Annotated in this window: 49 protein-coding genes, 2 pseudogenes and 1 riboswitch (1 of these 52 running past the window's edge); of the genes and pseudogenes, 39 read left to right on the plus strand and 12 right to left on the minus strand. The window is 36.5% G+C overall.

Going from position 1 to position 57,671, the window contains the following annotated elements:
• Positions 1-107: 107 nt before the first annotated feature.
• Positions 108-497 carry a hypothetical protein gene (locus tag OWO01_RS07095; protein WP_268779747.1) on the plus strand — a complete coding sequence of 130 codons (390 nt, stop codon included), beginning with the start codon at positions 108-110 and terminating at the stop codon, positions 495-497.
• Complete coding sequence (locus OWO01_RS07100; protein WP_268779748.1) at positions 488-697, plus strand: hypothetical protein; 210 nt, start codon at positions 488-490, stop codon at positions 695-697. The genes OWO01_RS07095 and OWO01_RS07100 overlap by 10 nt, the downstream gene beginning before the upstream one ends.
• Positions 698-1,203: 506 nt before the next feature.
• Here OWO01_RS07100 and nrdG read toward each other — a convergent pair.
• The 6 genes and pseudogenes from nrdG to OWO01_RS07130 all read right to left on the minus strand — a co-directional run bounded on the left by nrdG (position 1,204) and on the right by OWO01_RS07130 (position 9,505).
• Positions 1,204-1,701 carry an anaerobic ribonucleoside-triphosphate reductase activating protein gene (nrdG, locus tag OWO01_RS07105; protein ID WP_268779749.1) on the minus strand — a complete coding sequence of 166 codons (498 nt, stop codon included), beginning with the start codon at positions 1,699-1,701 and terminating at the stop codon, positions 1,204-1,206.
• 203 nt (positions 1,702-1,904) lie between these two features.
• Positions 1,905-3,773: pseudogene (locus OWO01_RS07110) on the minus strand (anaerobic ribonucleoside triphosphate reductase); the annotation flags it as partial.
• A 263-nt stretch (positions 3,774-4,036) separates the two neighbouring features.
• Positions 4,037-4,849, minus strand: a complete 813-nt coding sequence (locus OWO01_RS07115) for a zinc-ribbon domain-containing protein (RefSeq protein ID WP_268779750.1) — start codon at positions 4,847-4,849, stop codon at positions 4,037-4,039.
• A 249-nt stretch (positions 4,850-5,098) separates the two neighbouring features.
• Positions 5,099-6,529, minus strand: coding sequence for a zinc ribbon domain-containing protein (locus tag OWO01_RS07120; protein WP_268779751.1), 1,431 nt, complete (start codon positions 6,527-6,529; stop codon positions 5,099-5,101).
• A 292-nt stretch (positions 6,530-6,821) separates the two neighbouring features.
• Positions 6,822-7,535, minus strand: a complete 714-nt coding sequence (locus OWO01_RS07125) for an EAL domain-containing protein (RefSeq protein WP_268779752.1) — start codon at positions 7,533-7,535, stop codon at positions 6,822-6,824.
• Positions 7,536-7,744: 209 nt separating this feature from the next.
• On the minus strand, positions 7,745-9,505 hold the full coding sequence (locus OWO01_RS07130) for an ABC transporter substrate-binding protein (RefSeq protein ID WP_268779753.1): 1,761 nt from the start codon (positions 9,503-9,505) through the stop codon (positions 7,745-7,747).
• Between the two features lie 99 nt (positions 9,506-9,604).
• On the opposite strand from OWO01_RS07130, the gene OWO01_RS07135 reads away from it, so the two are divergent.
• Positions 9,605-10,213, plus strand: coding sequence for a non-canonical purine NTP pyrophosphatase (locus OWO01_RS07135; protein ID WP_268779754.1), 609 nt, complete (start codon positions 9,605-9,607; stop codon positions 10,211-10,213).
• Entirely contained in the window at positions 10,197-11,426 is a 1,230-nt protein-coding gene (locus OWO01_RS07140) for an MFS transporter (protein ID WP_268779755.1), read from the plus strand. The genes OWO01_RS07135 and OWO01_RS07140 overlap by 17 nt, the downstream gene beginning before the upstream one ends.
• A gap of 190 nt (positions 11,427-11,616) precedes the next feature.
• On the opposite strand, the gene OWO01_RS07145 is transcribed toward OWO01_RS07140, so the two are convergent.
• Positions 11,617-12,249: a helix-turn-helix transcriptional regulator gene (locus tag OWO01_RS07145; protein WP_268779756.1), complete on the minus strand. Its 633-nt coding sequence runs from the start codon at positions 12,247-12,249 to the stop codon at positions 11,617-11,619.
• 233 nt (positions 12,250-12,482) lie between these two features.
• On the opposite strand from OWO01_RS07145, the gene OWO01_RS07150 reads away from it, so the two are divergent.
• From OWO01_RS07150 to OWO01_RS07280, 27 genes are all read left to right on the plus strand, one after another.
• Entirely contained in the window at positions 12,483-13,241 is a 759-nt protein-coding gene (locus OWO01_RS07150; RefSeq protein ID WP_268779757.1) for a YveK family protein, read from the plus strand.
• Complete coding sequence (locus tag OWO01_RS07155; RefSeq protein WP_336283861.1) at positions 13,216-13,905, plus strand: CpsD/CapB family tyrosine-protein kinase; 690 nt, start codon at positions 13,216-13,218, stop codon at positions 13,903-13,905. The genes OWO01_RS07150 and OWO01_RS07155 overlap by 26 nt, the downstream gene beginning before the upstream one ends.
• 427 nt (positions 13,906-14,332) lie before the next feature.
• A riboswitch (TPP riboswitch) is annotated at positions 14,333-14,434 on the plus strand.
• 111 nt (positions 14,435-14,545) lie between these two features.
• Positions 14,546-15,127, plus strand: coding sequence for an energy-coupled thiamine transporter ThiT (gene thiT, locus OWO01_RS07160; RefSeq protein ID WP_268779758.1), 582 nt, complete (start codon positions 14,546-14,548; stop codon positions 15,125-15,127).
• 279 nt (positions 15,128-15,406) lie between these two features.
• Entirely contained in the window at positions 15,407-16,174 is a 768-nt protein-coding gene (locus tag OWO01_RS07165) for a tyrosine-protein phosphatase (RefSeq protein ID WP_268779759.1), read from the plus strand.
• Between the two features lie 130 nt (positions 16,175-16,304).
• Positions 16,305-17,189, plus strand: coding sequence for a UTP--glucose-1-phosphate uridylyltransferase GalU (gene galU / locus OWO01_RS07170; protein WP_268779760.1), 885 nt, complete (start codon positions 16,305-16,307; stop codon positions 17,187-17,189).
• Positions 17,190-17,290: 101 nt separating this feature from the next.
• Positions 17,291-19,114: a polysaccharide biosynthesis protein gene (locus tag OWO01_RS07175; RefSeq protein WP_268779761.1), complete on the plus strand. Its 1,824-nt coding sequence runs from the start codon at positions 17,291-17,293 to the stop codon at positions 19,112-19,114.
• A gap of 182 nt (positions 19,115-19,296) precedes the next feature.
• Positions 19,297-20,427, plus strand: coding sequence for a DegT/DnrJ/EryC1/StrS family aminotransferase (locus OWO01_RS07180; RefSeq protein ID WP_268779762.1), 1,131 nt, complete (start codon positions 19,297-19,299; stop codon positions 20,425-20,427).
• A complete protein-coding gene (locus tag OWO01_RS07185; RefSeq protein WP_272506038.1) occupies positions 20,427-21,071 on the plus strand; it encodes a sugar transferase in 645 nt (214 codons plus the stop codon). Before OWO01_RS07180 ends, OWO01_RS07185 begins: the two co-directional genes overlap by 1 nt.
• A complete protein-coding gene (locus OWO01_RS07190) occupies positions 21,068-21,688 on the plus strand; it encodes an acetyltransferase (protein ID WP_268779763.1) in 621 nt (206 codons plus the stop codon). Before OWO01_RS07185 ends, OWO01_RS07190 begins: the two co-directional genes overlap by 4 nt.
• Complete coding sequence (locus tag OWO01_RS07195; protein ID WP_268779764.1) at positions 21,688-22,779, plus strand: glycosyltransferase family 4 protein; 1,092 nt, start codon at positions 21,688-21,690, stop codon at positions 22,777-22,779. Before OWO01_RS07190 ends, OWO01_RS07195 begins: the two co-directional genes overlap by 1 nt.
• A 3-nt stretch (positions 22,780-22,782) precedes the next feature.
• Positions 22,783-23,676, plus strand: a complete 894-nt coding sequence (locus tag OWO01_RS07200; protein WP_268779765.1) for a glycosyltransferase family 2 protein — start codon at positions 22,783-22,785, stop codon at positions 23,674-23,676.
• A 69-nt stretch (positions 23,677-23,745) separates the two neighbouring features.
• On the plus strand, positions 23,746-25,083 hold the full coding sequence (locus tag OWO01_RS07205) for an O-antigen ligase family protein (protein ID WP_268779766.1): 1,338 nt from the start codon (positions 23,746-23,748) through the stop codon (positions 25,081-25,083).
• Between the two features lie 92 nt (positions 25,084-25,175).
• Positions 25,176-26,234 carry a TDP-N-acetylfucosamine:lipid II N-acetylfucosaminyltransferase family protein gene (locus OWO01_RS07210; RefSeq protein ID WP_268779767.1) on the plus strand — a complete coding sequence of 353 codons (1,059 nt, stop codon included), beginning with the start codon at positions 25,176-25,178 and terminating at the stop codon, positions 26,232-26,234.
• Positions 26,235-26,948 carry a GNAT family N-acetyltransferase gene (locus tag OWO01_RS07215; protein WP_268779768.1) on the plus strand — a complete coding sequence of 238 codons (714 nt, stop codon included), beginning with the start codon at positions 26,235-26,237 and terminating at the stop codon, positions 26,946-26,948. It abuts the gene before it with no gap.
• Complete coding sequence (gene rffA / locus OWO01_RS07220; RefSeq protein ID WP_268779769.1) at positions 26,948-28,084, plus strand: dTDP-4-amino-4,6-dideoxygalactose transaminase; 1,137 nt, start codon at positions 26,948-26,950, stop codon at positions 28,082-28,084. The genes OWO01_RS07215 and rffA overlap by 1 nt, the downstream gene beginning before the upstream one ends.
• Before the next feature lie 2 nt (positions 28,085-28,086).
• Positions 28,087-28,842: a hypothetical protein gene (locus OWO01_RS07225; RefSeq protein WP_268779770.1), complete on the plus strand. Its 756-nt coding sequence runs from the start codon at positions 28,087-28,089 to the stop codon at positions 28,840-28,842.
• Positions 28,829-30,121, plus strand: a complete 1,293-nt coding sequence (locus OWO01_RS07230; protein ID WP_268779771.1) for a lipopolysaccharide biosynthesis protein — start codon at positions 28,829-28,831, stop codon at positions 30,119-30,121. The genes OWO01_RS07225 and OWO01_RS07230 overlap by 14 nt, the downstream gene beginning before the upstream one ends.
• Entirely contained in the window at positions 30,118-30,990 is an 873-nt protein-coding gene (rfbA, locus tag OWO01_RS07235; RefSeq protein WP_268779772.1) for a glucose-1-phosphate thymidylyltransferase RfbA, read from the plus strand. The genes OWO01_RS07230 and rfbA overlap by 4 nt, the downstream gene beginning before the upstream one ends.
• Before the next feature lie 17 nt (positions 30,991-31,007).
• A complete protein-coding gene (gene rfbB, locus OWO01_RS07240) occupies positions 31,008-32,024 on the plus strand; it encodes a dTDP-glucose 4,6-dehydratase (RefSeq protein WP_268779773.1) in 1,017 nt (338 codons plus the stop codon).
• An 18-nt stretch (positions 32,025-32,042) separates the two neighbouring features.
• On the plus strand, positions 32,043-33,065 hold the full coding sequence (locus tag OWO01_RS07245) for an NAD-dependent epimerase (protein WP_268779774.1): 1,023 nt from the start codon (positions 32,043-32,045) through the stop codon (positions 33,063-33,065).
• Positions 33,066-33,070: 5 nt separating this feature from the next.
• Positions 33,071-34,237 carry a nucleotide sugar dehydrogenase gene (locus OWO01_RS07250; RefSeq protein WP_268779775.1) on the plus strand — a complete coding sequence of 389 codons (1,167 nt, stop codon included), beginning with the start codon at positions 33,071-33,073 and terminating at the stop codon, positions 34,235-34,237.
• 283 nt (positions 34,238-34,520) lie between these two features.
• Positions 34,521-34,697, plus strand: a complete 177-nt coding sequence (locus tag OWO01_RS07255; RefSeq protein WP_268779776.1) for a hypothetical protein — start codon at positions 34,521-34,523, stop codon at positions 34,695-34,697.
• Between the two features lie 386 nt (positions 34,698-35,083).
• Complete coding sequence (locus OWO01_RS07260; RefSeq protein WP_268779777.1) at positions 35,084-37,102, plus strand: methyl-accepting chemotaxis protein; 2,019 nt, start codon at positions 35,084-35,086, stop codon at positions 37,100-37,102.
• A gap of 147 nt (positions 37,103-37,249) precedes the next feature.
• Complete coding sequence (locus OWO01_RS07265; protein ID WP_268779778.1) at positions 37,250-37,792, plus strand: hypothetical protein; 543 nt, start codon at positions 37,250-37,252, stop codon at positions 37,790-37,792.
• Between the two features lie 423 nt (positions 37,793-38,215).
• Positions 38,216-38,839 carry a hypothetical protein gene (locus tag OWO01_RS07270; RefSeq protein ID WP_268779779.1) on the plus strand — a complete coding sequence of 208 codons (624 nt, stop codon included), beginning with the start codon at positions 38,216-38,218 and terminating at the stop codon, positions 38,837-38,839.
• A gap of 54 nt (positions 38,840-38,893) precedes the next feature.
• Entirely contained in the window at positions 38,894-39,592 is a 699-nt protein-coding gene (locus OWO01_RS07275; RefSeq protein ID WP_268779780.1) for a hypothetical protein, read from the plus strand.
• A 230-nt stretch (positions 39,593-39,822) separates the two neighbouring features.
• Complete coding sequence (locus OWO01_RS07280; RefSeq protein ID WP_268779781.1) at positions 39,823-40,743, plus strand: restriction endonuclease; 921 nt, start codon at positions 39,823-39,825, stop codon at positions 40,741-40,743.
• 177 nt (positions 40,744-40,920) lie between these two features.
• On the opposite strand, the gene OWO01_RS07285 is transcribed toward OWO01_RS07280, so the two are convergent.
• Positions 40,921-42,056, minus strand: a protein-coding gene (locus OWO01_RS07285) for an IS3 family transposase (protein WP_268779782.1) whose coding sequence is annotated in 2 segments (ribosomal slippage) — positions 40,921-41,807 and positions 41,807-42,056 — 1,137 coding nt in all. Because the reading frame shifts where the segments join, the coding sequence is not laid out codon by codon here.
• 208 nt (positions 42,057-42,264) lie between these two features.
• Here OWO01_RS07285 and OWO01_RS07290 point away from each other — a divergent pair.
• Positions 42,265-42,651 (plus strand): annotated as a pseudogene (locus OWO01_RS07290) (transposase); the annotation flags it as partial.
• A gap of 352 nt (positions 42,652-43,003) precedes the next feature.
• Here OWO01_RS07290 and OWO01_RS07295 read toward each other — a convergent pair.
• Together OWO01_RS07295 and OWO01_RS07300 are read right to left on the minus strand one after the other, a co-directional pair.
• On the minus strand, positions 43,004-43,504 hold the full coding sequence (locus OWO01_RS07295; protein ID WP_268779783.1) for a DUF6516 family protein: 501 nt from the start codon (positions 43,502-43,504) through the stop codon (positions 43,004-43,006).
• A 4-nt stretch (positions 43,505-43,508) separates the two neighbouring features.
• Entirely contained in the window at positions 43,509-44,261 is a 753-nt protein-coding gene (locus tag OWO01_RS07300) for a MerR family transcriptional regulator (RefSeq protein WP_268779784.1), read from the minus strand.
• A gap of 497 nt (positions 44,262-44,758) precedes the next feature.
• On the opposite strand from OWO01_RS07300, the gene OWO01_RS07305 reads away from it, so the two are divergent.
• The 3 genes from OWO01_RS07305 (at position 44,759) to OWO01_RS07315 (ending at position 47,439) form a co-directional block, all read left to right on the plus strand.
• Entirely contained in the window at positions 44,759-45,613 is an 855-nt protein-coding gene (locus OWO01_RS07305) for a HipA domain-containing protein (protein WP_268779785.1), read from the plus strand.
• Complete coding sequence (locus tag OWO01_RS07310; protein ID WP_268779786.1) at positions 45,610-46,365, plus strand: HIRAN domain-containing protein; 756 nt, start codon at positions 45,610-45,612, stop codon at positions 46,363-46,365. The genes OWO01_RS07305 and OWO01_RS07310 overlap by 4 nt, the downstream gene beginning before the upstream one ends.
• A gap of 540 nt (positions 46,366-46,905) precedes the next feature.
• On the plus strand, positions 46,906-47,439 hold the full coding sequence (locus OWO01_RS07315) for a transposase (protein ID WP_268779787.1): 534 nt from the start codon (positions 46,906-46,908) through the stop codon (positions 47,437-47,439).
• 105 nt (positions 47,440-47,544) lie between these two features.
• On the opposite strand, the gene OWO01_RS07320 is transcribed toward OWO01_RS07315, so the two are convergent.
• The gene (locus OWO01_RS07320) at positions 47,545-48,639 is read right to left on the minus strand and encodes a CdaR family transcriptional regulator (RefSeq protein WP_268779788.1); all 1,095 of its coding nucleotides are present in this window, start codon (positions 48,637-48,639) and stop codon (positions 47,545-47,547) included.
• A 203-nt stretch (positions 48,640-48,842) separates the two neighbouring features.
• On the opposite strand from OWO01_RS07320, the gene OWO01_RS07325 reads away from it, so the two are divergent.
• From OWO01_RS07325 to OWO01_RS07340, 4 genes are all read left to right on the plus strand, one after another.
• Positions 48,843-50,177, plus strand: a complete 1,335-nt coding sequence (locus OWO01_RS07325) for a GntP family permease (protein ID WP_268779789.1) — start codon at positions 48,843-48,845, stop codon at positions 50,175-50,177.
• Between the two features lie 25 nt (positions 50,178-50,202).
• The gene (locus OWO01_RS07330) at positions 50,203-51,345 is read left to right on the plus strand and encodes a glycerate kinase (protein ID WP_268779790.1); all 1,143 of its coding nucleotides are present in this window, start codon (positions 50,203-50,205) and stop codon (positions 51,343-51,345) included.
• Positions 51,346-51,679: 334 nt separating this feature from the next.
• Positions 51,680-55,318 (plus strand): fibronectin type III domain-containing protein, encoded by a 3,639-nt coding sequence (locus OWO01_RS07335; protein ID WP_268779791.1) that lies wholly within the window; start codon positions 51,680-51,682, stop codon positions 55,316-55,318.
• A gap of 450 nt (positions 55,319-55,768) precedes the next feature.
• Complete coding sequence (locus OWO01_RS07340; protein ID WP_268779792.1) at positions 55,769-57,001, plus strand: hypothetical protein; 1,233 nt, start codon at positions 55,769-55,771, stop codon at positions 56,999-57,001.
• A gap of 495 nt (positions 57,002-57,496) precedes the next feature.
• Here the strand turns inward: OWO01_RS07340 and OWO01_RS07345 are convergent, their stop codons facing one another.
• On the minus strand, positions 57,497-57,671 hold the end of the coding sequence (locus OWO01_RS07345; RefSeq protein WP_268779793.1) for a cupin. The gene runs 245 nt beyond the window's last position; 175 of the gene's 420 nt are visible here — the last part of the coding sequence; its start codon lies beyond the right edge, outside the window; the stop codon is at positions 57,497-57,499.

The following is a 57,671-nucleotide window of genomic DNA, read 5'->3' on the forward strand; positions in this document are numbered from 1 at the left end:
GGAAAAGATGCGAACAAATCGCGGAGAATGCGAACAAATCGGAAAAGATGCGAACAAATCGCAGAGAATGCGAACAAATCAGAAAAGATGCGAATAAATCGCGGAGAATGCGAACAAATCAGAAAAGATGCGAACAAATCGCGGAGAATGCGAACAAATCAGAAAAGATGCGAATAAATCGCGGAGAATGCGAACAAATCAGAAAAGATGCGAACAAATCGCGGAGAATGCGAACAAATCGGAAAAGATGCGAACAAATCGCAGAGAATGCGAACAAATCAGAAAAGATGCGAACAAATCGCAGAGAATGCGAACAAATCGGAAAAGATGCGAACAAATCGCAGAGAATGCGAACAAATCAGAAAAGATGCGAACAAATCGCAGAGAATGCGAACAAATCAGGAAAGATGCGAATAAATCGCAGAGAATGCGAACAAAAAGGAAAAAATGCGAACAAACCGCGGAGAATGCGAACAAATCAGGAAAGATGCGAATAAATCGCAGAGAATGCGAACAAATCAGAAAAGATGCGAATAAATCGCGGAGAATGCGAACAAATCAGAAAAGATGCGAACAAATCGCAGAGAATGCGAACAAATCAGGAAAGATGCGAATAAATCGCGGAGAATGCGAACAAAACGGAAAAGATGCGAATAAATTGCAGAGAATGCGAACAAATCAAGAAAGATGCGAATAAATCTCGGAGAATGCGAACAAATCGGAAAAGATGCGAATAAATCCCGGAGAATGCGAACAAATCAGAAAAGATGCGAATAAAACGTGGAGAATGCGAATAAATCGCGAAAATCGCACGCAACCGCCAAGCACACTCTCGGCACCTAGTCACTAATCTTGAAAAACTAAATAAGGATGGTTCAGCTTAGGCTGAATCAATTGATCGAGCACACCCCTTATAAGGAAGGTTCAGTCTCCGCCTGAACCTCATCCTTTTAAATGCAGTGAGGTTCCGGATACCTCCGGAACCTTCCTTATTTTCAATTAAACATCAATCGGAAGGTTTCGGCCCAAGCCGAAACCAACCCCAACCCCAACCCCCATGCTCATTAACTCTCCTTTACTTTGCCACAGCACAATCTCCGACTATATTACCCGCAAAACATCACAGCATTGGATCACCGCACCCCGCATCAATAGCACCACCCCGCATCCCCGCACCCAACCAAAAAAAGGAACCAGCTCCCTTTAGCTGGTTCCCTGCCTTTCACAATATGCTATATCAATGTCACTCAAATCAATAATCCTCTGATTGCGGCTGCCTCGGAACTTCAGGCTCAAATCACGTTCCGCTAAAATAAACGGGCCATCAATTAGTACATCACAGTAACGGAGAAGTTCTCGTTTTGCTGCACCATCTTCGCCTTCTGCCTCCAACAACTGTTCTAATGTATAGCCACTGAATGTCCAGATGTTCTTTCCAAGCTCTTTTAAACGTCGAGCAACTTCAGCAACTTCTTTCGCCTGGAAGAACGGCTCACCACCTGATAACGTGACATCGGTCAGCGGGTTGCTCGCTACTTCAGCGACGATTTCATCTGCTGTCATTTCCGTCCCGTTGTTGATGTTCCAACTGGCGGGATTATGACATCCTTTGCAGAAGTGGGGGCATCCAGCAAAGAAAATCACCGTCCGTAATCCCTCACCATCTACTACAGAATCATGCAAAATATTCATTACTCGCATGCAAATCGACCATTGCTTTCATTCGCTAAGTTAGTATTTTCGCCCGAAATAGATTCGCTTGTCTCCGGTTCACGATGTCTAAGGTCACCGCACGTACTACGTTTAGCACCCAATGTCCCAGCTTCGCTAACTTCAGTCCCGCCAAAATCTGCAGGACCGCTCGCACCACTATCACTTAATGCATCTTTCAAGTTGGCACTTTGTTGGTGCTTCACACGTTGACTTTCTTCTGCACGTTTCGCTGTATTCCATTTCTTCATATCACCAACGAGGTAACCGGTGATTCGGCGAATACGTTCTACTTTTTCGTCATCACTTGTATGACATTTTGGACATTCATTATCAATGATGCCTGTATAGCCACATTCCATACAACGATCGACCGGGTGGTTAATCGATCCATAACCAAAGTCGTTCGCAGCCATTGATTTAACCAACACATCTAGTGCTTTCGTATTTTTCGATACATCGCCATCACATTCGATATAGGAGATGTGTCCACCATTACATAACTTGTGGAATGCTCCTTCACGTTTGATTTTGTCAATCGCTCGAATGTTGTAGTACACAGGTACATGGAAGGAATTTGTATAAAAAGTCCGTTCCGTAACACCAGGGATTTTTCCGAATGTCTCTTGGTCGCGTTTCGTGAATTTGCCAGACAACCCTTCCGCTGGTGTAGCAATGAGCGAAAAATTCAAATCATTAGTGTCCGCTGCTGCATCAACACGGCTGCGCATGAACGAGACAATTTCGTAGCCAAGATCATAGGCTTCGTCAGATTCACCGTGGTGCTCTCCTATTAATGCTACTAATGCTTCCGCTAGTCCAATGAAACCAACACTTAACGTTCCTTGTTTCAACACTTCTTCTAGAGTGTCCGTCGGAGCTAGATCTTCACTGTTTTTCCAAACGTTTTGTCCATATAAAAAGGAGAAATGTTGTGCCTGTTTTTTCACTTGAAAAGCATAACGCTCTAATAATTGCTTTACAACCAAATCCGTATAATAGCCAAGCTTGTCAAAAAATTGATCTTTTGTTTGGGAAGTCAAGGCGATCTTCACTAAGTTAATCGATGTGAACGATAAGTTTCCACGCTGAATACTATTATCATCCCCATGGCGGTTAGCCATGACACGAGTACGACAACCCATATACGATACTTCGGATTCTGGTGTGCCATCATAATGTTGAACGTTCACACTTGAATCAATAAAACTAAAGTTCGGGAACAGGCGCTTTGCTGTTGTTTCTAGTGCCAACTGGTATAAATCATAGTTCGGCTCACCTGGTTCATAATTCGTTCCTTTTTTCATTTTGAAAATTTGAATCGGGAAAATCGGTGTTTCCCCATTTCCCAGTCCTGCTTTCGTTGCACGCAATAAATTATCGATTAACAAACGCCCTTCTGGTGAAGTATCCGTCCCATAGTTAATCGAAACAAACGGTACTTGTCCACCACCGCGTGAATGCATCGAATTGCAGTTATGAATAAAAGCTTCACAAGCTTGATAAACATCCCGATCCGTTTCTTTCCAAGCAAGTTCGTCGATTTCGGTATCCGTCCATTTCGTTGGATAACTACGCAGGCGCTTCAAATGTTTGCGATGTGTTTTATGTACATAAGGTGCTAAATCATAATCAAACATGGGATAACTTTGTCCACCGTGTTGCATGTTTTGATTCGATTGAAAAATAATTGACGACAGAGCCATTGCGCTACAAATATCATTCGGCTCACGCATGTAACCATGTCCTGTGTTAAAGCCACCTTTTAAAATAGCCCCCAGTGGAATTTGACAACATGTAGTTGTTCCGGTCGGCATGAAGTCGAGATCGTGTGGGTGAATAAAATTTGCTTCAATTGCTTCGGTAACTTCTTCGCTTAGCATTTCCGTTTTCGCATAGTGCTTTGCAGTTTCTGATGCGAATTTCGACATTTGTCCCATTGGAGACTGACCATCGACATTGGCATTCTCTTGTATAAGATCTTGATTGCTAGATTCAACGATTTCTGTTAAGGCATGTAATAAATGATCTGTAGTTTTTTCCGATACTGTAGATAATTGCAACTATCTCACTCCCGATACAATATGTTGTATATATAGAAAAAATCAAACACTATATATAGTATTTGATTTAAAGTCTAGCATATTATTTTTTAAAATAGAAGTGAGTTATATCACATTTTTTTAGCTGGATTTGCTCGAACCCTAACCGTTCTAAGAGTTCGAGCGATAAAAAAATTTTTGCTAAAATGTGTCGACAAATTTTCGACAATCTTAGCGAAATCTTCAAATAGGAGTACAACTCCATGCACTCCTATCAGAATAAATTACCACGGAATTGAATCGATAATTTGCGCAATAAATATATCACCTACGATTAAGATGAAAATCCCTACTCCTACATAGGTCAATACAATGCCATAAAAAATATCAAGACCCGTATCCGTACCCGATGTTTCTTTGATCGAGAACAGCGTAGCCATACTTGCAATCGAAGCAAAGGACATGGCTAAAGCAATCAAGAATGCACCGAAACCGCCACCTAACAGGGCAAATAACATGCCTAAAGCTGCTAATGCAGTTGGCAATACTAACATAGAAGCAAAACGAGTTAATACACCCACATAAGAAATAGGGGCTTTCATTAACTGAGCTACACCGAACTTAATTCCAATTAATACAGCAAAAAAGATTAAGAATAGGAAAAATGGTGTTACAACATAATCCATGAATGTTGGAGTATAAAACGAACCTAAAAGGGAATTAGAAACCATATTTCTTGCAGCAAAATAAGAAAAGAATGGCACAAATAAAGAAAATAGTACAAGTGTAATAATTCCATTAATCATATCTGATTTACTGTCTGTCATTTTTTTACTTGTTGCAAAAGGATGCAGCAAGGCGCTCGGTAAGAAGTTCCAATAATCTTTACTTGCTTTTTTCACTTGCTCCACTTGCGGATTTGGTTGTGCTGGTGTCTGTGGCGTTTGCGCCGTGTTGTTTTGAACAGGTTCTTGTTCTGCGCCACCAGCTTTTGCTTGATCACCTAATTGGTTTGGTGCATCAGTAATTTTTGATCCACAAGATGTACAGAATTTTGCATCAGCATCCAGTGATGCATTACAATTTGGACAATGCATGAATAAATCGCTCCTTTTTCTTTTTTTTTAATTTATTCCAGAGTAAGTAACCATCCGTAAGCCTTCCACTTCAAAATATTAAGAAAATTAGGTGGGAGTAACGGAAGCTAACCCTCGGAATGATTCAAGGGTCTTTAGGTCATCCTTTAGAGCTAAAATCAGTGGGGAAAGCTAAAACTTCCACTGATTGAAGCTTTATTTAAACGGTATTTAGCTACAACTTAGAATATCTTCTCGCTAAAAATAGCCCTACCGTTCAATCTCCATCACATTATTTTCACTAAATGACCATAAATTCTGATAATGGTTGATCAGCCAAGCATCCTCAGCTTCATCATAGACAAACTCGATTTGCCAATCATTATTTTCCTCATCAAGTTCTGCCTCATCTAAATCTTCTTCGTCATAAGCTGTTGCACTGTTAAAAACAATTCGCGTCTCTACGTAAGCATAGTACGTATCATTATAGTGTTCCAGATAAAAACTATCGAGATCAATCATGGTTTTCACATGTTCGCCAGTCCAGTAACGATGCCAAAAACCAGAATCATCGACACTGTCGGCTAACGCACCATTCAACAACTCATCGGTTGCAACGGTCACGACAGAAAAATCATCGGGAGAATCATGCAATGCTGCATATTCTTCACCAAACGTATGGATCATCTCGATCAATGTTTCTTCTAAATCATTTGTAAACGGTTTTGGTACCGACAAATAAATATAGTTTTGATCAATTGCGGTACGTTCTGATGTTATGTTACCCCACGGGAATGCTAACGAAGCGTGGGCGGTAAGAGAACCATCAGTCGATACGGGACCAAATGTTTCTTCCTGTTCAACCGTTATCGCATCATCATTGATGAAAAATTCAATCTCTGAAGCTATATTCGCATATTCTGCATTCAGTGAAATATAATCACCATAGATCGGCAAGTTCACATGATAGTCCTGATCATAGGGATTAAGTAGAGATAATTGATTGGTAGTTTCTAACGTAGCAAATTCATTTTGATAGGTTGCAGTTAGTTGATATACTCCCGGTAATACCGGACCGTGTTCTTTACTGTAGTCGTCCTGATCACTGACGGCAATAACTTCATCTCCAAAAGTAATCTCTGTATCTACCATATTTGTTGATACAGAAAAATAGAACGGTGTAACTTCAATTATGTATCGATCATAGAAAATAGCTGATTTCCCCTCTTTTTTCAAGGTGAAAATGGTATCTCCATACACGGAATCGTTATTTTTGAACGCCTCTGCTTGCGATCGTAACGTATCCACATAATAAGGCTGACTTGATGGAGAAGCTGCAATTACCTCCAGTAAGTTCTCTACACCTGCTGAAGTGATTTCCAATCGACTATCACTTGATTCAAGTAGCGACGCCAAAGCATTCGCATCCTGTTCCTGCAACGCTTCCTCAAATTGGTTGATTAGACGTTCTGGATTCGTAATCGAAGCGCCAATCTGATAACCTCCAAACACAAGCAGAACAATCGCCGCAACACTAGCAACCATAATTTTTTGTTTCAACGTTATCTGACGTGGCGACTTGGGTGTTGCTGGTTGCTGAACTGTTGGCGGTTTCTGGCTACCACCAATTGGAGTCCCGCATTCTGGGCAGAATTGTGCATCTTTTTTTAGCTCATGCCCACATTCCTTACAAAACTGCATACATATTCATCCTCTCTTTTTACTAGATTACATGCTTGAGATTATTATAGCGTAATTCGACAAAATTCACTAGATAATCTTATTTGAAAATAAAAAGAGGAAGGAGTATTCAGAATAATTGTAAATACAATTCAGGAGCACCATTCGTAAGACTCTCCATTGAAAACAACAGGAAGAGGAAAGGTGGCGCTCCAACGACTAAAGGCTAGTAGGTCATTCTTTAGCACTAACAATCACCATAGCTGAGCACCTAAAAACCGTTTTCACTTTCTATAAGAAAGAAGGGAGAGCACTAACATTCTTGAAGCAAAGCGGGTCTTCCTAAATAATAGCCTTGGGCATGTAACACACCAAGCTCCTTTGCATATGTCAATTCATTTTTCGTTTCCAGTCCTTCTAAAATGAGTTGAATTTGATTGGTTTGACAATAATTCTGAAAAAAATAGATTAAGCTTTGTTTTTGTTTCGATTGATTTAATTGGCTACTAAATAACCGATCGAGTTTGATGAAGTCAGGTTCGATCTCAATAATCATATTGAAGTTGGCATAGCCGGTTCCTACATCATCTAGTGCAATCCAAATGCCCAGTTCTCTTAAACGATGAATATAGGTGACAAAATCCAATGATTCGTCGAATGTTTCAGATTCTGATACTTCTAATACGAGTTGATGGGCTTGTATGCTACTCTTGTTAAATAAATCCGTAATAAAACTATAAAAACGCGGATCAACGAGTGTTGATGGGAGTACATTGATAAAAAGTAGCAATTCAGCTTTCTTTACATTCGCATCTTGATACGTAGCAATTGCTTTCTTGATTGATTTTGTATCTAGTTCATATAAGAGTGATGCACGTTTTGCAGCTTGAAAGGCAAACTCCGGATTAGGATATACGCGGGAGCGAAGCAGTGCTTCGTAACCAAGTTGCTTCTGCCTTTTTAAATCAAAAATCGGTTGATAATAATGATAAAATTGTTCTTCTTCGATAAACTGATCAATGATCAAATGGCCACCATCCTTTGCAGCTACAACTTGACAACATATTCATATCATTACAATTATATCAAAATATACCATAAAACCAAGTGTATCGACAAAAAAGGAATCAATGTACCTAGTATTTGATCAATAGATAAGAAAAATGTCGTAGGCAGTCATGAGGGGGGCACGGTAACTGAACAAAGTGCATGCTCGTTTGTTCACGTTCAGTTCTGTTATTCTTCTCTATCAAACCAAAGTTTACAAAAGTCAATCCAACCTAGCACATTAAGTTCAATTCCTTTGAAATAAGCAGGATAAATCGCATATTGATTTAGCCGATACAAGTATAAACTATGATGATTTGCAACAAGATGTGCTTCTAGTTGATCAATTTCCGCTATAATACGCGCTTTAGGTAAAGAAGAAACCAAGTATTGTTCTAGTTTCTCTTTGCTCTTCGTAGGTAAATGATAGGATAGTAAACCATGATCACCAAGAAAAGTCTTAAAGTAGGTTATCAAAGGATCCTCAACTGCTAACTGTTCTCCGATTAACATATCAATATCCCGTAAAGGCTGGCGGAAAAAATCAGCATATTCATAAAAAGTGATGCTTATCTTGATTCCTACTTTACTCAATTGGGATTGAATCCATTGGCCATCTAATTCGTTTCCTGCTCCTTTATAGCCTGCTAAAGTAAGCACTTCTCCTCGATAGTTGCTCTTTTCTAACAATGTTTTTGCCTGATCAAGTGATGTTTCTTGTAACGAACCTCTTTCCAACGTTCGGCGCATGCGAGTTGCTGTTACGTATCGGTTTCCTCCTAGCGTTTTAATTAAATGACTAGGTTGGATCGCAGCACAAATGACTTGGCGCAACGCTCGATCATTCGAAAGCAGACCGGTTTGTCCATTAAAAGTTAATAATTTGCTCCCTTGATCGATAAATGTTTGCTCTTGATAGTGATGCAAATCATTGGAATAAGGATAATGATAGAAATTGAGTGTGGAAGTTTGTTCTGTTAACAACTTATCCTTGTTATCGTATAAATTTGGAAAGAAATATAGTGTCACTTGATCAAGAATGGGACGAGCACGATAATACTTTTCATTAGCGACCATTGAGAGTTGTTGTTCGTTATTTTCGATTAATCGAAACGGACCAGTCCCCTGCAATTTCCCATTTTTCATTGGTGATACGATGGCACCTGCTAATGTTGCCATGATTTCTAAAAAGAAGGGCATTGGTTTGTCAAAAATTATTTTTACTGTCAAGGGTTGGATCACTTCTAGTGTGTCGATGTGTTTCCCTACCCAATAATAGGGCGATGATTTGTGTCGGTGACGATCGAGGCTTTCACATACGTCTTTGGCAACGAGCTGTCGACCATCATGAAAAAATACTGATTTTCTTAAATAAAACCACCATTGTGTTTTTTCATTATTTGTCTTCCATGCATGTGCCAATCCAGGTTTCATACCATGACAATGCTGGTCAACAGATACAAGGGAATCATAGAGGTGACGCATGAGATGATTCTCTGTCCGGCGATCCATACAAGCAGGGTCAAGAATAGGTAGAGAACGGTAGGATGGAAAACGCAAATGATCGATGTTCGCTTCTATTCGTGAGGAAGGCATTTGTTCAAAAATAAGATTTGTCATAAATTGGTGGATGACCGTTTGAGCGATTGGGTATTGATTTATAAAGTGAACAGCATCATCAATCGATTGATGACGGGCGATTCGCTTTGCCTCTGTGAAGACAACGTCATCGAAAGAAATACGTAACGTAAGCTGTGAATGGTGTCCTCTTCCTCTTCCGGGTTGCCAGTCAATCCAACCTTTCTCCTGCATTTTTTTCACAACGATTTTGACATTACGGTCTGTACAAGAAAATAACAGAGCAAGTTGATCAACGGTAACAGAAAGCGATGGATAGGAATCAACTTCACGATACGCAAACCACAATTTTTGATAATAATCAATCAGCAAGATGACCACTCCTTAAAAAGGGGAAATGAATTCAATTCTATTCTACACTTTTATTCCTCTTTTAAAAAGCTAAACTAGTAAGCGAAGGGAGGAAGTCGATTGAAATTACGATTAGCTACAAGAAATAAAAGAAAACAAAAGGAAATGGAACAAAGGTTTGCTCACCTACCCATCATGTGTATAGCAATGGGCGATGACATCGCAGATATTGAAGAAACAGGTTCAACTTTTTTGGAAAATGCCTCGCTAAAAGCTAAGACAGCTCAATGTTATTACCCAAATGATATTATCGTCGGTGAAGACTCCGGGTTACAGGTGAGTAGTTTAGATGGTTTTCCCGGTGTGAAAACTGCACGATTTTTACCTGGGCATGACCGAGATCGAGCAAAGGCTTTAGTTGAAAAACTATCCAATTACCCAATCGATCAACGTCAAGCCTACTTTCACAGTGTGATCTCGATTCTTTTTCCTGATGGACAGGAGAAAATTACGAAGGGGTCGATGGTCGGCTGGATAGGTGAAGCAGCCGATCAACCAATTAACGGATACGAGGACATCTTTCAACTGGCAAATGGCTCTTATCTTCACACACTTTCGGAGCAGGGGTTTCGTGCCTTTTCGCCTCGTCAAATTTCATTAAGACAAGCTAGTCTTATCATCAATCATTGGCTTCGTGAAAAAGGAGAAAATCATGAATCGAACAAATAAACTTAGCGTAATAGGGATTGCAGTCTTTACAGGTGTTGCGATTATGGGGGATGCCATGCTCTCGATTGTTCTTCCTATCTATTGGAGTGATATGGGATTGACAGCGGTTTGGCAAGTGGGGGTATTGTTGTCGATTAATCGTTTTGTGCGATTGCCCATCAATCCACTGGTTGGTTTTTTCTATCGACATTATTCATTAAGATTAGGAATATCAATTGCGATGGGTTTAGCCATTGTCTCTACCTTCTCCTATGGGATCTTTAGTCAATTTTCTATTCTAGTCATGATGAGGATTGTATGGGGAATTGCATGGTCTCTCTTGCGATTGGGAGGGTTTCTCTCCATCATTCAACTAACATCGAAAACGGACAGAGGTCAGTTTATCGGTTTATACAACGGCGTTTGGGGGATAGGAAGTTTAATCGGAATGTTAGTAGGGGGATTATTAATTGCGGAAACATCAATTCGCTTTATTACTACGTTATTTGGATTGATCGGTTGTGTCACTTTCCCGTTTGTTCCATTTCTCACCCCCTCAGGAAAAAAAGAACCGACAGTTCAAAAAACAACTACCGATCAGCAGAAGCCACTTTTAGCACTCGATCAGTTTGTATTAACGCTATCAACAAGTATGGTAATGGGGTTACTTATCTTTGGGGTATTTTCTAATACATTAAGTGCACGGATTGATCAGAGTTATCAGGATAATTGGACGTTCATGTCGTTTGCTTTCACATCCACTGCCATAGCAGGAATCATCCAAGCTGTTCGTTGGGGATGGGCTCCATTTTTAGCTCCTTTTATCGGCAAGTATTTAGATCATACGAAGCATAAACAGCAAGCACTCATTTGTTTTTTACTTAGCCTAAGTGCACTATTCGCTTTGATCGGCAGTATCAATCAGATTTCGTTTGTGATTGTTCTTTTGCTGCTGTTTCAATTCGTCTCAACTGGTTTTGTCACAACCACAGACACAATCGCTAGCGACTTAGCCGAGAAAGGCGATTCGATAAAAGTGATTACCTTCCACACGATTATGGTTGATACGGGTGCTGCGCTTGGCCCACTACTAGCATTTGGTTTATTAGAATACTTTCCACTGCGTGTTGTTTACCTAATAGCGTCTATTCTCCTATTTGTCCTCGCGATCGGATGGATAAGTTGGTTAAGAAAAAAGCAGAATGATCCCTTTGCTTTTTCTGTAAGGAAATGAATAGAGAAATAGTTTCAACATCAGATTCAAAATCAAAGTAGGTCGCGCTAGTGTGATGCACGGTAGCACTTCGAAGGAATTCATGAAAAATCAGTGGGAGAAGATGCCCCACCCGCTGATCGCAGTTTTTTAATATTTCATGGAGACGTTTCCTGGCTATTCCTTGGTCTGAAGTAGAAAGAAGAGCAGTTCAAAAGGTAAACCATCCATGTCTTAATGCACTCAAAACTACATTTGTCCGATTGTTTTCATCGAGTTTCTTCATTAAATTGCTAATATAATTTTTCACGGTACTCTCACACAAGTAGAGTGCCTCCGCAATCTCCAAATTTGAACAACCTTTTGTTAGCAAATCAAGCACTTCCCACTCTCGATCAGTAAATACGTTAGGAGGACGTTCCGTAGTTGGTTCGTGTTTTGTTGCAATTTGATAGGCATCTTGCAGAACAGTAGCAATCGGATAGTGAATATAGCGTTGATTGGATAAGATGATTTCTATTGCGCGAAGCAGTTCAAATTCTTCAATTTCTTCAGATAAATAGCCATGAATTTTTATTTGAAACAAACGATCGATGGACTCGATCTGTTGCTTGCCAATTAAAACGGCAACCTTTAAATTTTTTTTTAATAATTTTTCGATAATGGGAACAGGATCATGTAAGATAGATATATCGATGATAATTAGGTCAATAGTAGGTTTAGATAATAATTGCTCTAAGTCTAAAGTATGTTGATGTGAAATGTGGTTGCATGCTAAGTCTAGCTTATGTAATAGTGTTGTACACATAATTGATCGCGGTTTAATTAATTGAATCGTTGTCATAGAAGTACCTCCAGTAGTGTAAGAAGGAAATGAAGGATTTCCGATATTCCCAATTAAATTAGAAATCGAAACATCCTTTGTTTCATTTATTCAATCATACCATTATCTTTCCTCAAAAAAAAACTTCCAATTCCTAAGATAATCCCCAAATTGATATATTACTATGGTATAATTTCTTTTGTGTAAAAAGAGAAAGGGCTTCGACGATGATAGTCTACAGGAGGGTCAAATAGATGGAAGAAACGATATCATTAAAGGAAATATTTTCGGTAGTAAAAAAACGCTTATTTTTAATCATTATTCTCATGCTTGGAGCGACGCTAATTAGTGGCTTAGTTACGCGTTACGCAATCACGCCAACATATCAAGCAAGCAATCAGTTTATTGTAAATCAAAGTAGGGATCAAGCAGATACGTCGGTTGATCTCAATCAAATTCGTTCTAATGTGGAGATTATAAATACGTACAATATTATTATGAAAAGTAACTATATTCTAGATCAAGTAGTCGATCAGTTGGACCTAACTATTTCATCAGGATCACTCAGTAATAAATTATCGATTCGTAACGAAGGCAACTCACAAGTTGTAACCGTAACGGCGACAGATCCGGATCCTGCGATGGCGGTCGCAATAGCCAATACGACGGTTGAAATTTTTCAGAATGATATCGGCGATTTAATGCATGTTGATAATGTAAACGTCTTAGCAGAAGCAAAGCTGGCAGCAAATCCTAGTCCGGTAAGTCCGAACTTAACATTAAATGTAGCAATAGCATTGGTGCTTGGAGCGATGGTTGGTGTTGGATTGGCATTTTTACTAGAATTTTTAGATACATCAGTCAAGACAGAAGAAGATGTAGAGAACAAATTAGAGCTGCCTGTTTTGGGTGTAATTTCCCATATCAGTGATCAGGACATCGTGATTCCACATCAAATGAATCGAACAAGAGAAAGGGGAGCGTACAGTGGCCAAACGAAAAAAAACAGCTAACAATACGATGCGTCATTTAATTACGAAAAGTAATCCTCGCTCACCAATTTCTGAGCAATATCGAACGATACGAACAAATTTACAATTTGCTTCCGTTGATGGCGATTTAAAGACGATGTTGGTAACTTCGGCCGGACCATCAGAAGGTAAATCATCAACCGTAGCGAATCTAGCAATTGTTTTTGCGCAACAAGGAAAGCGCGTTTTATTAGTTGATGCAGATATGCGGAAACCAACGGTACACTATACGTTCCGTGTGGACAACCGTCGTGGTTTAAGTAGTGTATTGGTGGGAGAATTGTTGTTAGAAGAAGCGACAACAAAGTCGGACATTCCTGATTTAGATGTTTTGGCTGCTGGACCAATTCCACCAAATCCGTCGGAATTACTTGGTTCCAAAGCAATGATGAAAATGATTCAAGAAGCAACAAGCTTCTATGATTTAGTCATCTTTGATACGCCACCAGTTTTGGCCGTTACCGATGCGCAAATTCTAGCAAATCAAGTAGATGGTGCATTACTTGTTGTTCGTAGTAAGCAAACAGATCAAGAAGCCGCCCTTAAGGCAAAACATTTACTAGAGCCAGCAAAAGCGAAGTTATTAGGTGCAGTACTAAATGACCGTGACAAACAAAAAGATCAATATTATTATTATGGAGAATAAAACTTGCCAACTTGGCAAGTTTTTTCTTTTCTAAAATAATTGTTGGATAATAACATGGGTGTAGTCAAAGGTGGCCGAAAAGGTTGCTGATTCGGACAGAAATAAGTCAGAATCAAGCAAAGTTGTCCGAAAAAGGAGTTAATTCGGACAGTAATAAGCTAGAATCAAGCAAAGCTGTCCGAATGAGGGGTTAATTCGGACAGAAATAAGCCAGAATCAAGTAAAGTTGTCCGAAAAAGGGGTTAATTCGGACAGTAGTAAGTCAGAATCAATCAAACCAGTCTGAATAAACCCCACCGCTGACTAAAAATTCACTTCAACCTTTATGTTAGGAAAATCCACCTTTGCTCACGATAGTACAAGCAAAGCTATTGCCAAGTTAATCAGGTTTGGTTATAATGACAGTAACAAAAATTGCATAGCAAGTTAAGCCTTCAAGGGGAGCCGAGCGCGGCTGAGAGTGAACAATCGTTCAGACCCTATGAACCTGTTAGTTAGTACTAGCGTAGGGATGGTGGCTTTTTTGATGGCGTAATGTAGCAATGCGAGCGGGTCCTCCATCAGGAAGCATCCCCTTGTCATTGCTATTTTTGTTGCCATTTTTTCATTCGTCAATAAAAAATTTTTAGGAGGAATTACAATGCAACAAAATCGTACGTTATTTTTAATTGAGGTCGCAATCTTTTCCGCATTTGCCTTTGTATTAGACATCATTCCTTTTTTATCATTTAAAGTTTGGCCACAAGGTGGATCAGTATCCTTTGCGATGATTCCAATCTTTATCATTGCTTTCCGTTGGGGAACAAAAGGTGGGTTATTAGCAGGTTTCTTATATGCTATTCTTCAAATGACATTGGGAACACCATACATTCTGAATTGGGCTCAAGCACTGTTGGATTACCCAATTGCTTTCACTGTGCTTGGTTTTGCTGGCGTGATGTCGCCAGCTGTCCAAGGGTCATTGAAGGCAGGGACGACAAAACGTTTTGTTGGTATGGTCACAATAGGTGTGTTAATCGGAATTATCCTTCGTTTTGTAGCACATTTCTTATCTGGAATCATTTTCTTTGGTTCGGTGTTGGAAGTAGGCGATTGGTATTATTCTCTTTGGTATAATGGCTCGTATTTACTACCGGCATTCATTATTAATGTCATTGCAGTGGCGTTCTTATTCCATAAACGTCCGAAACTAGTAGCGGGGAATGAGAAAAAAACTGCGTAAGAAAAGAAAAAGCTAGGACTCGCGAAAAAACAACCCACTTATACGGGGTTGTTTTTTTTATGGAATTTGCAAACGTTGCCAAAAAAACATAGTAAGAAAGGACTATGAATTTTTCGTAAAGTTAGACGAAAAATTCATATTTTCCCCAACGTTTTCCCTTGATTTTGTAAAGAAATGTTATCCATGAGGTTCCATTTTTTCTAGTAGCCTGCTATACTAGTACTAATGTAATTTTTCGTTAGAGACAAAAATAATTAATAGATAAAAGGAGTGCTTCGTATGATAGATATCCACTGTCATATATTGCCGAACGTAGATGATGGAGCGAAACATATGGAAGATAGTGTTGCGATGGCGAAAGAAGCAGCTTCACAAGGTATTCATACGATGCTCGCCACACCTCATCATAAAAATGGAAGATATGATAATCCAAAAGATTCTATCATCCAAGGGGTTGCTGAACTAAACAAACGTTTAGAAGCAGAGGGAATCCCTGTGACTATTTTACCTGGTCAAGAAATTCGTATCTATGGAGAGATGATCGAAGACCTTAACCACAATGAATTATTACCTATTAATGAAACAAGTAGATATGTATTGGTAGAGTTACCAACCAATCATGTTCCTCGTTTTACCGCGCAACTATTGTTTGATCTGCAAGTACAAGAGATCACACCAATCATTGTGCACCCAGAGCGAAACACACAATTACTAGAGCACCCGAATATGTTGTATGACTTTGTTCGAAATGGTGCGCTAACTCAAATTACCGCTGCAAGTCTTGTCGGTAAATTTGGGAAAAAAATTAAGAAATTCTCGCATGACTTAATCGAAGCGAACTTAACACACTTTGTAGCATCTGATACGCATAATACAACGTCAAGGCGCTCTTATATGCAAGAAGCAACGAAAGAAATTAAACAAATATATGGAACAGGCACCGTTTATTACCTAATGGAAAACGCCCAATTGTTAATCGAAGGACAAACGGTATTCGCGGAAGAACCCACACGGATTAAACAAAAAAAATTCCTCGGCTTGTTCTAAGTTGTTTTTTCTGTACTAGAGAGAACCAATCGCACATACACATAGGAAAGTGTGTGGCTGTATTGACCTTGCTGGATTAGGAAACCCATCTAAATGAAATATTAGAGATGAAAAAGGAGTTATACCAATTATGAAAAAAGTAAAAAAAGCAATTATTCCTGCTGCTGGTTTAGGTACACGATTTTTGCCAGCAACAAAAGCGATGCCGAAAGAAATGTTACCGATTGTAGATAAGCCGACGATTCAATATATTGTTGAAGAAGCGGTTGCTTCAGGAATCGAAGACATCATTATCGTTACCGGAAAAGGGAAGCGTGCGATTGAAGATCATTTTGATTTTGCGCCTGAACTAGAACAGAATTTAAAAGAAAAGAATAAGTTGAATCTGCTACATAAAGTAGAGCAATCTACGAATCTAGCTGATATTCATTATATCCGCCAAAAAGAACCAAAAGGACTTGGGCATGCGGTATGGTGTGCTCGTAAATTCATTGGTGATGAGCCATTTGCTGTACTGCTCGGTGATGATATCGTGCAAAGCGATGTTCCTTGTTTAAAACAACTAATCAATCAATACGAAGAAACAGAATCATCAGTCATTGGTGTGCAACAGGTGGATCATAGTGTGACTGATCGTTATGGGATTGTTGATCCAAGTTCGCAAACCGGACGTCGTTATCAAGTAAATCATTTTGTGGAAAAACCAGCACTTGGAACTGCACCTTCTAACTTAGCAATCATGGGTCGTTATGTATTCACACCAGAAATCTTTCATTTCCTAGATCGTCAACAAGTCGGTACAGGTGGAGAGATTCAACTAACCGATGCGATTCAAATGCTAAATGAAATTCAAAAAGTCTATGCCTATGATTTCCAAGGAGCGCGTTATGATGTTGGAGAACAGCTTGGCTTTGTGCGTACCACGTTAGAGTTCGCTTTAAAAAATAAAGACATTGGATCTGATGTGGAAAAAATGCTGATCGAGCTTGTGGAGCAGTTACAAGTAAAGAACTAGGTTGAGATAAGGAAAGGGTGCATAATTTATGCTATCTTTCCCATTTGTTTAAAAACAACAAAACAGGTGTTAATCATCATGAAGAAGAGGGAGGCAAGCGTATGTCTTATCGAAAAAGAATGTTTCTACTTATGTTGCTAGATTCATTGACAGTTAGTCTAGCAATTTTTGTTGCCTCTTGGATTGTATACCCAGGAATGCAAGTATGGTCCACTCAAACGGTGATCATCAGTACGATTTCCCTTTTGGTGTTTCATCATCTGTATGCATTTTTATATAAGCTTTATCATAAAGTGTGGGCCTATGCGAGTGTGAATGAATTATTTGCGATTGTGCAAGCCATTACGTTATCTGTCGTATCTACCGGAATTATTCAATATTTTATTAATGGCTTCTCTATTTATCGCAGAGCATTGCTGGTTACCTATTTACTATATTTACTCTTAATTGGTGGAACAAGATTCACGTGGCGAATCGTACGAGATCGTTTTCTTGTTCGACAAAAAGATCAGAAGCGAACGTTGATTGTAGGAGCAGGTGCAGCGGGGGCGATGATTGCTCGTCAGTTGAAAAATGAGCATCATAACACGGATCTTTGTCCGGTTGCGTTCGTGGATGATGATGTGACGAAGCATCGAATGCAACTTTATGATATTCCTGTAATTGGTGGAACAGATAATATTCTTGAAGTGGTGGAAGCGGAAGCAATTGACCATATTGTCATTGCGATTCCTTCACTAAAAAATGGTGACTTAAAGAACATTATCAACCAGTGTAATAAAGCAGATGCAAAAGTTCAAATTTTACCGAAAATTGAGGATATCGCAACAGGTCGCGTGTCTGTAAATGCCTTGCGTAATGTAGATGTAGAGGATGTACTTGGAAGACCTCCAGTGACACTAGATATTCATAAAATTTCTGAATATGTGACCGATCAGACCGTAATGGTTACTGGTGCTGGTGGTTCGATTGGTTCAGAGATTTGTCGGCAGCTGATGCGTTTTACTCCTGATCGACTCATCTTAGTAGGACACGGGGAATTTAGTATTTACTCGATAGATATGGAGTTGCGTAACACATTCCAGACAAAAGATGTCGAGATCATTCCAATTATTGGTGATGTGCAAGATCGAAAGCGGATGTTTAGCATAATGGAGACATATCAACCAACAATTGTTTATCATGCAGCTGCACATAAACATGTGCCGTTAATGGAGCATAACCCACATGAAGCAATTAAGAACAATGTGATTGGAACGAGAAACGTAGCCGAAGCGGCAGATACGTTTGGGATTGGCACATTTGTGTTGGTGTCTACTGATAAAGCGGTAAACCCAACGAATGTGATGGGCGCAACAAAACGAGTAGCAGAAATGGTTGTGCAAGATCTAGCCTCCCGAAGCAAAACAAAATTTGTTGCGGTACGATTTGGTAATGTACTCGGAAGTCGCGGTAGTGTAATCCCGCTCTTTAAGAAGCAAATTGAAGCGGGTGGTCCTATTACGGTTACCCATCCTAATATGACTCGTTATTTTATGACGATTCCAGAAGCTTCTCGACTCGTGATTCAAGCGGGAACCCTAGCCAAAGGTGGAGAAATATTCGTTTTGGATATGGGTGAGCCTGTGAAGATTGTTGATTTAGCGAAGAATCTAATTAAACTATCCGGATTCTCGACCAAAGATATTCCGATTGAATTTAGCGGAATACGACCAGGTGAGAAGATGTATGAAGAACTGTTAGGGGAAGATGAAATTCTCCCAGGCGAAGTTTATGAAAAGATTTACGTAGGACGAACAAAAGAAGTGCATACCGAACGGCTGCTAGCTTTGATTGAGCAATTCCCGAAATATTCGAATGAGGAACTTAAGGATGAATTGATGGGGATTGTTTTTGGGGAGCGGGAAGTTGAAGCCGTAACATAAGTCTATTATAAAAGATGTTATATTGATTCAGCTACTATTTTTGCTATAGGTAGTAGCTGATTCCCTTTTAAAGTGATAGGTCATATTCAGTGAATGTCATCTGGGTATTTTAGAAGTTAATTGGAATTTCCAATTAAGTTCTACTATACTAAGTAACCAACATTAGGAAGGAAGTCTTAAAGATGGGAACAACTAAAAATAAAGATAGAATTTTTCTTTCATCACCACATATGAGCGATGAAGGTTATGAAATGGAATATGTGCAGGAAGCTTTCGATACAAATTGGATTGCTCCACTAGGTGAAAACGTTAATGGATTTGAGAGAGAATTAGCAGATAAAGTTGGTTCAAAGGCAGCTGCAGCACTTTCCTCTGGAACGGCAGCTATTCACTTGGCATTAAAGGCAGCGGGAGTTGGTGAAGGGGATATTGTATTCTGTCCCACCCTTACATTTTCAGCCACAGCTAATCCAATTATCTATCAAAGTGCAACCCCTGTATTTATAGATAGTGATTATGCAACATGGAACATGTGTCCACAAGCATTAGAAGAAGCCTTTCATAAGTATCCAGAAGTTAAGGCAGTTATTGTTGTGCATCTGTATGGTTTGTCTGCTGATATGGATCAAATAGTAGAACTCTGTAAGAAACATAATGTTGTTTTAATAGAAGATGCAGCTGAAAGCTTAGGTACTTACTATAAAAGTAAACAGACCGGAACGTTTGGTGATTATGGAATATTCTCGTTTAACGGAAATAAAATCATTACTACTTCTGGTGGTGGAATGCTTGTTTCTGATAATGAAGAACGTATTGCAAAAGCTAGATTCTGGGCAACTCAATCTAGAGATCAAGCTAGACACTATCAGCATAGCGAATTAGGTTTTAATTATCGTATGAGTAATGTAGTTGCAGGTATTGGTAGAGGTCAACTTAAAGTATTGGATCAGAGAGTTGAAAAGAAACGATATATCTTTGACTATTACAAAAAAGAATTGGGGGAACTTGAAGGGGTTCAGTTCATGCCTACTAATGAATGGGACGAACCGAATTATTGGTTGAGTGCAATGACATTAAGTGGGAAAATTAGACCAATAGACATCTTTGAAGTTTTAGAGGAAGAGAATATTGAGTCAAGGCCAATTTGGAAACCGATGCATATGCAGCCATTCTTTGAGGAGTATGATTTTGTCGGAAAGAACGTGTCCAATGAACTGTTTGAAGATGGTGTTTGTTTGCCGAGTGATACTAAATTAACGGATTCACAGTTGACTAAAATTGTAGAGATAATAAAGAAGTTGTGGTGTAAATAATGAGTAGTTCAAAAGGTAAGATTTATAAAAGGTTTGTAAAAAGACCAATGGATTTTATGCTCTCATTGATTGCTATTATAGCCTTAAGTCCGATAATTTTACTATTGGCAATTTTAGTAAGAACTAGACTTGGTAGCCCGATACTATTTAAACAAAAACGACCTGGTCTAAATGAAAAAATCTTTATGATGTATAAATTCAGAACAATGACGAATGAAAAAGATGATAGTGGAGTTTTATTACCAGATAGTTTAAGATTGACAAAATTCGGAAAGTTTTTGAGATCTACATCGCTAGATGAGCTTCCTGAACTATTTAATATCCTAAAAGGTGAAATGTCTATAATTGGTCCTAGGCCTTTATTAATACAGTATCTGACTTTATATAATGATCATCAAAAGCGTCGACATGAAGTAAGACCGGGTTTATCAGGGTTAGCTCAAGTCAGCGGAAGGAATACGATTAGTTGGGAAGATAAGTTCAATCTTGATGTGAAATATGTCGATAACATGAGTTTTATAGGTGACTGGGAAATAATTTTACTTACAATCAAAAAAACGTTTGTCAGAGAAGGTGTTAATTCAAAAAACGCAGCTACAATTGAACCTTTTAAAGGGAATGAAAAGGAGCAAATCGGGTCATGAAAGATAAACTTCTTATAATTGGAGCTGGCGGGCACGGTAAAGTTGCAGCAGATATAGCAATAAAGTTGAACAAATGGGAGAGCATCGCCTTCCTCGATGATGACGTTGCTACTAAGAAGTGTATGGGATTGAAAGTTATCGGAAAAGTAGATGACTATTTTAGATATAGGAAGGAAGCCGAGTTCTTTGTAGCAATAGGAGATAATGCTATGAGAGAACTGTTGCAAGAAAAGCTGAGGACTGATGGTTCAAATATAATAAGTTTAGTTCATCCCGAAGCAATAATAGGACTAGATGTTGAAATTGGTGAAGGTACTGTTATTATGGCGGGGGCTGTTGTCAATAGCTCAAGCAATATTGGTAAAGGTTGCATTATTAATACGAGTTCTAGCTTGGATCATGACACTATCTTAGAAGATTATGTCCATATATCGCCTGGAGTGAGAAGTGCTGGGAACGTAAATATAGGAAAAGGTACGTGGCTAGGAATTGGTAGTGTTGTAAGCAATAACGTAAACATCTACAGTGGATGCAAAATAGGGGCAGGTGCTGTGGTGATAAAGCACATCAATGAACCTGGGACATATGTTGGGGTTCCGGTGAGGAGAATTAACTAATGAAGAAAGTTCTGATATTAGCTAATAATGATGTAGGATTGTATAAATTTAGAAAAGAACTGATTGAAGAACTGTTAAAAGATAACAAAGTGTTTATATCTTTACCTGATGGAAAGTTTGTAAAAGAACTGGTTGACTTAGGGTGTGAATTTATAAACACGAATATTAGCAGAAGAGGAACGAATCCTATTACTGACTTTAAACTGATGGTTAAGTATAAAAAGATTTTGGATAAGGTCAAGCCGGACATAGTATTGTCGTATACAATTAAACCTAATATCTACGGGGGAATGATGTGTAGGCTTGCCAAAACACCATACATTTCAAATATTACAGGGCTTGGCACCGCTGTCGAGAATGGTGGTTTGTTACAGAAAACTACTATATTTTTATACCAGTTAGCTTTAAAAAATGCTTCATGTGTGTTCTTTCAAAATAAGGAAAACGCTGACTTCATAAATAGTAAAATAAGCATTAAAGGAAAACAAAAAGTAATTCCTGGTTCTGGAGTTAACTTAAAGTTCTTTAAAGTTTTGGATTATCCTCAAGACGATGTTATTAATTTTTTATTTATCTCAAGAGTTATGAAGCAAAAAGGGATAGAACAATATCTTGATACAGCAGAATATATTAAGAGTAAATATCCTAACACTGAATTTCATATTCTTGGATTTTGTGAAGAATCTTATGAAGAAAAATTAAAAGATATGACTGAAAAAGGTATTATTCAATATCATGGTATGCAAAGTGATGTTAGGAAGTTTTATACGATTTCTCACTGTACAATACACCCAACATTTTATCCTGAAGGAATGTCGAATGTTCTTCTAGAAAGTGCAGCTTGTGGCAGACCTGTTATAACAACTAACAGAAGTGGTTGTAGAGAAATTGTAGAAGATGGAAGTACTGGTTTTATAGTAGAAGAACAGAATAGTAACGACATTATAGAGAAGGTAGAGAGATTTTTAAACATGAGTTTTGCTGAAAAAAAACAGATGGGTTTGGCTGGTAGAAAAAAGGTAGAAAAGGAGTTTAATAGGCAGGTAGTAGTTGATGCTTACTCCACGGAGATTTTTAAAAAGGAAGTATAACATATGAAAAAAGATGCTATGGTTACTGTAGTAACACCAACATTTAATAGAGGCTATATATTAGATAAGTGTTATCTATCATTAAAAAAACAAACTAATAAATCGTTTATTTGGATAATAATAGATGATGGATCAACAGATAACACAGAAAAATTAGTAGAAAAATGGATGAATGAAAAACACTTAAATATTGAATATTATAAGAAAAAAAATGGTGGAAAAGCATCCGCATTAAATTTCTCATTTGACATGCTAAAGACAAAGTACTTTGTCTGCTTGGATTCAGATGATCAATTGACACCAGGTGCAATAGAAGAAGCTATAAAAACTTTAGAACCTATCAGCAAAGAACCTTCATATTGTGGAATGTTGGCACTTAGAAATCATTGCAATGGAGGGGTAATGGGTGGTAGAAGAATACCTCTAAATGTAACTGAAACTACAATAATGGCCATAACTGATAAATATAGAATTAGGTCTGAATTTATTCAATTTTATAAAAAGGAAATAATTAACGATTATCGTTTTCCTGAAATTAAAGGCGAGAAGTTTATTTCACCAGAATATCTCGCTAGAGAGATTAATAGGAAGTATAAATTTAAAGTGTCACAAGAAAAACTTTGCATTTGTGAATATTTGGCGGATGGATTAACTAAAAATAAGCTTGAGATTATTAAAAAAAATCCAAAAGGTTATACATTAGTGAAAAAACAATCCTTTGACCTAGCTATAGGCCTTGTTCCTAAGAGCAAGCATGCAATAATGTACATTGCGGGCTCGATACTAAGTAATGATAAAAATGCCATTAAAAATTCACCTAACAAACTTATGACGTTATTATATTACCCTCTAGGATACTTAGCTTACTTAACGCGTTTTAAGATAAGAAAATATTAAAAATAGTGAAAAGTAATGGGGTAACATAAACTTTTAAAAATATACTTTAGATTTTAGGAGGCTTGTTAATTGAGTAACTTAATAACTATAGAGAGAAAAAAGAGAGGGATATTTATATTGCTTTTTTTAGCAATAATTAATCATATTATGCTAATTTATCCAAACTCTCAAAATATTAGTTATCTAACTTTAATTTTAATAGTTGTAACTCTGTATAATTCCAGTATTGGCTTAAGTCTTTGGATATTAACTATTAGTACTAGTGGTATATTTGAAACACAACATAATATGAGTACATTTAATACATTGTTAATAGCAGTTACAGGAACTTTATTGATAAAAGAGGTCATAAACAGCATAAAAACAGGTGCATTACAATACAAAAAAAATATAATATATTTTGTATTCATGTTAACTTTAACATCTGTTATTTCCTATATTTTCAATTTGGATGGAACAAGTTTTGCGAGTAACATTGCGTTATTCTGCTTTTTGATGATACTAATTTTTACTGCTAGATTGTGTTATGTAGATCATACAGCAATTAATTTATTTTTATATGCATTTATTATAGCTACCATAAGTGCACTTGTTTTTTCGGCACCAGAAATTATGTCCGATGGTTTTAGAAGACTTAGTGTGGCTGGTAATGTACGTGCTATGTCCAATATTGTTGGTTATTCATTATTTACTATGCTTATATCATTGATTTACAGGAATTATATTTTATCAAGCTATAGCTACTTATCTTTTCCTTTTACAAGAGGGAATAGAATGATTCATATCTTTCTCATTTCAATCTTTGCAATACTCTTAATAATGACAGGCTCTCGTGGGGTTATATTAGCTATAGTGATTTCTTTTGGAGTCATGTTATTTTTTTCTATGCTATGGAAAGGGAAAATAAGAAGAATCAATAAAGGTTATTTAATCTTTTCCTTTTTGATGATAATTATTGCAATTTCTCTATTGGTTAGTTCCTTGCCGACAGAAACAGAGCTATTTGAAAGATTACGACCCTCCGCATCGCTTTATACAGGCGACTCGTATTTTGGTAATATTAGATGGTTAATTTGGGAGACTACCATTAGAGAGATGAATGGAATGCAGTGGTTTTTTGGAGCTGGGTTAGCACAATTTAGAAACTTAGCAATTAAAGGAGGATTTGACTACTATGCTCATTCTGTGTTTGTAGATACTTTTGTTTCGTTGGGTTTTATTGGATTTAGTATATTGTTTTTATTTCTGCTCAGGATTTCATACGTAGTTATAAAAAACAGGAATATACTTACTTTAGGTCTTCTCAGTTACCTGATCATTTCTTTCTTTACACATGGAATGCTACTGAATAGTTTTTTTTGGGTTAATCTGGCGATTGTTTGTGGGATCTCATATAAAGGTCTGTAAAAATTCCAATAGTGTAAAATTTTTTTGTAATTGAAATTATTTATTTGATATTTATATAGAAACATATAAGCAATAGGAGTGAATAGTAAACAGTGTATAATTTACATGTAATGCCAAATCAAAAATTTACACAATCCTATATTCAATTCGTTAATAAAGAATTTAATTCTTATGAACATTTTTTCGTTATTTTAGGTGAAGGAAATACTGAAAATAACCCGATCCTACTTAATGGTAATGTAATATGTGTGAGCAAAAAAATAGTACATTTATTTAAATTGCTTAGAGAAATGAATTGCTCAGATAAAATAATACTACACAGTATTTTTTCCTCAAGCATAGTAATACTTTTATTCATGCAGCCTTGGTTATTAAAAAAATGTTATTGGGTTGTCTGGGGGGGAGACTTATATTGTCGTGAAGTGAGTAATAGGGGTTTTTTATATAATCTATATGAATTCATACGTAAATCTATTATTAAGAAAATGGCTGGTTTAGTAACACATATTAAAGGAGATTATGATTTAGCTAAAAGATGGTACGGATTTAAAGGGAAATACTATTACTCATTTTTGTACCCTAGTAATTTGTATAAAGATTACATTGTCAATAAGGAATTAGAAACCACTGATAGAATATACATTCAAATTGGTAACTCTGCTGATCCAAGTAATAATCATATAGAAATTTTGGACAAAGTAAATAAATATAAAGATATGGAAATAGAAATTATATGCCCGTTATCATATGGAGATGAAGGTTATGCTGAAACAATTATAAACTATGGAAGAAATCTGTATGGGGAAAAATTCACTCCAATAACTGAATTCATGCCTTTCGATAAATATCTCGATATACTTGCTAAAATTGATATAGCCATTTTCAATCATAAAAGACAACAGGCGCTAGGGAACATAATATCATTATTAGGATTGGGGAAAAAGGTTTATATACGCGATGTAATTACTACATGGCAGTTTTGTTTAGATCATGATTTGAAGGTATATAATGCAAATGATGATTTTGAGAATTTATTTGAAGAAATGGGTAAAGAAGTTCGGGAAAAAAACATTAAAAATGTGAAAAGGCAGTTTTCAGAATCAAAATTAATTGAAGATTGGAAGGGGATTTTTAGTGAAGGTGAAGTTTAGGTGTTAAAAATAACCAAAATGGAATGGGATACTAACTTTTGGAACGTAGGACTTTACAATGCAAACAAATTATATGAAGCAGAACCTAATGAATTAGATTACCATAATGAATTGGATAGCACGCCATATATTATTCAAGCGTTAGCAAACGATAGTGATATAGATTATATTAATTTTTTGGTAGATAACAATTTCAGATTTGTTGAAAGTAAAGTGAATCTAGTAAAAGAGGTTCAAGAGGAAAGTGAAATAGTTGAAGTCAATGCTTTTCAAGATGCTAAAGTTGAGGACTTCCATGTATGGAAAGATAAATTTTATTCATTATATGGAGGCGTATCTAGATTTTCTTCCATAGGTAGTAAACAAAAAATAAATGAATTTTATTACACATGGGTTACTAATAGTATAAAAGGAGAACTGGATGATAACTGTGTTGGTTATTATGGTGAAGATTCTTTAGAAGGATTTATCACTTATAAAATCTCGAATAAAAAGTTAGTGATTGGGTTAATTGGTGTTTTCCCTGAGTTTCAAGGTAAAAAAATTAGTCAAAGACTATTATGTTTCATTAATAATTTATCTATTAATAATAATTGTAATAAAATATACGTTTCAACACAGGGGAGAAATACCAAAGCAATTAATGCCTATATTAAAAGTGGTTTCTTAATCAATAATATAATGCAGTGGTATTATTGCAAGGGGGGATTTTAATGATAAATTTTAATAAACCACCTTTCATAGGAAAGGAACAAAAATATATTAGAGAAGTAATAGAAGATAGACAAAAGATTTGTGGAGATGGACATTTTACCATGAAGTGTAATTCTTGGTTTGAAAAAAATTTCTCCATCCCAAAAGTCTTACTTACTACATCATGTACCCATGCTCTAGAAATGGCAGCAATATTAGCTAATATTCAACCAGGGGATGAAGTAATAGCACCGTCTTTTACTTTTGTTTCAACAGTGAATGCATTCGTGTTGAGAGGAGCTAAAATTATTTTTGTTGATATTAGACCAGATACCATGAATATTGATGAAAATTTAATTGAACAAGCTATTACATGTAAAACTAAAGCAATTGTACCAGTACATTACGCGGGAGTATCGTGCGAAATGAATAGAATTTTGGAGATCGCTAAAAAATACAATCTAGTTGTTATTGAAGATGCTGCCCAAGGTGTAATGTCCAAATATAATGGAAAAGCTCTAGGAGCTATTGGTGATTTGGGAACTTATAGTTTCCATGAAACTAAGAATTATACAATGGGTGAAGGAGGAGCGCTTTTAATTCAGAACAAGAATTTAATTGAAAGAGCAGAGATTATCCGTGAAAAAGGGACTAATAGAAGTAAATTTTTCAGAGGTCAGATAGATAAATATTCATGGGTTGATATAGGAAGTTCATATTTACCTAGTGAGTTGAACGCAGCTTATTTATATGCCCAGCTTGAAGAAGCTGAAATGATTAATACTAACAGGCTAAAGACATGGAACCTATATTATAGAGAATTAAAAGAGCTAGAAGATAAAGGTCTAATTGAATTACCCGTAATACCAAGTAATTGTCAACACAACGCTCATATGTTTTATATTAAATGTAGTACTTTTGAAGAAAGACAAGCTCTAATAAAGTATCTTAAGAGAAAACAAATTACTGCTAGTTTTCATTATATTCCTTTACACTCCTCAGAAGCTGGGAAGAAATACGGTGAATTCTATGGAGAAGACAAATATACTACGACAGAGAGTGAAAGAATTTTAAGGTTACCTCTGTATTATAAAATTTCAGAAGAAGATATGAGTGAAGTCACTAATTCTATTAAGCATTTTTATAAGGGGAAATAAACATGATTATAGAATTTATTGCACCACCTGGTTCTGGGAAAACATATCTTGCTAAAAAAATAGAAAGTCTTTTTAAACAAGAAGATACTGGAATAGATGGAGTTTATACAAGAGCGGATATTAGTAAGAAAGGTATTCAATCTAACTCAAGTTTTACAAAAAGAATATTTAATAAATTGAGCTATTTATCTTTTATTGACGGGAATTTTATTAGAATTTGCTTAAAAATATTAAAATCGAAAAAAAAAATAAAAATTAAAAAACGAGAAATATCATATATATTAGTAAACTTTAAAAATAACATGATAATAAACAGAAATATTAATAACAAATCAATTGTCATATTAGATGAAGGTATTATTCAAGCATCTGGTATTTATATGGGTAGCAAATATAATCCTAAACTATTTGATCATTATTTAAATTCTGTAATGCAAAACAAGAAAATTAATTATAGCAAACACTCAAAAATTTATATAATCATCGAAAGTAATATCGAAAAAAATTATGAGAGAATTGAAAAAAGAAAACAAGGCTGGCCGAAAGTTTGGTCTGAGTATACTAATATTCAAAAACACTCAGCGCTAGAAAATGAATTTGAGAAGGTTAAGGAGATACAGGATAGATTACTGCTCAACGGAGAGAATGTGTTTTTAATAAAAAATGATTTCAATAGGGATTCATTTATATCTGATTTCAGTCAAATAATAAAACTAGTAAATTATAAGATCAAGGAGAACAATCTTGAATTCAATTAGAAAACTACTCAGAAATAATTTTTCGAAAAATGTTTTTATGATCGCTGGTGGGACGGCAATTGCGCAAGTGTTAAATTTGTTCTTTTCTCCAATAATAACAAGGCTTTATACACCCGATGAAATAGGTATTCTTACAATATTCACATCGATCATTAGCATACTCATTATTGCTTCTTCCTTAAGGTATGAAATCGCAATACCAATAGCTACAAAAGAGAAGCAAGCTGTAAATTTATTAGTTTTAAGTTTTGTAATTCTATTGCTCTATGTTGTAATGTTAATTATTATTGTTGGTGTGGGAAACTCATTCTTGTTTATATTTGGTAACACAAATCAAATAACAAAATTTCGGTGGTTTATACCTTTAGGGGTGTTATTTTTGGGATGTTATCAAATTTTAAACAGATGGGCTTTACGAGAGAAAAATTTTAAAGCTATTAGTAAAACTAGGGTGAGCCAGACAGTTTTTGGTGAATTATCAAAAATTACGTTTGGTATATCTAACTTTGGACCTATAGGATTAATAATAGGGAAAATTATTAGTCATAGTGCAGGAACACTAACGCTATCAAAATCTTTATTAAATAGACGTGAATTATTTCAATTAGTTTCGTTAAAAGATATGAAGTGTGTGTGGAAAAGGTATTATCATTTCCCGCTATACTCTGGTCCGGATAAATTACTCCATACATTCACAATGCAATTGCCTATTATTTTTTTGGCTAGCATTTATGGTGGGGGTGTGGTTGGTTTCTATGGATTAGCAAATAATATAGTCAAATTACCAATGTCGCTGATTGGTAAATCTGTTGCTGATGTTTTTTATAGTGAAATAGCTAGTATGGGTAAAGAAAATCCACAAAAAATTAAAGAATTGACTGATTCTTTACAAAAAAAACTCATATTAATTGCTCTCTTACCCCTAATATTATTATTGTTGGGAGGACCATTCCTTTTTTCCTTGGTGTTCGGTGATGGCTGGTATCAAGCTGGTGAGTATGCAAGATTGTTATCAATACTAGTTTTTTTTAATTTTATTACTACACCAATTAGTAATATAACCTCCGTTTTTGAAAGAGTAAGAGAATCGTTTTTTTTGGTTGTTTTGCGTTTAATACTAGTTCTTATAGTGTTTGGTATAGTATATTTACTTTCATTAAATTCATACTGGGCAGTAGGTCTTTACTCTGTAGTTATGTCATTAAATTATCTAGCAATATATAGTTTTTCTCAATGGATATTAAAAAAAGAAATAAGTAAAATAGAGGAGGCATTATGAAGGGAATAATATTAGCTGGAGGATCAGGTACGCGTTTATATCCTCTCACAAAAAGTGTATCTAAGCAAATCTTACCTATATATGATAAACCAATGATATATTACCCTTTGTCTGTTTTAATGCTCGCCAATATAAAAGAAGTCTTAATTATTTCCACACCAAGAGATATCAAAATTTTTAAAGAGTTGCTTGGTGATGGGAAGCAAATAGGAATGAGTTTTAGTTATGCTATTCAAGCTAACCCCAATGGATTAGCAGAGGCTTTTATTATAGGTAAGGATTTTATAGGTGATGAATCTGTGGCATTAATTTTAGGAGATAATATTTTTTATGGATCAAACTTTGGTAATAGATTAAAACAAATTTCTAACAATAATCACCCAGCTACGATTTTTGGATGTTATGTTAAAGATCCAAGAGCATACGGAGTAGTGGAGGTTGATGAAATGAACAACGCTATATCTATTGAAGAAAAACCGGATAATCCAAAATCATCCTATGCAGTACCTGGATTATATTTCTTTAATAATAGTGTAGTTAATATCGCAAAGAAGGTCAAACCATCAGTTAGAGGGGAGAAGGAGATAACATCAATTATTGAATATTACTTAAAAAGAAATCAGTTAAAAGTTGAATTAACCGGTAGAGGTTTAGCGTGGCTAGATACAGGAACTCATGAATCACTACTAGAAGCTTCAAATTTTGTTGAAGCAATACAAAAACGCCAAGGCCTATATATAGCTTGTATTGAAGAAATTGCGTTTCGTAAAGGGTATATAAATAGAGATCAGTTAATAAAATTAGCAGCTCCATTGATAAAAACTGCATACGGACAATATTTGATTGAGGTTGGAAATTCTATAAAATAATATTAGGTGGGGTTAAAATGAGAGTGTTGGTAACAGGTGGAGCAGGGTTTATTGGAGGAAATTTTGTTCAATACATGGTTGATAAATATCCTGATTATACCGTATGTAATCTAGATAAATTAACGTATGCGGGGGATTTAACAAAACACCAAAGTATAGAAGCTAAAGAAAACTATTCATTTGTTCAGGCAGATGTAGCAGATAGAGAGTCTATAATGGCTTTATTTGAAAAAGAACAATTTGATTATGTTATTCATTTTGCGGCAGAAAGTCATGTTGATCGTTCAATAGAAGATCCTGAAATATTTATTAAAACAAATGTTCAAGGTACACAAGTTCTACTAGATGCTTCTAAAACATTCGGTATCAATAAGTTTGTCCATGTATCAACAGATGAAGTTTATGGAGAATTGACGTTTGACTGCAAAACGTTTTTTACAGAGGAAACCCCTTTACAACCTAATAGTCCATACAGTGCTAGTAAAGCTTCGTCAGATATGCTAGTTAGAGCATACCATGAGACATATAATTTACCAGTAAATATTACTCGCTGTTCTAATAATTATGGACCTTATCATTTTCCAGAAAAGCTTATTCCTCTAACGATTTCAAGAGTTTTAAATGAAGAAAAAGTTCCTGTATACGGTGAAGGAGATAATATTCGCGATTGGTTACATGTTTATGATCATTGTACCGCGATAGATTTGGTTATGCATGAAGGCCGAGTTGGGGAAGTATATAATGTTGGTGGGCATAATGAAAGAACAAATTTAGAGGTTGTAAAAACAATAATAAATAGTTTGAATAAATCTGAAGAGCTTATCGAATTTGTGAAAGACCGATTAGGACATGATAAAAGATATGCTATTGATCCGACAAAGCTCGAGAAATTAGGCTGGAAACCTAAATATAATTTTGATACAGGTATTAATCAAACGATTCAATGGTATATAGCGAACAAAGACTGGTGGAAGCAAATCATTAGTGGGGAATACCAGAAATATTTTGATCATCAGTACGACTTAAAAAAGTAAGCTGGAGGAGTAATCGTAATGCGAACCATCCTAGTTACAGGCGCCGCCGGTTTCATCGGTATGCACCTTTCTAAACGGTTATTAGAAGAAGGTCATCGTGTCATTGGTTATGACAATCTTAATGACTATTACGATGTTCAGTTAAAAAAAGATCGTTTAGCGATTCTAGAGAGTTATCAGGATTTTGTGTTTTACGAGCAAACATTAGAAGATAGAGAAGCGCTAAATCAAGTGTTTGAAAAAGAAAAGATTGATATTATTATCAATCTAGCGGCACAAGCTGGGGTTCGCTATAGTTTAGAGAATCCACATGTGTATGTTGATTCCAATATTGTAGGTTTTGTGAATATTTTAGAAGCCGCTCGACATTTCAACGTGAACCATCTGATCTATGCATCATCAAGCTCTGTCTATGGTGCAAATGTGAAGATGCCATTCTCAACAGAAGATGAAGTGAATCACCCAATTAGTTTATATGCAGCAACGAAGAAATCGAATGAATTGATGGCCCATACGTATAGTCACCTATACAACATTCCAACTACAGGTTTGCGCTTCTTCACGGTATATGGACCTATGGGGCGTCCTGACATGGCTTATTTTTCTTTCACAAAAAATATCCTTGCAGGGGAAACGATTAAGGTGTTTAACAATGGCGAAATGATGCGAGATTTTACCTATGTGGATGATATCGTGGACGGAATTGTTCGGTTGCTCGATCACCCACCGAAAGCGAATCCGGATTATGATCGAGAACACCCAACACCAAGTGCGAGCCATGCGCCATATAAAGTATACAACATCGGAAATAATCAACCAGTGAAGTTGATGGATTTTATCCAAACATTAGAAAAGCATATCGGTGTGGAAGCGAATAAACAATTTTTACCGATGCAACCTGGAGATGTACAAGCCACTTATGCAGATATTGATGAGCTACAACAAACAACAGGCTTTGCCCCAACAACCACGATTGATCAAGGGTTAAAACAGTTTGTGGAATGGTATATGGAATATTACCATAATGACGAAGGACGGTGAAGAAAATGAAAATTGCAGTAGCAGGAACGGGTTATGTTGGTTTATCGAATGCTATTTTATTGGCGCAACACAATGAGGTAGTGGCATTGGATATTATAGAAGAAAAGGTTGAAATGATCAATAATAAAAAATCACCGATTGTTGATCCAGAGATCGAAGACTTTTTGGCGACTAAACCATTGAACTTAGTAGCGACAACCAACCCGAATGTAGCATATCAAGGTGCAGAGTTTGTTATTATTTCTACACCGACAAATTATGATCCAGAGAAGAACTATTTTGATACAACTACAGTAGAACGGGTCATTGAAGATGTTATCGAGATTAATCCAGAGGCTACGATGATTATTAAATCAACTGTCCCTGTTGGGTATACATTAGAAGTGCGGGCAAAATTCAAAACAGAAAATATTGTTTTCTCCCCAGAGTTTTTACGAGAGGGAAAAGCGCTTTATGACAACCTATACCCATCACGAATTGTCGTTGGAGAACAATCACCACGTGCCCAAACGTTTGCCGATCTTTTAGTAGAAGGTGCAATAAAAGAAGATATTGCCGTTTTATTTACTGATGCTACAGAAGCAGAAGCCATTAAGTTATTTGCGAATACATATTTGGCTTTACGCGTCGCATATTTCAATGAATTAGATTCTTATGCGGAGATAAGAGGTCTTGATGCCAAGCAGATTATCGAAGGTGTGGGCTATGATCCACGTATCGGAGATCATTATAACAATCCATCATTCGGTTATGGTGGCTACTGTTTACCGAAAGATACGAAACAATTATTAGCAAACTATTCTGATGTGCCACAAAATATTATGTCTGCGATTGTCGATGCTAACCGAACAAGAAAAGACCATGTGTCGGACATGATACTGAAACGAGATCCAAAGGTCGTAGGGATTTATCGCCTAACCATGAAGATGGATTCAGATAACTTCAGACAATCCGCAATTCAAGGCGTGATGAAACGCCTAAAAGCGAAAGGAATTGAAGTGGTCGTATACGAACCGGTTTTACAAGAAGATGAATTTTATCATTCACGTGTCGTAAAAGACTTTGACGAATTCAAGCAAATCTCCGATGTCATTGTTGCGAACCGATTAACCGATGATATTAGAGATGTTGAAGATAAGGTTTATACGAGAGATTTGTTTGCGAGGGATTAATAGAGGACTTTAGACGCGTCCATTGGGCGTGTCTTTTAATTTTGCAATTATGTGAAGTATTGAGCAATAGAGAGTTAATCAGGTTTAACAAAGATTTTGTCTGCTTTTGGCGGAAAGATCAGATTGTAATTATTCATAGTAGTATGGATTTAAATGCTAGGTATCATAAAATAACATATGACTACAATGTGTCATGACATAGAGAAAAAATTTCAAATGAAAAGCATGAAACTAAAATGAAGCTACTAATAATAGAAAATACTACAAAAATAAGGTCTCTAATTTGGCACAAGCGGATGCGAGTATTACACCAAAACAATTAAACACTCTCAATGTAAAACTAGACATTGAAGGATTAGCTGCAATGGCTAATAGCATCTTAGATAAGAACGATCAATTATTGGGGGGATTTGACTATATAAAATTGAGCCATACCTCACATTCAGATCGCCCCCTATAAAAGGAACTTTTAGCAGCCAGTTTTACTTTTACCTATCTTGCTAAAAGTTTTTTGCAAGGAAAGAAGGAGTTTCAGTCCGGAACGATGAATTATATAATAAAGGGATTCTACAAAATTCTACAAATTTCGAGTATGAACGTCCAATCTCTCTACCCTCCCCGTCGCAGCTTGATCAGGTCCATGTAACATTTAATGCTATCATTCTCAAAGGTTAACAGGTTTATTTTAAATTTTTAAATAGGAGGTGCAATTTTGCCAAGGAAAAAAAGTATTTTGTTTCCTAGAGCTAAATATCACATTGCGAGTCGTGGTATCCGGAGAACGGGGTAACAAAGTTAGCGCCTTTCTGTATACGTTTATAATAACATCAAAGGGGGATTTTCTAGATGAAAAGTATCAGCACGAAGTTAGTCGTATATTTCTCTGTCATAATGACAGTAGCTTTAATTGTTTTAGGGATTGTGATTATGAACGGGGCTAGTATCTCAATTAAAAATGATGCAGAAGAAAGTTTGCTTTCTTTGTCAAATGAAGCGGCGCGCGTTGCCGATAGCAGGATTCATGCGGAATTTCTTTATCTTGAAGGTCTAGCCAATCTTCCACAAATCAAGGAAGACACGCGTGATATTGATGAAGCGATGAATGTGTTTAAAGAGCGTGCACAAGAAACAGGTTATTTGCGCATCGGCATTGCCGACCTTAATGGTAACTTGTATTTATCAGATTCTTACGGTGATGATGGTGATATCGTCGATATTTCTGAACGCGAATATTACCAACAATCATTACAAGGTGAGCGTGGTTTAATGCCACCGTCGACAAGTGTTAATGCAGCTGATGGAGACCGATTGGTTATGGTGACATCAGTACCTATTGTTGAGGATGGACAAGTTACGGGCGTTATAGTAGCTGTTGGAGACGCTGACTTTTTAAGTGTGATTGTTGAAGATATTCAAGTTGGTGAGAGTGGCTATGCATATATGATTGATGACACCGGAACCGTTGTCGCTCACCGTGATCGCGAAATGATTCGAGATTTCTTTAATCCAATTGCATTATCTGAAGAAGATTCATCTTTATCTTCTGTGGCCACACAATTTGAGGACATACTTGCCTCAGAAGCTGGTGTAGATAGTTATACATTTAGAGGAAATCATTTATATATAGGTTATGCTAATGTTGGAGATACAGGTTGGAATCTTGTTGTAACAGCAGATGAACAAGAAGTCTTATCATCAGTAAATGACTTACAACGAACGGCGATTATTATGGTCGCAGGTGCAGTATTGATTGCCATTATCTTAACTTTTATTGTCGGTTCGGGCATATCTAAGCCAATCCGATTAGTCTCACAATCAGCAGAACAGATTGGCAGATTAGATTTAAGTCAAGATATTGATCCTTCCTTACTAAAAAGTAAAGATGAGGTAGGACAGTTAGCAGCCTCGCTTCAAGCTGTCACTGAAAATATGCGCAGGATTATTCGTCAAATTGATGAATCAGCAGGTGATGTCTCTGCTGCCTCAGAACAATTAACAGCCACGTCTCAACAGTCAGCTTCAGCTTCAGAAGAGGTTGCTTCAACGATTCAAGACATCGCTAATGGTGCGGAGAATCAGGCAGAAAATACCGAAGCCGGATCTGAAAAAGCGTATCAGCTTGGAAACGTTGTTGAACAAGAACAAGAAGTCGTTGCTAGTTTAAATCAAGCATTTAAAGAAGTTAACCGAGCAGTTGAAGAAGGTATGGTTGAAATTAAACGTTTGGCATCTATATCAGACCAGACATCAAAAGCGACCAAAGAAGTGGGATACGGTATCAAAAATACTAATGAAAGTTCTCAACGAATTGGTGAAGCAAGCAGTGTGATCGCAAATATTGCTGAGCAGACTAATCTTTTAGCACTTAATGCTGCGATTGAAGCCGCACGTGCGGGTGAAGCTGGTAAAGGATTCTCTGTTGTGGCCGAAGAAATTCGTAAGCTCGCAGAACAGTCAACCGATTCGACGGTCTCTATTGATCAGATTGTTAAAGAGTTGCAAGCAAATGCTGGGCGTTCGGTTAAAGTGATGGACGACGTGTCAAAAGCACTGGAGGAGCAACTCTCTAGCGTTAAATTGACGCAAACAAAGTACCAACAAATTGAAGAGACGATGCGTACGTCAGACCAAGCAGTTAATAGTTTAAATGATACAGGTCGACAGATGTCAGAAATTAAAGATGAAATTGTCTCGTCACTAGAAAACTTATCAGCGATCGCAGAAGAAAACTCTGCTGCGACAGAAGAAGTATCTGCTGCGACAGAAGAACAGACAGCATCGATGGAGGAGGCCTCTCGCTCAAGTTTAAGTCTTGCTGAGTTAGCGGTTGATTTGAAAAACCTAATTGAACAGTTTAAGCTGTAATGGATAAAACACCTTTGACAACATGATGGGAACCTCATCTGTTTCAAGGGTGTTTTTAAAGATACCAGATATCAGGGCCGATGTTTTAATACATAGGAGTCAGACCGTGCGGCCGAGCATAGGAAAAACGGGAGCATGTTTGGAAGTTTGAAGAAGTACTTGGAACAGGACTATTTTGAAGATCATCGTATCATTACAACGGAGTTTAACGATTTGCAGTATCAATGGGAAATAATTTCTGTTTATACGTCTGAAGATACTACATGGATGGTAACGCTGTTGAATGAAACACAAGCATTTGATGATTATCTGAGTGATATCATGAGAAAATCTCGGATTGATTCTAAATCAGAAGTTAACGCAGGTGATCAGATTTTAACATTGGCATCTGTTCTGTTTTTACCACATTTTTTATCTGCAGCCAGTGCAAATGATGCCTCATTCATAAATATAGAGGTGAAAACAGATAAAGATACTTATGATGAAGTAGACGAAATCACATACAGTATTAATATTGAAAACTTACTAGATGTGCAGGGGAATGATATTGTTATTACAACAAGCATGCCCGAAGGACTTGAAGTCGTAGATACAGATTCAGAGATTCAAGGGAACACATTAGTTTGGGAGTTGGAAGAATTGTCGGCTTTATCTGAGGTTTCGCTTCAGTTTACAGCTAGAGTAAGCTAAGACGGCAATAATAATCAGAATGGCAATGAAGTTCCTGTTGTTGAGCCAATTGTTGAAGGTGGTGACAGTAATAATAGCGGACAGTCTTCCGAAACGAAAGTAGAAAAAAACTCGGATAGTGAGGAAGCAGGAGTGACACCACCTGAGACAGGAGATAGTACCAGTTATTTGTTTATTTCATTATATTAATGGTGTCAGTTGCTACATTGATCGTAGCTATTAAAAGGATCAGAAAGAAACAAGTAATCAAGGGTGCGGCCTTGGTTTTTTTACTCGCGGTTCTTGGTACATCATTCATTTCGAATGCGTATGCAATTGGAAGACATGATGTTTTCACTGAAACGCATACGCTTGTAATCGGAGAAAAAACGTTTGAATTGAGTACGTCTGTAGAAGTTTCACTTGATTTACCGGACTTGGAAATTGATCACATTAAATACACCACATTGGGGAAGTGGGGGTGCTACTGTAAGTAGTAGTATACCAACATGGGGATTCCTTGAGACGGGACCTTTGCATATGGACCTTGAACCAAATGGTTTGTTATACGGAGGTAAAAGGCAACTCATGTTCTTCTTTAACCAAAGTAAGCAAAAGTATATTAACAGTTTCCAAACAACAGCATTAAACTATAATGGTCATGGATCAACGAGGTATTCCTTTGTAGCAGGATACGATGATTTTGCGCCATATTTACTGCCAAAGGCATTAAGAAATAAAACCTTTATGTTTGATGTGACGCCACAAGTAGATAGTTTTACTGATTTTAGAGAAAGTATTGCGGATGTTTTTTTTGATGAATTCCCAGAGTTCCAGTCATCCGTTGTCTTTACCTTTACGGACAGCGGAGGTGATAATGTTGTAAATAATCAAAGTCAGCTCGGGATAACTTATAAAGATTTTGGAAACGGAAAGCACATTATGGCAGATTCCTATGGAATGGTGATCGACACAATACCATTCCATAATGTTGCTAATCATTTCCATGGACAAGCACCGAAAAGAACTGAAACAGTTAACAAAGTTCTTGAGTATTTAAATCGGTGAAAAAAAATATAAGAGGGGTCTATCGCCCCTCTTCCTTACAAAGTGGTGATTAGATTGGTCAGAGCTCTAAAACATATTACAATTATTAGTTTGATGATTATTTTAATATTGATTATTTATTATGTCTTCTTTACTTATCCAAAATATAGCGGAAATAAGTTTCTAAATTACATACATGTATTTATGTTCTTTATGTTTATAATTGGATTAGTATATGGCATATTTATTTTGAAGTTAAAGCTAGTGCTCACCATACCAATGGCTTTAGTTATCCTGTTCATGTTCACTTTCCTAGCCGATACGATAGATGAAAAATATGGTTATATGTTCAGTCATTTTTATAGTAGACACCCGTATACAAATTTATTGCAATTAAATGAATACCGCAATATAAATGGAAACTATATTACAATAAAGGATAAGTTGAGCCAACAAGGCGTGGTAGTTGATTCGATTTATGAGGGCCACATTGTTGATGTTCATGAGGGGATAGATCGCTCGATTACTAGAGGAATTTATTATATAAATAAACAATATTATATAATCTTTGATTGGATAGAGGAAGATGTTGTCATTCTCATTACTAAAGAGGAAGTAAGCGACTTATTATTAGAAAAAATCAATACATCTGCTGAAATTATTGAATATAAAGCAAATTATATTGACATAAAAATAGACAATGGAGATTTAGTTCTTTATAATATCGTATCCACTGATAATCTTAATTTTGATTTTATTCAATTAGGGGAGTAGGAGTTTTGGGTGCCTAGTCATTTCCCACTTTTATGGGTGTTGATTGGTGGGTTGGTACCTACTGCCCATTGTTGCAGTGCGGGGGTCAGACCCCTGCAATGGACAAATGGTGTTATTTTCTCTTAAAGTGGCAAGGGCAGGAACAGAAAAAAGTTGTTTGAAAGAATTATTGATTTTTATTTGCGATTCTTTACCTTTAAAAAAACTGATCTGCTGGTGGAGGTGGTTTTTTGTTAGACTTCAAAGAACTTTCAATGGATGGTACTGATTTAGAAAGATTAGTTCGCGAAATATTTGTTCGAGAAGGCTATGAGACCCATTGGACTGGGAAAGGTCCTGATGGAGGCCGGGATTTATTGGTCATCGAAAAAGTACAAGGTCCTTTGAGTAATTTTGAGAGGACTTGGTTAGTTCAGTGTAAACATAAAGCTTATTCGGGAAAAAGTGTTGGCAGGGAGGAATCCCAATCTTTAGTAACAGATTGTAAAAGCGCTAAAGCGGATGGATATTTATTAGTTTGCACCAGCCCTCTTACTACTGGATTGTTAACGACTTACAAAGAGTTACAGTCAAATTGGAATATTGTGATTGACTATTGGGATGATGTTAAATTAGAGGATAGATTACTAAAACCGTGTAATTTTTCTTTAATCAATCAATTTTTTCCTCAAAGCTCAAATAATGTTGGATGGAAAATCTATAATACACATTTCCCATCTTTTTGGACTGCCCATTATAAAAGGGGATTTCTCTATTTGTCCTCTAGATTAAGTATGCATTTTAAAACTGTGACTTATATTAGTAAAATTTATGATTATCTACAAGAGGTATATCAAGAATTAGATTTAGAGGTAAACAAAATAGATTTACAGTTAAGAGCTATTTATTATGATGATAAATATACAAACTATTTAGCATTTGTAGACTTTTTAGGAGATATAAAAGGTGCACCAGAAAATCCTTTTGAATTAAAGGAACTAAAGGATGAAATAGAGGCTGCTTTTAGAGATGATTTGCTGCCATATATGGTTGAGCTAGATGGAGGAGGTGCCTCATTAACATGGGATGTGAAGGCATACTTTGTTCAAGGCTATGGTAATGATGGGTGGTATGTCAACAGTAAACTGAACATTTTTTTAAAGGGTACATAAACTTGTTTGTTGTGTTTTAAGTTTTCGTGCTTTGTTGGAAGCTAGCACGTACAATTTGTCACTTGACTTTGAGCCTCTACGGGCAAGATAACCAGCCAGGAAGCCAGGTGTTTCAATAGATCTGGCTCAGCCATGAAGGCTATCATGCCCGTCTCTCCAAGTAAAGTGCGCATTCCTTTACACGATAGCAGTTGCCTTCGTTTGGTGTTTTCGCTTATATTCTATAGGAGTTAAATAGTCAAGAGATCCATGAATTCGAATGTTATTAAACCAATTTACGTAATCAAATAACTCAAGATCAAGTTGTTGTTGCGTTGCAAAAATACTACCTTTAACGAATTCTGTTTTAATCGTTTTAAATGTTGCCACGGCTACTGCGTTATCATAAGGCGTACCTTTTTCGCTCAATGATCGTTCAATACCAAACGTCTCTAGGGCTTCATCTATTAGCTTGTTTTTAAACTCGCTTCCTCGGTCTGTATGAAATAATTCAAGGCGATTTAGATTGTATTTTACTGTCCCAAAGGCACGCTGAACTAGCTCGGCACTCTTATTGGCACCAGCGCTATAACCAATGATTTCGCGATTATATAAGTCTATTAAAACACAAATATAATGCCATTTCAGGTTTACTCGAACATAGGTTAAATCACTCACAATAACCTTTAATTCTTCTTCTTGATCAAATTCTCGATTCAATGTATTACCAATTTCTGATTCATTCACAGTTGTTTTCTTCGGTCTAAACTGAGCGATCGTGTACTTGGAAACAAGTCCTTGTTCTTTCATTATTCGGCCAATACGGCGACGTGAAACTTGCCAGCCCAGCTTGAAAAGCTTCTTTTTTATTTTTCGCTGGCCGTATACGCCACGGTTCTTTTTAAAGATGTCTACAATTAGTTCTGTTAGTTCCTCTTCCTCTTGATTGTCACGTGTCTTTGCTTCATAGTAGTACGTACTTCGGGGGATTTCTAGGACGTCGCACATTGCTGATACCGAGTATTTGTGACGATTATTACGAATCACATCTACTTTCGTCCCATGATCAGCGCGGCTTGCTTTAAAATATCATTTTCCATGGTAAGTCTTTGGTTTTCTTTGCGAAGTTTGATTAACTCTGCCTCTTCCGGAGTTCTGTTGTCTTTCTCTTCGAAAGATCCACTTGTTTTCTGTTGTCGAACCCACTTATCAAAGGCAGATGGCGTCAGCTCATATTCTTTGATAATCTCACTTCGGGGCTTGCCTGATGCATGCAGCTGGACAATTTGTTCTTTGAATTCTTTTGAGAATGTTCTTCTTTCTCTTTTAGCCATAATTGATTCTCCTCCGATTGATTGTTGAATCAAGTTTACATGACCTTAATGAATCTGTCCAACTTATCATAACCTATCCAGGGTATGATCCTCATGGAAAGGAATATTATACTCCATACATAAATAATTTTAGACATGGATATAGCAGAGGATAATTACTTCATTATAATAAGTAGTACAATAGATTTGTAACTACCTTACTCATCCCTATCTTTTTCCATTGATTTTTTGTTTGGTATTTGAAAACAAGAACTGGTATCAAGTACTTCAAAGTAACATAGCAAAGGATTGTCCAGAAAAGAATGCAGTCTATCGCTTTTTAAACAAGTCTACCTTTGCTTGGAGAAGGTTTTTACTATTTCTAAGTGCTCATACCATTGAAAAAGCAACCAACTTAACGAGTTATGATCGCCCCAAAGTATTGATTGTCGATGATTCTTCGTATGATCGTAACCGCAGTAAATCGGTTGAATTATTAGCTCGCTGTTTTGACCATGCATCCCAAAAAATGCGCTTTTATAAAGGGTTTCGTATGCTTACGCTTGGTTGGTCAGATGGTGCCACATTTATTCCAGTTGACTTTTCTTTATTAAGCATGTCATTTTATATTATTAACTAACACAATTGTCGTTTTAATCGATCATATGATTAGTCTAGCAGAGCATCAATGATGAAGCATGGTAAGGCTCTTTTTGCATTGGGGTCAGACCCCTGCTATGGACAAATGCTGTTATTTTCTTTGTGAGAAGGACAGTTTGTGAGAGTGCATACGTCATTGGGTTTAGAGGATATTACTTGACGAATAATCCTTTTTAATTTTGGTTGAGGGGTTATGTATTTGGAAAATGAGTGTAAAGAGAATTAATGAGAAAGGAAGTAAAAATCTATTATCTATTTGCTTGCATTTGAAAAAAGTAGTAAATTCCTGTGCAATCTCATACTCTCGTTTAATCTGGTTTATATTCTTCTCCATTCCGAATAAAATGGGCTACAAATCTAAATGCATCATCTAGTGTCCATACATCCCAATTGTCTTGTCTTTTATTCCAATCACCAGGAATGTGGTGATGGTGATGTGGTTCTGATTTGAACTGCAATTCAGGTGGTGTATTTTTTGCGTCATGTGGATCATTCCCCCATGCAGAAATATGTTGCTTATGTTTTCCTTTTTTTGGAATAATGATTTTCCAATGATACATATACTTAGTCACTTTTTCGTCTTTATATTTTTCAATGGCCAGTAATCCTGTTTTTCCATAAACCGGGTGTTCAATCAATGGAAATAAAACGGATAATAGATTTGATGTTAATTTCATTCTTGGATATACTTTATCTTTACCATATATGTCTCCATAGTTTTCGAAGATATCCTTGTATTCCTCTAGTATTGAGGGGAGGTCAGCAGGAAGGAGAAGCTTGTGAACATCGGTATACGTTCTATTCTCCATTCCTTCAACCTCCATACACTATTTCTTTTAAATGATGAAGTTCGTCTTCTAAACTTTCCCATTCGTAATAGTCAACCAGAGCACCATCTTTATTTCCATCTACTGTAGGGAAGGCTTCTTTAACTGTATCAGCTTTATATTTCACTTGAAACTCTAATAGTTCTTCTACAACTTCCTTAAGTCGCTCTTCTGGTTCTTGATTCCATAACTTTTTTTGTTGGTACATCATTTGGACTTTAATGGAATATGCTGTGTCATGCCATAGCGGAATCATATGCTTTGGTATGCGGTAGTGAGATTTATTGTTAATATATTCAAAACCCTGTTTAACATACTTGTTTAAAGTTACAGTTGAGACTTCAAGCTGTTTTGCTGCTTCTGATGGCTTCAATAGATAAGATTGATGGTAGTCGAAGGTAATTTCCCGTCCACCAATCTGGTAATACCATTGTTCAAAATCGACCTTTAATTTTCCAAATTCGTAATCATCGGTAAGTGTGTGGTCCAAACTTACTAATCGTTCTAACCATTTCAGTAAAGCTGTTTGGTTCTTTTTCGATGTGATATACATTTCGTTAAAATGAAGATTCTGCGTATTCACATATATACTTTTAAGCCGATCACTAAATACCCCCATCATCAACATGACGAGCTGACTTAGAATATAATTGGTTTCTTTTTCAATCTTTGGCTTATTATGTTCCATGTATGCCTGTTCGATTTCTTTTTTCGTTTCTTCAATAACAGCTAGACTCATAATACCCACACCTCCTCACCTCCATTATAGCTTAAAAATTAACTTAAAATAAACTTCATTAACTTATCGAAAAATGATTTTCGTTAATATTATTTCCATTATTAACTTTTTCTATACTATATGTAAAAGGAATATTGTATATTCGAAGTCAATGGTTAGATCGGGTGTCAGACCCCTATGATGGACATTTGTTTTTAATGGGGAGACATTTTGAGTTGGAATGGGGTTGTTCGCTCTGTTGTACAGTGTTCTGAATGTAAGCGTCAAATAACCCACACCTAAGATGGGGTATTTGTATTTGGAGAAAATGTGAACGGTACAATTTGGATACGTTCCTGACATACAAAACACTAAAAACTCTTTGGGGTGTAGAATATTTATGAATTTCTAGTGATTTGATTGGTTGTTTGACCGTTTTTTTGTTTTCTGAGTGACAAAAAGACACATAAATTATATACTTATAATATTAACGATTTAAGCTTAAGGAGCCATGACCAATGATCGATACCTCGAGTTGGAAACGAGATACTAAAAGTCAGGCTTCAGGGACACGGACAAAATTTTGGTTAATTAAACCCGAATTGGATCCTGGAAATGTTATAAAATACCTTTTTAAAATACCTACTGAAGGAACGGGTGGACATTGGGCGGAATTTGTAGCAAGTAAGGTTGGTAAAAAGTTAGGGTTTCATACAGCTGAAGTGGAGTTTGCTGTACATGAAGGTGTTTTAGGTACAATTTCTAAAAACTTTCGTCCTAAGACAGAAGAATTGTATGAAGGCGGAGATTTGTTCCTAGCTCGATTTGAGGATTTTAATCGCCGTTCATTAACTTATTATGAGTTGCCCAACATCATAGAACTCCTTGCAGCATATAATATTGAGAAAGCGTTTGTAGATTTTCCAGTTTTTGATGCGTTAATTGCTAATAACGATCGGCATTGTGATAATTGGGGAGTTCTTAGTGGAACTAACGGAATTAGAATGGCACCTATTTATGACAATGGCTCTTCACTTGGCTTTAATGAAGTCATGGAAAGAAAGCAAAAAATGCTAACAGATGATAGGATGTTGTTAGGCTTTTGTAACCGTGGAAATCCTAGCATTGGATTACCTGGTAGAAAGAGACCGAAGCATTTGGAACTGTTAATTTATCTTCATAGTCATATGCCTAGGGATCTTGAATTGACTGTTACAAGATTAGAACAATTAAATAAGGGAATGCTATTATCTATAGTAAATAATATTTCAAATGATATAATGTGCGAATTAGACAAAGAGTGGGTGATCCGTCTGTTACTTTACCGGAAGGAATGGATCTTAAATTGGTTTGAGGGGAGTGTAAACACATGAGAAAGAGACCTTTTGAGTTGTGGTTGATCTGGCAAAATGTCGAGACACGGCAGCGATACCATATAGGTAGGTTGCTTCATAAAGACGGCGTCTATATATTTTCATACGAAACAAAAGGGTATCGAAGAAAATTGGAAGAAGCTATGGACAATGGTTATCGGCCTCATTTAGCATTTCCAGATACCAATAGGACATATACTTCTAATAATCTTTTTGGTCCGTTTGCTCGCCGTCTGCCAGACTCACGAAGGCCGGACTATTCCTCTGTGCTTCGAGAATTAGGCCTTTCGCAAGAGTGTACAGAAATGGATGTTTTACGTGCTACAGGCGGTATTTTAGCGACTGATTCCTATGAGTTTGTTGCCCCAATCTTGGTGGAGAACAACTTATTTGATTTGGATTTTTTTGTTGCAGGATGGCGTTATTATAAGGGCGATCAGGTGATTGAACACCTGCAAGTGGGTGACACCGTTGAGTTCTCTCTAGACCCTGAAAATGATCATGACCATAGAGCGGTCGTAGTGATGTCTGTAAATGGGGAAAAACTAGGTTTTATACCTGCCTTCTACAGTGGCTGGATGTTTGAAGTTATTCAAAAGAAATGTAATTATCAAGCAAAAGTGTGGGCTATTCAACCACAAGCAGTCGCGCATCGTAAAGTTTGTATTTCGGTTGCGGGTGAGCTTAATCACTCCTTTGACATTCAGAGACTGTTAAATGATAAAGAGGAGTTACGTTTAGTGATGTGTTAAGATGATTGGTCGAGGGTCAGACCCCTTCTATGCTATTAGCTACACTTATGCTTATTGTATACATTGTCGTCTTAAACAGAAAAAAGTAGCCGCCCCTGACCAAGGATAACGGCTACTTCTTTTGTTTTTTACTTATAGGCTTTGGTCATCCGCTTTTTATACGGTTTGTAGTTATACTGACCGAGTGTTGATTGCCACTCGGTACTCTTAAGTACATCATAATTATGATTCAATATTTAGTCAAATCGATTTGCAATCTGGGGTCACCCCTCCGCTATGGACAAAATGGAGCGACTGGAATTTTTTGTAGTTAGTTTTTGTTTTGCATGTCTGACTAAAAGTTTTTTCAAGGAAAGAAGGAGATTCCGATGTTAATGAGGAATATATAACAAAGTGATTCTGCAAGATTCTACAAACTTCGAGTATAGCGATTCACCACACTTCGCGTTACTACTTCATTTGCTACATGTAATATAAAAAAACTCCCATTTTTTAAACGTATCAAGTCAACTTTATATTTGATAAAAAGGAGGTGCTATTTTGCCTAGGAAAAAACGGATATGGTTTACTGGAGCTAAGTATCACATTACGAGTCGTGGTATCCGGAGAACGTCGTTGTTTTTTGATGATGACGATCGTTTAGAGTACCTTCGTCTGTTAAAGCAAACCAAGCTGCTTCATCCATTTATTCTTCATACCTATTGCCTCATGACAAATCATATTCATCTACACATAGAAACCATCGATCATCCCACAGGAACGATTATGAAATATCTTCACTCCCAATATGCTACCTATTTTAATCACAAATACCATTATTCTGGTCATGTTTTTGAAAGCCGTTATGGATCAGAATTACTCGATTCGGTTGAGTACGAATTAGAGGTGAATAAATATATTCATCTCAATCCATTGCGTGCGAACATGGTGCAAGATCTTCACTCAGGGGTCAGACCCCCGCCATGGACAAATGCTATTATTTTCTCTGTGAGAAGGACAGATTTCGGATGTCAACAAATCATTTTATCAAAAATAGGCGAGAACCCCCCATCTTCAAGGAATGCGAAGGGCTAAGCCCAATCGATCATATGATTAGTCAAGGCGAGCAACAATGATGCAGCATGGTAAAACCCTTTTTGATAGTGATAGTTAATCACCCCGATTAAGCAATTTAATTGACTAATCATCCAAAATGAAGGCTAAGTACAGTTTGACATAGTCGTTGATGTCTTTAGGATCATAGCCAGTATAGTCTTTCAGTTTATTGAGCCGATATTGGCATGTATTTTTATGAATAAATAAAGTTTCACAGCTTTTGGTAATACTTTTGTTGTTGGCACCATAGGTTAATAAAATTTCTTTCAGTTTTTCACGCTCATTTTCTGGGATAGCGCCAAGCATTTTATCTACAAAGGCTGTTTTTGCTTCTGTCTTCAAAGTTGTGATCAGTAAGCCTAGATCCATGTCTTGATAAAAGACGATCGATTGAGCTTCGACTAATGCCCATGTTAATGCATGTTCTGCTTGTTTAAAGTGTTGATAAATCGTGACAGCTAAGTTTTCCACTGGACTGATACCAAAGTGATAGTTTAATTTTAATTCGTGAAATAGGAAGTGGTTTAATTTATTGAGTTCATTAGTTACAGTCGCGGCATGATTGGTTTTAAATAATAAATAGACGGTATCTTGTAATACCGCATAATGACACGACTGGTTATGGGTGAAATAATGGTCAAGCCCATGATAGACATGTTCTTGATTAGAGAAATACGATGAAGGTTTGCCAACAACACAGGTATAATTAAGTGATCGATCAAAATCAAGTAAATTGAGTTGTATTTTTGTTTGTTCATCCCATTGCTTATGCTGTCGCAGTGTTTCGATTAATAACCGATCCTGTTCACGTTTTCGGAAAGATAGTGTATTTAAATAATTTTCTTTTATTAAGATCTCTGTCATCTTTTTAATTATTTCACCATATTTTTCGACTTCTTCTTTTTCACCGGTAATACCAATAACCCCAATCGTCTCATTTTCCATTTTAACCGGGACATTGATCCCTTTTTTTGTACCGGTAAACTGTTTGTCATAATCAATAATAAGCTTTTGATTGGTTTCAATGACGGTTTTTGCTCCGCCATGGAAATTACCGATCCTGTTAGGGTCAGTACTGGCAATAATGACACCCTTTTGATTCATATAATTCACTTCTTGATTAATTATCTGCTTCATTTGTTCGACAATTTCTTGTGCTAATGCCACACTAACGTTCATCTGTGTCTCCTCCTATTGCTGTTTTTGTTCCCCATCTCATTAATCTTAACTTTAGTCGATTCGCTAATGAAAAATAGTAAGCGTGTTCAATAGTGTGGATTCAGTAAATATATCCAAAGTTACAAAACCGAATTATTTAGTCTGTGTACCGAAAAAAATGTGTTTTTCTTCACAAATATCAGTATAGAAAATATATCTATTCAATGCAAGGATATAGTAAACTTAACAACGTAGTAAACGTTTACATTATGAGGAGGATGACGATAATGGGAGTTGAAATAGGGGCATTAGGAGCTATAATAGGTTTACTTGTTGCAATTGGCTTAATTTTTCTTAAAACCCCACCGGTCTATGGTTTAATTATTGGTGCTTTAGTAGGCGGGTTAGTCGGTGGTGCTTCGTTACCAGAGACCGTTGAGTTAATGATTGGTGGTGCACAAGGTATGATGACGGCTATTCTAAGAATACTAGCCGCTGGGATATTGGCTGGTGTCTTAATTACCACTGGTGCTGCCGAATCAATTGCACAAACGATTATTGAAAGAATTGGTGAAACACGTGCCTTATTTGCTTTAGCATTGGCTACATTATTATTAACTGCTGTCGGTGTATTTATTGATATTGCTGTTATTACAGTAGCACCCATTGCACTTGTTATTGCAAAGAAAGCAAATATTAGTAAAACAGCGATATTACTAGCGATGATTGGTGGGGGCAAGGCTGGGAATGTGATGTCACCTAATCCCAATACAATTGCTATTTCAGAAGCCTTTGGTTCACCGCTTACTTCGGTTATGCTTGCAGGTGTGATTCCAGGTTTAGTCGCTCTATTTGTCACTTATTTTTTAGCGAAACGCTTAACAAATAAAGGTGTTCATATTTCAGATAGTGATTTAAAAAATAATGATCAAGTGAATAAGCAATTACCGAGCTTTTTTAGTGCGATGACGGCCCCACTTGTTGCTGTGGTGTTATTATCATTACGTCCATTATTTGATGTCATTATTGATCCGATGATTGCATTGCCAGTCGGTGGTTTAGTCGGTTCACTAGTAATGGGGCAAGTTAGTGGGATTTTGAAACAAGCACAATTTGGATTGCAGAAGATGTCTAACGTTGCCATTCTGCTTATTGGTACGGGAACGATTGCTGGAATTATTCAAAATTCAACATTAGGTACACTATTAATTGATGGGGTTTCTACATTAGGTTTACCGATTTTCTTACTTGCACCTTTATCAGGTATACTAATGTCAGCTGCGACGGCTTCAACAACATCTGGAGCAATTGTTGCTAGTTCCGTCTTTAGTCAACCGCTACTGGATTCAGGTTTTAGTGCACTTGGCGGTGCAGCAATGGTGCATACAGGGGCAACGGTTCTCGATCACTTACCACACGGTAGTTTCTTTCATGCAACAGGTGGTAGTGTATTGATGGGCTTCAAAGAACGTTTAAAGCTTGTACCGTATGAATCATTAATTGGTTTGGTGCTCATGTTAATATCGATTCTACTTTATGGCGTAATGGGCATAGGTTAATAGACTAAAAAGGGGGATGTATCGAATGCATATTGTTATTGCACCAGATTCATTTAAAGAAAGTTTAACAGCTTTTCAGGCAGCTCGTGCGATTGAGAAGGGCATTTTAGCGGTTGATCAAGCAACAACCATTACCAAAGTGCCAATGGCAGATGGTGGTGAAGGAACGGTTCAGTCACTTGTTGATGCGACAGGTGGAACATTAAAACAGTTAACCGTGCAAGGGCCAAGACAAGCACCTGTTGAAGCATTTTATGGTTTGTCAGGTGATGGAAAAATCGCTGTTATTGAAATGGCGGCTGCAAGCGGTATAGATAAATTAACAGTCGCTGAAAGAAATCCGGAAGAAACAACGACATATGGTGTCGGTGAATTAATAAGAGATGCATTAGAGACTGGTGTTGAAGAAATATTACTCGGTATTGGCGGTAGTGCAACCAATGATGGCGGTGCTGGTATGGTTGTTGCTTTAGGTGGACAATTGTTAAATAAGGCGGGTGAGTGCATTGCTCCAACGGGTGGAGGCTTAAGTGAGCTGGCTACAATTGATCTTAGCCAACTGCATCCACGCATCAAAGATGTCACATTTAATGTTGCATGTGATGTTGATAACCCACTGACAGGCCCACAAGGTGCTTCAGCGATATATGGTCCGCAAAAAGGAGCGACAGCACAACAAATTGAGCGACTTGATCAAAACTTAGTACACTATGCCAGACTGGTTAAAGAGGTAACAGGCAAAGACGTTGATAAAGTACCTGGAGCGGGTGCTGCGGGTGGCTTGGGTGCTGGATTACTGGCTTTTTTAGGTGCCGAGTTAAAACGAGGTGGCGATTTGATGGTTGAGTTATTAGATCTTGAAACAAAGATTAAACAAGCTGACCTCGTCATTACGGGTGAAGGTGGCATCAATCATCAGACCATTTATGGGAAGACACCAATTGCGGTAAGTAAAGTCGCGCAAAAATATCATAAGCCTGTTATTGTGCTTTCTGGATGTATCAATAGTGGTTTTGAATCTGTTTATGATCATGGTGTCAACGCTGTTTTCAGTGTTATACCTGAATTAACGACATTAGAAGAAGCCTTACAACGAGGAAGTGAGAATCTTACGCGAACGGCTCGTAATGTGATGGCGGTTATTCAATGCCTCCAATTAAAAAAATGATAAAGGTTCTATATAAAGCATGAAATCTAACGTGATTTTGTGCTTTTTTAGTGTGAGACAATATTTTATTTTCTATTTGTAAACGAACGCGTTTTAACAAGCTGTAGCATCGAGAACTCAGATGGCGTCTACTCCACTTGATAAAATGTTCCCGTTTATGCTACGTGTTGAGATAGACCTTTATAACCCTTAAAATATTTACAATTAAATATATTTGAATTTAATTGAAAAGATTAATAGTTACATATAATTACGTTGTACTCCAGCTGTTTTTGTGAGAAAATAAGTTTATTATTTTGTTATTTTTGTAATTTATTATGTGGGGTGTGTTGGTTTGATTATTAAAAAGAAAATTAAAACATTATTTAGCAAAAGTTTAACAATTGGACTTATATTATTATTGCTTTGTCAACTTTTTCTGGTTCCGGTTACAAAAGCTTCAGAAGTTGGTGATGGAACGCCACCTACGGTAAACGATATTACCGTGAGTAAGGACCAATTAACGGTCGGTGATCAATTAGAGATCGAAGCAAAGGTGGAAGATGATCACTCCGGTGTAAAAGAGGTGACGGTATTTTACGACCCTCCAAGTAAAAATCGAATAGTCTTCATCAGGTTAACTTACAACAATGAAACGGATCGTTGGGAAGGACAACATGAAGTAAGTGAGTTCGATGAAGCGGGGACATGGACATTTCGAGCGATTCGCGTGATCGATCAAGCGGGTAACGATATTCAATATAGACCATCAGATTTAAATTTAGCAGAGAGCTTAGATTTTAACGTTGATAACCCGGATGGTGACGATACACCTCCCACTGTAGAAAATATTGTAGTGAATAAGGACCAATTAACGGTCGGTGATCAATTAGAGATCGAAGCAAATGTGGAAGATGATCACTCCGGTGTAAAAGAGGTGACGGTGTTTTATGATCCGCCAAGTAAAAATCGAATAGTCTCAATTAGGCTAACTTACAACAATGAAACGGATCGTTGGAAAGGACAACATGAAGTAAGTGAGTTCGATGAAGCGGGAACGTGGACATTTCGAGCGATTCGGGTCATAGATCATGCGGGTAACGATATTCAATATAGGCCATCAGATTTAACTTTAGTAGAAAACTTAGATTTTAACGTTGATAACCCGGATGGTGACGGTACGCCTCCCACAGTAGAAAATATTGTAGTGAATAAGGACCAATTAACGGTCGGTGATCAATTAGAGATCGAAGCAAAGGTGGAAGATGATCATTCCGGTGTAAAAGAGGTGACGGTGTTTTATGATCCCCCAAGTAAAAATCGAATAGTCTTAATCAGGTTAACTTACAACAATGAAACGGATCGTTGGGAAGGAGACCATAGAGTAAGTGAGTTCGATGAAGCGGGAACGTGGACATTTCGAGCGATTCGGGTCATAGATCATGCGGGTAACGATATTCAATATAGGCCATCAGATTTAAATTTAGCAGAGAGCTTAGATTTTACAGTGATTCCACCTGTCGATTTAGGTTTAGACCCATTGTCTCAAACATATATAAATACAAATCAAACATGGACTGAAGAAATGGTAGAAGGAGACTTGTATGTCGGACCAAATTCAACGTTAACAATCAACGGTGATGTCGATATTGATGGTGATGTTTACGTTTTTGGTGCGATACGCAACTATGGTAATCTTAAGATTAATGGTACTCTATATGCGAGAAGAGTGAATTATGGTATAGGGGGAACTAGCAATGGTACGGTTTTAATGTTAGGTGGTACTAATCAAATTGCAAACATAATGGTTTCCAATACACCATGGGAAATACCGATTGAATTTTATAATGATGATTTTATTGTAGTAGAGAATAAGTTGCAAGTGAGTGGTGCTACATTACCTTTTATAGATCTCTACATAAATGGGGATAAGGTGTCTTTTGGAAAAGATGGGACGTTTAAAGTAGAACTGAGTGATATCACTGATGGTGTTATTAGTTATGAAACAAAAGATATATTTGGTCATAAACAATCCTATGATTTAGAAGTTGATTTATATAATGGACCAGAATGGGAAAACGGTCAGAAGCTTCTCGCAGATTCTGTTGGTGAAGACTATGTTGATTTAGCGTGGCAAGAAGCAGATGACGCTTTTGGAATAGAAGCTTACTATTTGTATCAAGATGATCATTTGATATACACCGGAGATGAGAATAACTTCACTTATAGGGTAAATGATTTGACGCCAGCGACTGCCTATCAATTTAGTTTACAAGCCAAAAGTAAAAAAGGTCATCTTTCTAAACCATTAAAGATAGATGTTATAACAGAATTAACCCAAGAAATGATTATAGCAGGGTTAATTAAAGAGACAGAGATGTTAATAGAAGAACTGCCGAGTGAAGAAGTTTTTGGGCTAATGGATGAAGAGCAATTAGAAATCGCTAGGAATAAAGTTGATCAGCTTGTTGAAATGGGCTTAGAAAAAGGATCAATAACCAACCTAGATAAATTAGAGGGGCTTGAAGCGAGGCTAATAGAGTTAAAGCATTTAATTGAAGATGCTGAAAATAATATTGGGCAACTTCCATCATTAGATGACTTAAATTTAGCTGATGAAGAATTAGTTATAAAAGCTCGAAAACATGTTAAGACGGCACAAGATCTAGGGGCATTACCAAGTGACATCAAGAACATAGGAGACTTGATTGCTTTAGAAGTGAAAATAGCAAGCTTAAAAGAAGATAAGGAAATGGCTGAACATTCAATAGAAATCGCGATTTTGGCAATAAAAAACTTACCATCTGTAGAAGATATTAACTTGGATCATCGCGCGTATGTTGAAGAAGCAAGAGCGCTAGTAGAGGTAGCCTTGTCTTTAAACGTTGCTCAAGAAGATATCACCAATTTAACAGACTTAGAAGCGCTTGAAAGCAAGTTAACTGAGCTACTCCTCCATCAACAGTTGTTAGAAGATACGGTTGATGATGTTAATTGCGCTATTGAAACTCTACCTCCATTAGAAAAGATTCGTCCATCTGATGAAGATGCTTTTAATAAAGTCATGACTAAAATTGAACAAGCATTTGAACTTGGGATAACGGAAGAAGACATCGTTCAATTAAATATCATTAAGGCTATTGAGGAGAGATTACAAGTTTTTAAGGACATCAGTTTAACTGACTCTGAACAAGCTATAAAGCTTTCTCCTGATGTAGAAGGAGATACTGCCTATATAGATGATATTGCCTTTGAGTTACTGAAAACAAATCAGCAATTCATAATTGATTTGTCTGATCAACAAGTAACTAAAGTACATTTAACGAGTGAGCAGATCCTCATGTTAATTGAACGTCGGAGTAATATTCAAATTGAGAATGAAGCTGTCACTATGTATCTGCCCTCTGGAAATTTGGCTGGTAAAGAAATAGTATTTGAATTAACGGAAACAAAGACACCAATTAAAGCTGATCAGGCACTTAGTTCGGTCTATCAATTCAGAATTATTGAAGGTGATCAATTATTAAGTGAATTTAAAGAACCGGTCACGTTAACATTTACAGTTGATTCATTTAATGGATCTGCAGATGGATTAAATGTTTATTATTATAATGAAGCAGACAATGCATGGATGCAAATAGGTGGTCATTATACCAATGGTAAAGTTTCAGCATCAGTTGATCATTTTAGTATATTTGCTGTCTTTGATGATTCAGTTATGGCAGCAGATCCTGACCCTGTCGAACAGAAAAAAGATCAGAATCATGTACAAGAAGACACAGATAGAAGCGACAATTCTATAGAGGAGAGCGAATCTAACGATAGTCCATCATATAGCGAGTTGGAAGAGCAAACATCGATTGCTGAGACGAACAAAGATCATGAATTACCTGTTACAGCGAGCTTTTTGTTTAATTGGATTTTCTCTGGTGCATTATTAACGGTATTCGGTATACTTCATCTGGTTATTAAGAAAAAATCAACTACCATTTAATAATTTCCGAAGTCTATTAGGAAGTCTCTCACTTCAGCACAACGAAGAGATGAGTAGTTATGATAGAGATTTAGAACGTTCTATAAGATACATTCAAATAAAGCATGCCATTTCTAATAAAGATGGCATGCTTATATTTTGATCTAGTAATTGTGAACAACATATTAGAAGTATGTAGCAAAACGAGTTCATACTTTTGGTCACTATTTATTTTCTGCTTAACTAAAAATATTTTCTTAGTACAATCGTTTTATAGCTAACGATTGTTTAAATTGATGGCAATGATATTATGAATCCTATCTATTATAAAAAGAAAAGAGTGGAAAAATGAAAAAGGTAATTTTTCTTTGATGATGATGAACATCGGTGTCAGACCCTTGATATGGACAAATGAGAAAAGCATACAGTATCTAATTTTACTATTTGAATTGCAAAGGATGAGAGATTTTTATGCGATTTTACGATTTCGATTTAGTCTTTCAGTTGAATAGAATGGAAAAGATTTTTGAAAACAATTATAAGTTTGTAATATTGAAAAAAGCAATAATTAGATTAGAGAATAAAAAGAATGTTAATTTTTTGACAAAGATATTGTATACATTAAATAATTTATTTGTCGTTTTTAATGAAGCGCTTGAAACAGAAAATAAAAAAGTATTTCATGATTTTTGTTTTAAAATTTATATATCGTATTTAGGGAATTTTCACATGTTATTAGGCAATATAAACGAGCAATTTGCTAAGGAATACAAAAAGGATTTTCAAAGTCAGATTTATGATCACTGGAGTGGGATCACCGAAAATCCAGATGATGATCATAGAAATTTTATAGACGTATTTGATGACTTGCATGAAAACTGTATTTTGAAGTATCCTGATGTATTTGTTAAAAATCTAGGAGATCTCAGACATTTATATAGAGCCCAACGAGGGCGGCACTTTAGTGATTATGAAAGAATGGTACCGAAAGAGGAATTTGTCAGAGGAATGAATAGATGGAATCCACCAGGGGTTGCATATCTTTACTTGAGTTATGGTGATGAAATAGTAGATTACAGTGATTCGATAAACACAATTGAAAAAACTTGCTTTGAAGAATTACGATTGAAACAGGAAGAATATGTTTCTTCGTGTAAGTTTTATCCTGAAAATAAGAATGCTAAGGTATTAAATTTATGTTATGAAGATATAACATTTGAGGACATAGAAGCGGAACAAGATCAATTAATTCAAGAACAAAGTAAGATAAAAGCAGATGAAATATTGAATAATAAAAAGGGATTAAATGAATTAATTAATAAACAGGGTAAGCTTAATGAAGAACTTCTGTGGGAAGTATTAAAAAGGGAAAGTAATTTTATTTCCAAAGACTTGTTGAATAGGGAAGCGGAAAAATATATAGGTAGAACCTTTATAAAGAGTATTGATGAAGCAGTTTTTAAGCCAGTTGATCAAAGTGAAGACCCAGAATTATCGGTGTATAAACCGTTTCACTATCTAGCGGAATACTTGAAAAGAAAAGGTTATGCTGGAATTTTATTTCGTAGTACACGTATGAATATGATTGAACTAAAAGGGAAAAATCTAGTTCTTTTTCATAATAGTGATGCCGATTATGTTGAGGGAAGTATGAATGTATATTACTACGACGGAGAGAATTATTCTGTAATACAAGAAGAATAGAATAGGGCGTTGGGGGGGAAGCTCCTTGCTGTGCTGTTATTTTCTCGAGTTGGATAAATAATATAAAATACCCAAGCGTTTTCATATTGTCATATTAAACTAGTGCTCTGCTCTATAAGACTTATAGAATTGAAACTTCAAAAGGAATTTCAGTCCAATGAGTCTTATGATTTACTTACTAGCCACACCACAGTTAAACTTAATTAAGTTGCTGCCATCAACATCTTATCGAGTTTCTTGAAGATGTTTTTAAACATAGCGACAAATAAGTAGAGAACTAGTCAAAAGTCAACTACAGCACAAATGGGTTGCATGCTTACTCAACTTTATCCCGGAGCAACCGTCCGTAAGATTCCCACTTCAAAACAAGGAGAATCTCAGTGTTTAAGTGGGAGTGACGGACGCTAGCACCCCGAATGGTTCAACTAATAATCAGTAGATTGAAGTTTCACTTTATCCGGGCATAACTACCTATTTCAGTCTGCGAAAGTTGAGTTACTTATTAAAAATCCTTTTTGCTTCTTCCTGTATTTCACTAATTTGCAAGGAAGTCAGATCATAAAACTCACTATTAGTCAATGAAGTTTCCGCATGCTGAATATAGATCATTTTGGTGTTCTTTTGTGTAATTGAATAAAACCATTTTTCTTTAGGTACGTTATATACCTTT

Origin of the sequence: Natronobacillus azotifigens (assembly GCF_026805325.1) — a bacterium.
Lineage (GTDB): Bacteria > Bacillota > Bacilli > Bacillales > Amphibacillaceae > Natronobacillus > Natronobacillus azotifigens.

What these genes read in the sequence shown, in the direction of transcription:
- OWO01_RS07095 (WP_268779747.1), top strand. Translation starts at nt 108, where the DNA reads ATGCGAACAAATCAGAAAAGATGCGAACAAATCGCGGAGAATGCGAAC.
- OWO01_RS07100 (WP_268779748.1), top strand. Translation starts at nt 488, where the DNA reads ATGCGAATAAATCGCAGAGAATGCGAACAAATCAGAAAAGATGCGAAT.
- nrdG (WP_268779749.1), bottom strand. Translation starts at nt 1,701, where the DNA reads ATGCGAGTAATGAATATTTTGCATGATTCTGTAGTAGATGGTGAGGGA.
- OWO01_RS07115 (WP_268779750.1), bottom strand. Translation starts at nt 4,849, where the DNA reads ATGCATTGTCCAAATTGTAATGCATCACTGGATGCTGATGCAAAATTC.
- OWO01_RS07120 (WP_268779751.1), bottom strand. Translation starts at nt 6,529, where the DNA reads ATGCAGTTTTGTAAGGAATGTGGGCATGAGCTAAAAAAAGATGCACAA.
- OWO01_RS07140 (WP_268779755.1), top strand. Translation starts at nt 10,197, where the DNA reads ATGAATCGAACAAATAAACTTAGCGTAATAGGGATTGCAGTCTTTACA.
- OWO01_RS07145 (WP_268779756.1), bottom strand. Translation starts at nt 12,249, where the DNA reads ATGACAACGATTCAATTAATTAAACCGCGATCAATTATGTGTACAACA.
- OWO01_RS07150 (WP_268779757.1), top strand. Translation starts at nt 12,483, where the DNA reads ATGGAAGAAACGATATCATTAAAGGAAATATTTTCGGTAGTAAAAAAA.
- thiT (WP_268779758.1), top strand. Translation starts at nt 14,546, where the DNA reads ATGCAACAAAATCGTACGTTATTTTTAATTGAGGTCGCAATCTTTTCC.
- OWO01_RS07165 (WP_268779759.1), top strand. Translation starts at nt 15,407, where the DNA reads ATGATAGATATCCACTGTCATATATTGCCGAACGTAGATGATGGAGCG.
- galU (WP_268779760.1), top strand. Translation starts at nt 16,305, where the DNA reads ATGAAAAAAGTAAAAAAAGCAATTATTCCTGCTGCTGGTTTAGGTACA.
- OWO01_RS07175 (WP_268779761.1), top strand. Translation starts at nt 17,291, where the DNA reads ATGTCTTATCGAAAAAGAATGTTTCTACTTATGTTGCTAGATTCATTG.
- OWO01_RS07180 (WP_268779762.1), top strand. Translation starts at nt 19,297, where the DNA reads ATGGGAACAACTAAAAATAAAGATAGAATTTTTCTTTCATCACCACAT.
- OWO01_RS07185 (WP_272506038.1), top strand. Translation starts at nt 20,427, where the DNA reads ATGAGTAGTTCAAAAGGTAAGATTTATAAAAGGTTTGTAAAAAGACCA.
- OWO01_RS07190 (WP_268779763.1), top strand. Translation starts at nt 21,068, where the DNA reads ATGAAAGATAAACTTCTTATAATTGGAGCTGGCGGGCACGGTAAAGTT.
- OWO01_RS07195 (WP_268779764.1), top strand. Translation starts at nt 21,688, where the DNA reads ATGAAGAAAGTTCTGATATTAGCTAATAATGATGTAGGATTGTATAAA.
- OWO01_RS07200 (WP_268779765.1), top strand. Translation starts at nt 22,783, where the DNA reads ATGAAAAAAGATGCTATGGTTACTGTAGTAACACCAACATTTAATAGA.
- rffA (WP_268779769.1), top strand. Translation starts at nt 26,948, where the DNA reads ATGATAAATTTTAATAAACCACCTTTCATAGGAAAGGAACAAAAATAT.
- OWO01_RS07225 (WP_268779770.1), top strand. Translation starts at nt 28,087, where the DNA reads ATGATTATAGAATTTATTGCACCACCTGGTTCTGGGAAAACATATCTT.
- rfbA (WP_268779772.1), top strand. Translation starts at nt 30,118, where the DNA reads ATGAAGGGAATAATATTAGCTGGAGGATCAGGTACGCGTTTATATCCT.
- rfbB (WP_268779773.1), top strand. Translation starts at nt 31,008, where the DNA reads ATGAGAGTGTTGGTAACAGGTGGAGCAGGGTTTATTGGAGGAAATTTT.
- OWO01_RS07245 (WP_268779774.1), top strand. Translation starts at nt 32,043, where the DNA reads ATGCGAACCATCCTAGTTACAGGCGCCGCCGGTTTCATCGGTATGCAC.
- OWO01_RS07250 (WP_268779775.1), top strand. Translation starts at nt 33,071, where the DNA reads ATGAAAATTGCAGTAGCAGGAACGGGTTATGTTGGTTTATCGAATGCT.
- OWO01_RS07260 (WP_268779777.1), top strand. Translation starts at nt 35,084, where the DNA reads ATGAAAAGTATCAGCACGAAGTTAGTCGTATATTTCTCTGTCATAATG.
- OWO01_RS07295 (WP_268779783.1), bottom strand. Translation starts at nt 43,504, where the DNA reads ATGGAGAATAGAACGTATACCGATGTTCACAAGCTTCTCCTTCCTGCT.
- OWO01_RS07300 (WP_268779784.1), bottom strand. Translation starts at nt 44,261, where the DNA reads ATGAGTCTAGCTGTTATTGAAGAAACGAAAAAAGAAATCGAACAGGCA.
- OWO01_RS07305 (WP_268779785.1), top strand. Translation starts at nt 44,759, where the DNA reads ATGATCGATACCTCGAGTTGGAAACGAGATACTAAAAGTCAGGCTTCA.
- OWO01_RS07310 (WP_268779786.1), top strand. Translation starts at nt 45,610, where the DNA reads ATGAGAAAGAGACCTTTTGAGTTGTGGTTGATCTGGCAAAATGTCGAG.
- OWO01_RS07320 (WP_268779788.1), bottom strand. Translation starts at nt 48,639, where the DNA reads ATGAACGTTAGTGTGGCATTAGCACAAGAAATTGTCGAACAAATGAAG.
- OWO01_RS07325 (WP_268779789.1), top strand. Translation starts at nt 48,843, where the DNA reads ATGCAAGGATATAGTAAACTTAACAACGTAGTAAACGTTTACATTATG.
- OWO01_RS07330 (WP_268779790.1), top strand. Translation starts at nt 50,203, where the DNA reads ATGCATATTGTTATTGCACCAGATTCATTTAAAGAAAGTTTAACAGCT.
- OWO01_RS07340 (WP_268779792.1), top strand. Translation starts at nt 55,769, where the DNA reads ATGCGATTTTACGATTTCGATTTAGTCTTTCAGTTGAATAGAATGGAA.